Origin of the sequence: Lysinibacillus sp. IITD104, from assembly GCF_036698265.2 — a bacterium.
Classification (GTDB): Bacteria; Bacillota; Bacilli; order Bacillales_A; family Planococcaceae; genus Lysinibacillus; species Lysinibacillus boronitolerans.
On sequence record NZ_JBAHYH020000001.1, the window covers coordinates 4,012,790 to 4,070,460 of the forward strand.

Consider the following 57,671-nt stretch of genomic DNA (forward strand, 5'->3'; position numbering starts at 1 on the left):
TTTTTGGAGAACAGTACTTTTAATTAGGCAGCTCTTACTCTCTTCATCATATGCACAATGATTGTAATGGAAAAAGCAATCACTAAGAAAAGGAAGAATAAATAATGAGGTATATGGACATTGAAGACACTCACTAACATTTTTAAGCCGATGACACCTATAATAATGAAGGCCGTTGCTTCAAGCTCTGGAATTTTTTCGATAATGATTAAAAAAACACCTGCAATGGTCCTCATCATTAATATCCCTAACATCCCTCCTATTAAAAGTACCCAAACTTGATCTGATATCGCAAAGGCAGCGAAAATTGAGTCAATTGAAAAGGCAATATCCATTAGCTCAACCGAAATGACAGTTGCCCAAAACGTGCCAAAAAGACGTACCATCCACCCTGACCTCTTTACCTCTTTCACACTATCCTCATTCCCTATATGAAGGAAATGAGCTATACAAAGCCAGCCTAAATATAAAGCACCTAATACTTTAATAAACCAAAATTCTACGAGATAAACTCCTATACCAATAAATAAAAATCTAAAAAAATAGGCACCTAACATACCATACATTAATGCCCGTTTTCGCTGTTTATCTGGTAAATGTTTCACTAGTACCGCTAATACCAATGCATTATCTGCTGACAGCAAACCTTCTATAATAATTAATGAGGATATTAGTCCCCAGGAGACAGGGTCCATTAATACTTCTTGCCACATCGCAAAATCAAAAAATTTCCAATATGTTGATAAAATTCCTTGAATGATTTCCACTACATACCCTCCTACTTGGCCTAAGCTAATCTAGTATATGCTTGACCATTTTTGTTATGAGAGTTGTATTTTTTAAGATTGATTCAACAGAGTTTGAATGATTTTCCTCACTTAAAATGCACTATTTGGAGGTCTCACACATCGCTTTTTTGACAAAAAAATAGGCTATATAAAGATAAAACGCTTACATCTTCAAATAGACACGGAAAATTTAGAATTTACTAAAAATTAATCACAAAAAGCAAATAAAGTGTGCTATCATAGATAAATGTTTTAAACGTATAACGGAGGATGAATACTATGGAAGTTGCTGATACTAGAACCGTGCAAGTGGAGAATGTCTTGATTGCACATCATTTTTTAAAAGATGTAGTTGTGCATACACCACTACAAAAAAACGACTATTTATCCGAGAAATACGGAGCTAATATTTATATTAAACGCGAAGATCTACAGCATGTACGCTCATTCAAGCTTCGTGGTGCCTATTATAAAATTAAAAAAATCGAGGATGAAGCACGCAATGCTGGAGTTGTCTGTGCAAGTGCAGGCAATCATGCACAAGGAGTAGCTTATGCCTGTGCCCAATTAAAAATTCAAGCAAGCATTTTTATGCCTCAAACAACGCCGAAGCAAAAAATAGACCAAGTGCGTATGTTTGGACGCGAATATGTAGAAATTATTTTGGCGGGAGATACATTCGATGATTCTGCTGAAAGCGCGTTAAGCTATTGTGAAGAGCATAGTAAAATTTTCATTCACCCATTTGATGATTTCGATGTCATTGCTGGTCAAGGGACGGTAGCCGTAGAAATTATGAATGATATGGAGGAGCCTATCGACTACGTATTCGGTAGTATTGGTGGTGGTGGCTTAATGTCAGGCGTGTCTGCCTACATTAAAAATCTCTCTCCTTCTAGCAAAATTATTGGTGTGGAACCAGCTGGTGCTGGTAGTATGAAGGCTGCCTTTGCTGAAGGTGGCGCAGTTGCCCTTGATTGGATTGATAAATTCGTGGATGGTGCTGCTGTAAAATGCGTCGGTCACCACACTTATGATGTTTGTCGTCGCTATTTAGATGATATAGTTCTTGTACCTGAAGGCAAAGTATGTACGACCATTCTAGATCTATATAATAAACACGCGATTATCGCTGAGCCAGCTGGAGCATTATCAGTGGCAGCTCTTGATTTTTATAAAGAAGAAATTAAAGGTAAGTCAGTTGTAGTCATCATCAGTGGTGGTAATAATGACATTGGACGGATGCAGGAGATTAAAGAAAAGTCACTTATTCATGAAGGCTTACTTTACTATTTTATCGTCAGCTTCCCTCAGCGTGCCGGAGCATTACGTCAATTCCTCACTAGCGTACTAGGACCAAACGATGACATTACTACCTTTGAATATACGAAGAAAAACAATAAAGAAAGTGGCCCTGCACTAGTCGGTATTGAGCTAGGTGATCGCGCTGAATATGAAGGACTACTTGCCCGAATGGATGAATTCGGCTTTAAATACAAGGAAGTAAACAACGACATTCAACTATTTGGCTTACTCGTTTAAAATGAAGAGTCTCACTTCACTGCAAGTGAGGCTTTTTTATGTTTATCTTTCATTTTATTACCCTAAAAAACGCCCATACTTTTGTATGAGCGTTTCGTTATTAGCCTAATAGAGCACGGTCTGAATTCATTTTTTCACCACGAATACGTTCAAACTCAGCCATTAAATCAGGGATTGTTAATTCATGTTTGCGATCTTCACCGACTTCTAAAATGATTTGGCCTTTGTCCATCATAATAAGACGATTGCCTAAATCTAATGCTTGCTGCATATTGTGCGTTACCATTAATGTCGTTAAATTATCTTTTTCCACTAAATACTTCGTAATACGAGTAATTAACTCTGCACGTGATGGATCAAGTGCAGCCGTATGCTCATCCAGCAATAAAATAGATGGCTTTGTAAAGGTAGCCATTAAGAGCGACAAAGCTTGACGTTCCCCACCTGAAAGTAAGCCTACCTTAGCAGAAAGGCGATTCTCAAGATTTAAACCAAGCATCTCTAGTGATTCTTTAAAAAATTCCCGACGCTTTTTATCCACACCATTACGTAGCCCTCTATGCTTATTGCGAGAGTATGCTAGTGCTAGATTTTCTTCAATTGTCATCGTAGGCGCGGTTCCCGCCATTGGGTCCTGAAAGACACGACCAATGTATTGAGAGCGTTTATATTCAGGCAAACTTGTCACATTATTACCATCAATTAATACTGTCCCAAAATCGGGTGTTAAGGCACCTGAAATCATGTTCATCATCGTTGATTTACCTGCACCATTACTACCAATGATTGTCACAAAATCACCTGGCTTTAAATGTAGGTTTATCTCTGCAAGTGCAATCTTCTCATCTGGTGTTCCTTCATTAAATACCTTATTAATACCATGTAATTTAAGCAATGCCTTTTCCTCCCTTCTCTACTGTTTTTACTTACGAAAGTTCTGCAGCTCGTTTGGCTTTACGTTTACGTTCTTTATTCTTATTGATAAATTGCGGTAAGATCAGCGCCAAAATAACAATGATCGCCGTAATTAATTTCATGTCTCCTGAATCAAGGAAATCTACACGTAATGCTAATGCTAATATAATACGATAAATGATAGCTCCTGCAATGACTGCAAAAGTTGTACGGATAATAGTTTTTGTCCCAAAAATTGCTTCACCAATAATAACGGATGCGAGACCAATCACAATCATACCAATCCCCATGCTAACATCGGAGAATTTCGAGTATTGTGCGATTAAAGCTCCAGAAAATGCGACAAGTGCATTGGAAAGTCCTAGCCCCAAAATGATAAGTGTATCTGTATTTGCTGAGAAGCTGCGAATCATTCGTTTATTATCACCAGTTGCTCGGATAGCTAGCCCGACCTCTGTCTTTAAGAACCAGTCTGCTATTAACTTAATTAAAATCGTGATGATTAATACAACAATCAGCACACTCCATGTACCTGGTACATGCTGAAAGCCTATGCCTTTTAATAGGTTATTAAGAGCAGCATCGATCCCTAAATTGCTCCAAAAAGCTTGAAACTTCGAAAAGATGGTTTCAGAGTTTAATAGTGGAATATTCGGGCGACCTATCGTATTTTCTGCAGTTAACCCCATGATACGTAGATTAATCGAGTATAAAGCAATCATCATTAAAATCCCTGATAATAACGGATTAATCTTTCCCTTCGTGTGAAGAATTCCTGTTATACATCCAGCAATAAATCCAGCAACAATTGCCACTAAAGTCGCTAAGATTGGGTGGTAGCCAAGCAAAACCATTGTTGCTGCCGTTGCCGCCCCTGTTACAAAGCTTCCATCAACCGTTAAATCCGGAAAATCTAACACCCGAAATGTTAAATATACACCAAGTGCCATAATTGCATAGATGATTCCTTGCTCCACTGCGCCAAATAATGCTAAAAACATCGTTGAATCATCTCCTAAATCTCTTTATTATTTATATCGCTTGTAAAATGAAGATAAAGCGGGGATAGTTCTCCCCCGCTTCGTTTTACTGTTCTAGAATTTCGGCACCCCAAGAATCTTTAATTTCGATTCCTAAATCATCTGCAACTTTTTTATTGATTAATAGTTTCAGATTTTGTGGGTATTGTGCGGGTGTATCGGCAGGTGTAGCTTCACCTTTTAAAATTTTCACAGCCATTTGACCCGCTTCATAGCCGATATCAAAATATTCAAAACCATAAGCGGCTAAACCGCCACGTGCCACAGAATCCAGTTCTCCTACGATTAATGGTAGTTTATTCGTATTGGCAACATCAATTACCGATTCTAATGCAGAAACTACTGTGTTATCAGTAATAATATAGAAAGCATCTACTTTACCAATTAGAGATTCTGTCGCTTGTTTTACATCTGCTGAAGTGGATGCTGATGCTTCTACCACCTTTAAACCTTGTTCATCCATAACCTTTTTCACTTCTGAAACTTGGGCAACTGAGTTTTGCTCACCTGCATTGTAGACCATCCCTACCTTTTTCGCACCAAGTTCTTTTAGGAATGCTACTGTTTTAGAAATCGTTTCAGGATGTAAATCGATTGTGCCTGTAATATTTTTCCCTGGCTTTTCCATTGAGTCAATTAACTGTGCACCAACAGCATCTGTAACCGATGTAAAAATAATTGGAATATCACTTGTTGCTGTTGCAGCGGCTTGTGCAGAAGGTGTAGAGTTTGCAAAAATTAAATCTACGTTTGCACTTACTAGATTGTTAGCAATCGTTGTGTTAAGGCTATTATCCCCCTGTGCAATTTGTGGATCGTAGTCAACTTTTAAGCCTGCATCTTCAATTGCTTTTTTAAAGCCTTCCGTTGCTGCGTTTAACGATGGATGCTCAACAATTTGAGTAATCCCGATTTTATATGTTTTATCATCTGCATTTCCGCTCTCACTTGCATTGTTTGATTCATTTCCTTTTGAATCTGTTGTACCTGAGCCACTGCTACCACAAGCAGCAAGAAGCAACACTAATCCAAAAAGAAGGAATGACAACTTCTTTACATTGCTTTTCACAAATAATCCCCCCGATTATATTCTCGAATATCTATCGCACTTTATCCAAACAAAGTGTGAATGTATCGCTATATTATCGTTATTATCGAGCTCCGTCAACAACATTATGAATGTTCTGACTTTTAAAAGTGACAAAATATTTTAGTTTTTCATTTAATTTGGCGCTTTAAACCGCTAAACTACGCTGTTTTAGTTATTCGATTTCTTTTTTCAACATAGTAAAAAATATTTATGACAATTTTGCGACGATAGGACATTATAGACAAAGTCTGACATTTGACTTCTACTAGATATCTATAATAAAATATTTACTTGTGTGAAAGCACCGTGGTTCGTAACCATCCCACGAAAAAAAACTAAGGAGAAATGAATATGAAGATAAAATTTTTAGCAGCAAGTGGTATCATTGCGGCTCTCTATATAGCTGTAACCATGCTTGTTGCACCATTTGGTTTTACAGAGGTTCAGTTCCGAGTTTCTGAGATGTTTAACCATTTAGTGGCCTTTAATCCACGCTTTGCCGTAGGGATTATTATTGGAGTATTGATCTCTAACCTATTTTCACCACTTGGCATTTACGATTTAGTGTTTGGTGTAGGTCATTCAATGATTACACTCGGACTGTTTATTTTAATCTGCAAATTTGTCAAAAATATTTGGGCACGTTTAATTATTAATACATTGCTCTTTACATGTACTATGTTTATTATTGCCTTTGAGCTGAACTTGGCTTTAGAGCTACCATTCTTTTGGACTTGGCTAACAGTCGCGGCGGGTGAATTTGTTGTATTAGCTGTAGGTGCACCGATTATGTATGTATTAAACAAACGCCTTCACTTTAAAAGTTTGATTTAACTGACGGGTCTTTTTAGATTCGTCTTTTTTCTTGACACTATTCTGAAAATACTCTACAATTCTTTCTAATAAATGCAAGGAAGAAGAGTAGTAGCAAGCATTGTTACTTCAAGAGAGCTGGTGGTTGGTGCAAACCAGTAGTACAAACTTGTGAATGGACTTCAGAGCAGCCTTATCAAATGTAAGGCCGTTTCGCTCCCCGTTACCGGAGCAGGAAAGCGCGCAAAAATTGCGAATGAAGGTGGCACCACGGTTACTCGTCCTTTTTATAAGGGATTGGAGTGGCTTTTTTTTTGGAAAAATTAGCATAGAGGAGTCGAGGAAAGATGAGTACAGTAGTAGAGAAAAAGGGATATTTCGGTGAATTTGGTGGAAGCTTTGTTCCAAAGGAGCTTCAAAATGTTTTAAATATACTAGATGAGAATTTTCAAAAGTATAAAGAAGATGATGACTTTAAACAAGAATTAGATTACTATTTCCGTGAATATGTCGGTCGTAAATCCCCTCTTTATTTTGCAGAAAATTTAACAAAGCAATTAGGTGGCGCAAAAATTTATTTAAAACGGGAAGACCTTAACCACACAGGCTCCCATAAAATCAATAATGTATTAGGACAAATTTTACTAGCCAAACGTATGGGCGCAAACCGTGTAATTGCAGAAACTGGTGCAGGTCAACATGGTGTAGCAACAGCTACAGCGTGTGCCATGTTTGGAATGGATTGCACGATTTATATGGGCTTGGAGGATACAAAACGTCAGGCATTGAACGTATTTCGCATGGAACTTCTCGGCGCAAAAGTCGTAGCGGTTGATAAAGGGCAAGGCCGCTTAAAGGATGCAGTAGATGAAGCATTTGCTGACTTGGTAGAAAACTATGAAACAACCTTCTATTTATTAGGTTCGGCAGTTGGACCACATCCCTTCCCATCAATGGTTAAACATTTTCAATCAGTGATTAGCCGCGAAAGTCGTGAACAGATTTTAGAAAAGGAAGGAAAGCTGCCAACAGCTGTTCTTGCCTGTGTAGGAGGCGGTAGTAATGCAATTGGGGCATTTGCTGACTATATTGCAGACGAAGATGTTCGTCTGATTGGAATAGAACCGGATCAAGCTGCTACCTTAAACGAAGGAACACCAGGAGAGCTACACGGCTTCAAATGTTTAGTTCTTCAGGACGCAGAAGGTAATCCACTTCCTACCTATTCAATAGCAGCTGGTTTAGATTATCCAGGTGCTGGGCCTGAGCATAGCCATTTGAAAACAATTGGCCGTGCTGAGTATGTGACCGTGACAAATGAAGAAGTTTTAGAAGCCTTCCAAGTACTTTCTAAGGTAGAAGGTATTATTCCTGCTCTTGAAAGCTCACATGCAGTTGCCCATGCTCTAAAATTAGCACCAACTTTATCACCTGAGGAAAGCATTATTATTAATATCTCTGGTCGTGGCGATAAAGACGTTGAACAAGTTTTCCACATGTTAGCTAAATAATAAAAAAAGAGCGACTTCCATTTATGGAAATCGCTCTTTCACCTATACCAATGATTTAGGATAAATTTCAGCTACATTATCTCGCAGCTTCGCTTTCAGGAATTTCCCGACAGATGTCTTTGGAATTTCTTCTAGAAATACGACTGCATCTGGTACCCACCACTTGGCAAATTGATTTTCTAAAAAGGTAAGAAGCTCTTGTTCAGTTACTGATTGTCCCTCTTTCAATACAACACAAGCTAAAGGACGCTCCTGCCATTTAGCATGAGGCATGGCAATGACAGCTGCTTCAAAAACTGCATCATGCGTCATTAGTGCATTTTCCAAATCAACAGAGGAAATCCATTCCCCACCTGATTTTATAAGATCCTTTGTACGGTCCGTGATTTTAATAAAGCCATCCTCTGTTCGTACTGCAATATCACCAGTATATAACCAACCATCTCGATAGGCATCTGCTGTTCGTTCATCACGATAGTATTCGTCGGAAATCCATGGGCCTTTTAAACGTAATTCCCCCATCGTTTCGCCATCCCAAGGAACCTCACCCGCCTCATTAATAATACTAGATTCGATACCTGCCATTGTCATCCCTTGCATCGCTCGAGCTTCAATACGTTTTTCAATCGGCCAATCATCCATCCACGACATATAATTGGACAATGCCACGATTGGTGTAGTTTCCGTCATGCCGTAGACAACAATATAAGGTATTCCGTATTTTTCCTCAAATGTCCGAATGAGTCGAGTTGGTGAAGCCGATCCACCACAGCAGATCGCTCTTAAAGAACTAATATCTCGTTCTTTCTTTTCCTGCTCCTGTAAGGCGCCTATCCAAATGGTTGGTACACCAGCAGTTAATGTAACCTTTTCTTGTTCGATTAAATCCATTATTAATTCTGATGTAAATTGTGGACCTGGCAAAACTTGTGTAGCACCAACATTAACACTAGCAAAAGGTAAGCCCCATGCATTTGCATGAAACATTGGTACAATTGGCATCACCACATCTCTTTCCGCCATCCCCATAGAGTCAGACATACTCAGCATGATACTGTGTAATACTAGACCCCGATGGGAATAGACAACTCCCTTTGGATTCCCTGTCGTGGCACTTGTATAGCACATACCGGCAGGTGCTTCTTCGTCAATATCCTCTGGAAATTGAAATTCTTCATCAGCAGTAGCTAACAAGTCCTCATAGGATAAAACATTTTGTAGTGTAGTCTTGGGTAAAGCTGGTTCATCCGTCATAATAATATAGTGTTTCACTGTCTTAAGTTTTGGCGCAATATTTTCAATGATCGGTAATAAATCAACATCGACCATTAAAATCTCATCTTCTGCATGATTAATAATATAGATCAAATGCTCTTCTGATAAACGAATATTTACCATGTGTAAGATTGCCCCTGAGCAAGGTACAGCAAAGTAGGCTTCTAAATGCCGATGCTGGTTCCACGCAAAGGAGCCGACTTTTGTTCCTCTTGTCATCCCAAGCTTCGTAAGGGCATCTGCTAAACAACGCGTTCTTTTCGCCCACTGTCCATATGTTAAACGGTGTATTTTGTGTGGGCTTGTCCGTGAAATAATTGATTTTCTTGCAAAATAGCTCTCTGCTCGTTTGAAAAAACTAGTTAAAACTAATGGTGCTTGCATCATAAAACACATCATCCCTTCATTTGTGAATTTCCCCTTGTGAAATCTTCATAGCATCAATTTAACTGAATACTATTAATATTCCGAATATTATTATATTTTAATTTTATAATTTAATCTATATATTCCAATAATTTTCTTTATAACATATAAAAAACGGATGAAGTCTAGTTCTTCACCCGTTGTCCATCTATTATGAAATTGCTTTTTTATGCAGTTTAATTTTTAATTTCTCTAACATATCTACCGTCATTTTAGCTAAATCATACTCAGCTTTGAAGCCCCACTCTTTTTGAGCCGCTTCAATATTTAAAGAGTTTGGCCAGCTATCTGCAATTGCCTGACGAACTGGATCTACCTGATAGCTCATTGTGAAATTCGGTAAGTGCTTCTTAATTTCTGCCGCAATTTGCGAAGGTTCAAAGCTCATAGCTGTAATATTAAAAGCATTGCGATGAACGAGCTTACTACCGTCTGCCTCCATTAAATCTACGATAGCTTGTAGAGCATCTGGCATGTACATCATATCCATGAACGTACCTTCTTGAATATACGATGTATACTTGCCTTGTTCGATTGCTTCATAGAAAATTTCTACTGCATAATCGGTTGTACCACCACCTGGAGGCGTTACATAAGAAATTAATCCTGGGAAGCGTACTCCACGTGTATCAACACCAAAACGATTGAAATAATAATCGCATAATAACTCACCCGCTACTTTATTTACACCATACATGGTTGTTGGTCTTTGCAAAGTATCCTGTGGTGTATCTTCCTTAGGTGTAGACGGACCAAACGCACCAATTGAGCTTGGCGTGAAAAATTGCATATTTAGCTCACGTGAAACCTCCAACGCATTCATTAACCCGCCCATATTTAAATTCCAAGCTAACAATGGATTTCTTTCTGCTGTAGCTGATAATAGCGCAGCTAAATGCATCATTGTATCTGCACCGAAGTCCTTTGCTAAATCATGCATTCTTTGTCCATCTGTCACGTCCAATATTTCAAATGGGCCCTTAGTATGTTCAAGCTTTCTAATGTCTGTAGCAAGTATATTGTCCTCTCCATAAATACCACGAAGTTTTTCTACAAGCTCAGAACCAATTTGACCAAGTGCTCCAGTAACAATAATCTTTTTCATTTCCCAAAACCTCCACATGTGAACAATTGTACTTCCAGAAAGTACAAAAATGTATTGATAAACATTGATTTAATAACACTTTCAATGAAATTCATTATAATGTGTTCGTTTTGAAAATACAACAATTATATTAATAATATTCCTTACAAAGAACATACAATCCCTTATCCACAGTATATGAGGCCATAAAAAATATTGTGCTACAAAAATATACAAAACACAATTGTACACCTCAAAAATACACAACATTTACGCTCTCATAAGCTAGTTTTGTAGCCATGCAAAAAAGAATCTTCTTTGCTATTTTTTGCAAAGAAGACCCCTTTTCAATATTATTCTTTACTATTAAATTATATCGAAAAACGTTTGACAGCTATTTGCAAAACTTTTGATACTTTGCGCAATTCCTTAATATAATTATGGAACTGTTGTTGAGCTGTTAATTGATCAGCTGTTAATGCAGCAACATGTTTAGTAGACACGGCATTCGTATCGGATAAAGCTGTCAGCATACTTGCATCCTCACTTACCTTCTTCGTGTGATTGGCAATCTCTTGAACTGTAGCAGATACTTCCATAATATAAGGCTTAATCGTATGTACTTTTTCTAAAATTTGATCAAAACTTGACGCAGTTTGTCCTGTGACAGCTACACCTTTTTCAGTCGCTACTAAAACGCCTTCCATCATTTGTACCGCATAACTCGAATCTAAATGGATGTTCTGTACAATGGATGTAATCGTTTGTGTCGATTGAACAGTTTGCTCAGCAAGCTTGCGAACCTCATTAGCCACTACTGCAAAGCCTTTACCATGCTCTCCTGCTCTTGCGGCTTCAATAGATGCGTTTAAAGCCAGTAAGTTAGTTTGTGCTGTTATTCTTTCTATTACCTCAATCATTTGATCAATCGATGCAGCCCGCTCTACTAAATTAAAGATAGCTGTATTAGATTTTTCAACTGCCTGCTTAATAGCTTGCATTTGTGTTAAATTGGCCTGTACAATTTCAGTTCCACTTTCTGCATCTCTGGCCGTTTTTTGTGCAAAACTTTCTACAACCTGAACCTTTTCTAAAATAACCTGTACATCATTTAAAACTTCCTCTAAGGAAGCAGTATTCGAAGCTAATTTATTAGAAGAAGCAGACGTTGATTCTGAAATCGATTGTACATCCTTCGCTATTTTTAATGTCGTTGTTGATGATTGCTCAGAGGATTTCTGCAATTTCCCTGTCATTTCTTCTACTTCATAGGCACTGTCTGTCACAGTATGGAGTAGTCGTTTCACCTCTGTTACCATTTGATTGTAAGACAAAACAACTTCACCAAGCTCATCATGAGCCACATAACTTGCATTGGCAGTGAAATCACCTTGTTCTGCACGTTTTAATAATGATTTTAGCTGACGTGTTGGTACATTAACTGCCTTTGTTGCGATAAAGCCTATAAGGATAACAAGCAAGACAACCGCTAAGCATACACCACCTAATAACCAATAACCGAATTGCACATCTTTTTGATAAGCCTGCTGTTGGTCTTTTGCTCTTTGAACCAAATAATTTTGCGTATCTTCTAATAATGCATGACTCTCCTGACTAATTGGTAAGAATATTTGCAAATAAAATGGATCTAGCTCATCATGTTTCAATTGTTTAAAATCCTCAATGGCTTCTTCCTGCTTCTTAAGCAATGACTTATACTTCTTAATTTGATGACTCATCTTTTTATCAATTTCATGGCTATCTAGTTGCTCTAAAGGCTGTGCCATGTTTTGTAAAATGGCTGTCATTTCTTTATCGTCACCTTTCGAATCTACTATAAAATCTAATCGGCGCTGTGATTCTTCAAGCTCATTTAGCCATCCAATTGGGACAAGTCCCTGTGTGTAACTCTCACTTGCATGCCACGACATTTTCCTTAAATAATCTACACTGAATACACCTAGCAATACATTCGATAATACACAAACAATCATGAGTACAAGTAACTTGTCCTTCACCTTAATGAAACGGAAAAAATGCATGGTCCTTGGCTCCTCCTCCAACTCTTACCAATAATGATAGTATAGAGATATAAAGCCAGTGTTATGTTTTTGTAAATTTTGATCGAAATATTAAGAATTTATACCCATCATTTAGTTCTTTTTAGGTAATTTAACTCGCTAAATTAGCCATACTATAGCTTCTTATTCATACTATTATTTGAAAAAACATCCGCAACCTTCCATACATTGTCAGCGTTGATAATAGAGAATGGAGGTGTTACATTTGACGCAATTGAAGAAGTTAGATTGGAGTTTAGTAATAAGTCTTCTAATACTCGGCGCTATTAGTTGCCTTTTTGTCCATTCTAGTAGTGTAAATTTTGAACAGTATGCAAGCTCCTTTATTATCAAGCAATTCTTATTTTATCTCATCGGATTAACCATCATGTTTGGAATATCCTTACTTGATATTGAACAGCTAAAGAAGATTGGATGGCCCTTTTACTTCCTAATAGTTGCTTTAACGGCTGGGCTTATTGTTGCACCTGAGAGCATTGCTCGGACGATCAATCAGGCAAAATCATGGTATCAAATCCCGTTTTTAGGTTCTCTCCAACCATCAGAGTTTTTAAAATTCGCTTTTTTAATAGTTGTGAGTAAGGTCATTATTGCTCATCAAGAAAAAAATGTCCGCCCCTCTTATCTAGCAGATTTTTGGCTACTTGTAAAAATCGGGCTAATTGTCCTTCCTCCTACACTACTTGTTTATAGGCAACCCGATACAGGTATGGTTATGTTGTATATGGCGATGATTTTACCAATGATTTTCTTTTCAGGTATTCATAGAAAGCTTCTAGTCGTATTTACGGCTGTTCCTCTAGTTATTATCAGTACGCTAGTAGTGCTCTATGTCCGATTTAATGAATTTTTTACAGAGAAGGTTTTAGGTGCCCTATCAGGACATCAGATTTCAAGAATTTATGGATGGCTTCAGCCTTATGAATATACTGATTCTTCTTTTCAAGTACGCCAAGGCTTTATGGCCATCGGATCAGGGGAATTTATGGGCAAGGGCTATCTACATAACAATGTCTATGTACCAGAAAAACATACCGATTTTATATTCTCCGCTATTGCAGAAGAGCTGGGTTTTGTTGGAGGAGCATTTGTAATAGCTCTACTATTTTTTGTTATCTATCGTATTGTTGTTATTACGGTAGTAGCGCGAGACCCCTTCATGACCTTAATGGGTGCAGGTATTTCAAGCTTACTAGCCTTTCAAATTACTCAAAATATCGGCATGACCATTGGGCTTTTACCTGTCACAGGTGTCGCCCTACCTTTTTTAAGCTATGGTGGAAGCTCGTTACTATCCAATTTTATGCTTATTGGAATCGTCATGATTATTCATAATTCATATAAGGGTTATATGTTTAAAGTAGGGGACTAACAAAAGTGCAAGTAGAGAAAAATTCATGCATTCTCTACTTGCTAGATTAAAGGGGGGATTAATTCGTTAAAAACTCCTTCATACTCGCATTATATTGATCGATAAATAGCTGGGCTTCCTTACTTGGTAATTTTAATGCAGCTAAAGCGGCACCACCTACAGGTAAGCTATAAGCACCCACGAAGTCATACTGATTACTATTCTTTTTATCAATAGAGATTAACTTTTTAATAAATAGCTCCAATTCATTAAAAACGCCACCAGCTAAGACTACTTTGACTCGCTTATCTGTGAATGGATTTTTTTTGTAACAAGCATCTATACTTTGATAAAAAACATAGCACACTTGATCAATAATTGTATTGGCTTCTCCATCACCACGTTTAGCACATTCAATTGCTATCTTACTTAAAGGAGATATGGTATCACGCGGATGTGCTTCACCATAGACCACTTCAATTATCTGCGGAACGGATTGTAATTGAAAATATTCTAATACTGCTGCTGTTAGAAGCGTTTCAGGACCTCTTTTATCAAATGCTTTAAATACCGCTTTTAATGTACGAATGCCAATATCATAGCCACTGCCCTCATCATCAAAAATATAACCCCATCCTGCTGTACGCTCAATTCTTCCCGAATAATCAATACTGAGTGTAATCGCACCCGTACCAGAAATCTGCACAATGCCAGGCTGACCCAATGTTCCCGCATACAGCGCGTTCAACCCATCATTCGATAGTGATAGTTGACAGTCTTTCGGTAAAAGCGAGGTTAATAATGCATGGGTAATTTCTTCATTATTATTTTCTGTTACACCAGACAGGCCCGCATGGCACTTTGTAATGTGTTGAAATTCGTGAGGTTGTTGTCTTTTTAAATCATTTATTAATTCTGTTATCGTCTCAGTAAATTGCTCGAAGCTCATGGATGTGGGATTACTTTTTCCTGTTTCTGCTAGCGCCATAATTTGCCCACGACACGTTGAGATTGTCGCAAGTGTTTTTGTTCCACCACCATCAATTGCCAAAACATACAAGTGCCTTCACCTCTATACGATTTTAATTGTAGAAACAATTTCTCCTACCTCAACCCCTGCATCATTACGCACAAATGCAGGAGACAATGCTTTAATACGGTCAATTGTTTCTTGATTTGTATACTGAATTTGTTCCAATACAGAAGCAATTACATTCGGCCATGGACTTTCTGAACCATTCATAATTTTCAAGGCAAAACTTAATCCTTCGTTTCTAAGAGCAAAACAGTATACGCCCTGTGCCCCGCCCTTTGCCACAATATTGGGGTCCTTTAATAATGCCGTACAAATAAAATTTTGTGCTGCAATGATAGGATTCTCTTGATTCATTACTGTCGTAAGCTTTATTACTGCTTCACGAATCAGTCGATCATCAATTAATTCTGGTCTTGCTAACTTTAAATAAGCAATGGCCATGTTTTTTAACGGAATCGCAAAGACGGGCGCACCACAGCCATCAATCCCTGTACGAATTTTCTCTACCTCATATTCACTTAAATAAGCAATATATTTTTTTATCATCTGTTGCAGTGGATGTTCTGGATGACAATATTGCTTGACATCATAGCCATTTGCTAAACATGCAGTTAAAAATCCTAAATGCTTGCCAGCGCAATTATGAAATAGTTTCCTCTTTTCAAACCCCTGTTGAATATACTTTGTTTTAGGTTCCTCATTTAATGGATAGGATGCTGCACAAATTAACTCATTTTCATTAATAGGAAGTTTTTCCAGCAAAGAGACTAATGCCTCTTGATGATATATTTCGCCTCTTTGTGAAGCTAGAAATAATGCACTTTCTTTTGAAGTAATCCCGTACTTTTCTATAAAATCAGTCATAAAAATGGGAATGGCTTGAAATGGTTTTGCTGCAGAACGAAAATACACAGGCTCATAATCTTGACCTACAGAGACGAATTCTTCCTTCGTTAGATTCACAGCACTTATTTGTCCATAATGCACATTTTCCATTAATCCTGAACGATACTCCTTTAAAAATTCTGAGTAAGCCACGAATCAACCAACCTTTCTTTAAACAGACAGCAACTGCTTTTGTGCTTGTAATGCCGCTCCTTTAACAACCCCTTCTTTTAATTGATTGGAAAACTGTAAATCAAAGTAGGGTTGTAATTCCTTCCATATATACTGTTTACACTTATCACTAAGCAGTTTTTGAAATGTCACATTGTGCTCAATAATTTCTCCACTGACGATGACAGCCTCTGGTTCGTATAAACAAACTAGATTATTGATGGCAATAGCTAGAAAAGTAGCTACATCTTGCTGAATATCAACCGCCCATTGCTCGCCTTGATCAACACAATGCAAAATCTCTTCTATTGATTGAATATTAAGATTTTTAGGTGTTCTTTTTAACAGCGTAACTTCAGAAACATACATGGATAAGCACCCTCTTTTACCACAGTGACACATCTCACCAAAGGGATTAATCGTTATATGGCTTATTTCTCCAGCTTTATTTTGAATGCCACGATACACTTCTCCATTTAATAATATAGATGCTCCTATTCCTGTTCCGATTCCGACTAAAATACAATTTGAATACAGTGGTGTATAGATATCACCAATTTCAGCAATGATTTGCATTTTTAATTCATTATCTACGATGACTTCACAACCAAAAACGCCATTTAAATCTTCTCTTATATGGCAGTTTTCCCACTTCAATTGCTCAGAGGAAACGATTATCCCTTCCTCGTTATTGATTACTCCTGGAATTCCTATCCCAATGCCTAGTAATTTATCGTGAGCAATCTGATATTCTGTCATGATATTTTCTATAGATCGTTTTAGTAGATGTATAGCTTCTTCGTATTGATGCTTGATGTTACATTTGATTTCCTGAAAGGCAATAAGCTTCCCTAAGAAATCTAATATACCTATTCGAATAGTAAAACAGTCAATTTCTATACCAATCGTATATAAAGCATCTTCGCGCATATGAATTAACGTAGGACGTCTACCAATGGCTGTTTCTTCCGATACCCCTTCAAGAATAAAGCCTTCAGCTTCTAGTTCTTGCACAATACGCGTAATGGTTGTAGGGCTCATTTTTGTATATTTTGATAATTGAATTCTTGAAATTGGCGCCATCTGCCTTATTGCGTCAAGCACAATATATTTATTTTGTCTTCGCATTTGTACTTGATCTTGCTTTTTCAAATTAGATTCAACCCCTATTTAAACTTTTCTATGAATTGTACAGCTTCTTTGATGTCTTTTTCGGGATTTGATCTCACTTCTCGTTCAATAGTTAAATAGCCATTGTATCCGATTTCTTGTAAAGCTGAAAAATAAAGCTCGAAATTGACATCTCCATGACCTAATGGAAGTTCTCTGAAAAACTCTCCATTTTCCACCATTTCTTCTATTTTATCATGAGATGTTCCAGAATCGTATCCTAAGTACCCGTACACATCTTTAGGATTCGTTGGTTGCAGTTGAATACCATCCTTTACATGTGTATGTACAATATATTTCTTTAATAGTTTGACTCCAGCTACAGGATCATCTTTTGTTACCATCACCATATTGGCAGGATCAAAATTAACCGATACACCATTCGTTGATAGCTTATCTAAAAACCCTTTTAATGTTTTACTCGTTTCTGGCCCTGTTTCAATCGCAAAATAAGCATCTAATGATGTAGCATATTGTCCTAATTCTTCGCAGGCTTCCAGCATTGTTTGATAGATTGGATCATTTTCATCTTCAGGAATAATACCAATATGAGTTGTAACAATGGATGTTCCTAGGTCTTTGGCTAATTGCAGTATTTCTTTTGATTTTTTTATTTTTCTGGCATTTTCTGCTTTGTCTTGGAAGCCATGACCACCTAAATCTCCACATAATGCGGAGATTTCTAGACCTAGCCCTAAGATATACGCCTTCAATTCTGCTCTTTGTTCAGCATTTAGGTTATCGGGGTCCAACTCACCTGAAACGGCATACATTTGTACCCCCTGTGCACCAACTTCTTTCGCCTTTAACAAACCTTCACGAATAGGTAAACGAAAGCTGTCTACTATCACACCGATTTTATTATCCAATTTCACCATTTTAATAAACAACTTCCTTTCCTTCAGTTGCAGAAATATAAATACCTTCTAAGATTTTCATAATTTCTACTCCATCCTCTACAGGTGCAACTGAATCATAATGATGAAGGCAACAATCAACAAATGAATTGATTTCATTTTGAAAGGCTGTCGCAAAATCAAATGTTAAATCGTTAATTTGAGGATGAATATTTAAAATCGTATTATGCTCTTCACTTACAATTTTTAATTCTGGCTCTAGCTCTGCACCACCGTTCGTGCCATATAGCTTAATACTTATTTCATCTTTTAAAGCATGTAGTGTATAGGAAACGTCTACCATTAGTGACGCTCCATTCTCAAATGTAATGAGGGCATTTGCTAAGTCTTCTACTGTGTTTTTAGTTGCATCATAGTCTGCAGCCTTGTAGAAGGATAAATTTTCTATATGATTTCGGTTTCCTAACTGATTGTAAGTATGACCTGTTATACGTTTCACCTTTGGTCTCCCCATTAAGTACCAGCATATATCAATTACATGTACCCCTAGATCAATTAAAGGTCCGCCGCCAGACTTATCAATTTCAGCAAACCAGCCTCCTGGATTACCTAATCTTCTTAGGCAGGAAGCCTTAGCATAATAAATATCGCCCAATTTGTTATCGTCGATGAAGCTTTTCAGTACTTTGGTATTTGTGGCAAACCGTCTTACATAGCCCACTTGAAATACTTTCTGATGCTTTTCTGCAACCTTTTGGATATTTAGAGCCTCTGCATAAGTCATAGATAGCGGCTTTTCTATTAGAACATGTAAGTCATTTTCCAAAGCAAGAATCGCCAATTCGGCATGTGTATTATTCCATGTACAAATACTTACAGCATCCACATTTTTATCTGCGAATAGCTCTTCTTTTGAAGAAAAAACATGTGTTGCTCCAAATTGAACTGCTTTTGCTTTGCCTCTTTCAAGAGAAGCATCATACACGCCATATAACTCAACGAATGGATTATTCGAATAGGAACCTAAGTGAAAATCTGAAATAGAACCTGTGCCAATGACACAAACTTTTAATTTGTCCATGTTCTTTCCTCCTTTAGAGCTTGCATTCGTCCCATAAACGACGTACATTATCCATCCCTATTTTTGAACCAACTTGGCAATCTTCCATCCCTTCAAACTCAATAGTAAGATAGCCATCATATCCACTGCCTTTTACGAGTTTAATAATTTCTCGAATATTTATATCGCCATGTCCCACAATAGCACCTCTGATGTAGTTGTTATGAACTGTACGGAACCATTCGCCCTCACCTGGATTTTCATAATAAGGACGAATATAAAAATCTTTAAAATGCACCGTAGCAGCATAAGGGACGTTTTTCATAACACCAATTAGAGGTTCTTCATCAATACATAAAAAATTACCGATATCTAAAGTTGTTTTAAAGTTGTCTCTGTTTACCGCATGAATTAATTGTTGTACACGATCACTTGTTTGAACATTAAAGCCGTGATTTTCAATCGTTGTCGTAATATTAAATTGTTTCGCGTAATCTGCAATTAACTGACAGCCTCTAACCATCTCTTCGAAGTGCTCGTTGTAATAATGAATGGACGTTTGCTCCTTTGGTAAAGTAAAGAGAGTAACGTCATGGCGCATAATGTGAATGCCCATATGATGTACGACATCAACATGCTTCTTTAAACGTTCAACCTCTTCTAAAAAAGCTTCCTCCGTATCCTGAATAAAGTTAGCTGGTAACGAATAGGCGGATAGCTCTAATCCTAGCTCTGCTGCTTTATCTTTTATTTGAGTTGCAAGTTCATAGTTATCTACAACGGTAAATTCATAGGGTACTAATTCTACATGCTGTCCACCGTTGTCTGCTACCCATTGTAAGACATCCAGTACATTCATTTCCCCCTGTCTCATTTTTTTGACCATACTATATGTGCTTAACCCTATTTTCATTTCTATACACCCTTTCGATTAGTTGACAAAGTGACATGCGACACTTTGCTCTTCGTTAATTTTTTTCATTTCCGGAATAGCTTGCTTACATATATCTGATGCAAAGGGGCACCTTGTGTGGAAGGTACAACCACTTGGCGGATTTTTAGGATTTGGAATATCACCTGTTAAAACGATCTTCTTTTTTCGTAATGTTGGGTCTGCGATCGGTACGGATGCAATGAGCGCTTTTGTATAGGGATGCTTTGGTTCATTAAATATGGTTTCTTTACGCCCGATTTCTACAATAGACCCTAAATACATGACCCCTATATAATGGCTAATATGTTCTACAACACTTAAATCGTGAGAAATAAAGAGATAAGATATTTTATATTCTTGCTGCAATTGCTTTAATAGATTCAATATTTGCGATTGTATAGATACATCCAACGCAGAAACGGGCTCATCAGCAATAATTAATTTTGGCTTTGTTATTAATGCGCGTGCAATACCTAAACGCTGCCTTTGTCCTCCACTGAACTCATGCGCATAGCGATCAGCATGTTCAGCATTTAATCCAACGACTTCCAGCATTTCAAGCACTAGTTTTTCACGCTCTGCTTTTGAAAGTTTTGTATGAATTTCTAAAGGCTCCCCAATAAGCTCCTTGACCTTCATTCTTGGATTCAAAGAGGCATATGGGTCTTGAAAAATCATTTGAACAGTTTGCCTTAAATGCTTTAATTCAGATTGCTTTGCAGTTGCTACTTCTTTCCCGTCCACAATGATACTTCCATTCGTTGGTGCTATTAATCTAGTGATTAATCTACCTGTAGTAGATTTACCACAACCACTTTCCCCAACTAAACTAAACGTCGTACCTTCTTCTATTTCAAAGGAAACATCTATGACCGCGTTAACATATTGCTTTTTTTGAAATAGCCCTCCTGCTATTTGAAAGCTCTTTTTTAAATTCTCCACTTTTAATATACTGTTAGGCATTTACTTCCACATCCTTTTTCACATATAGCCAGCAGCTACATTGGCGAGTAGCTGAAATTTTTACTGTCGGTGGACTCTCCTGATGGCATATAGACATCGCTTGATTACATCGTGGAGCAAATTTACAACCATTCGGCATATTTTGTGGGGATGGTACTTGACCATTAATAGATTCTAATACTTCTTTGTTATCACCAATTTTCGGTACGGATGCAATTAAACCTTTTGTATAGGGATGCTTGGGGCTAGCAAATAACTCAAAGACATCTGCTTCCTCTACAACCTGCCCTGCATACATTACGACTACCCTATCGCACATTTCCGCAACAACACCTAAATCATGTGTGATTAATAAAATAGCTGTTTCATTTTCTTCCTTTAGCTTTTTCATTAGCTCTAAAATTTGAGCTTGTATCGTGACATCAAGCGCAGTGGTTGGTTCGTCAGCAATAAGTAAATTAGGATGGCAGGCCATAGCCATTGCAATCATAACTCGCTGGCGCATTCCTCCTGATAGCTGATGTGGATATTCATAAATGATTTCCTCAGCTCTTCCTATGCCAACGCTTTTTAGCATTTGGATTGCATGATGCTTACTTTCGTTCTTCGGCAGCTTTAAATGCATCTCAATTGCTTCCATTAACTGCTTGCCTATTTTTAAGACAGGATTTAAAGAGGTCATGGGCTCTTGAAAAATCATGGCCATTTGCTTGCCACGAATCTTCCGAATTTCTGATTCGGACATTTTCGTCAAGTCATGTCCATTGAAATGTATAGAGCCATTGACGATTTTGCCTGTAGTACCGTGAAATAATTGCATGATGGATAACGATGTTAAGCTTTTTCCACTACCCGATTCTCCCACTAAGCCTAATATCTCTCCTTTACGGATGGAAAAATTGACACCTCTTAAAATCTTGATTTCCCTTTTATCACGCGTAAAGGACGTTTCTAAGTCACTTACTCGCAATACATGTTCTGGCATAAGCATTCTCCTTAATTATTTTTTATTTTTGGATCTAAGACATCTCGTAATCCATCACCTATTAAGTTAAATGCTAGTACGGTTAAAAATATGGCAATGCCTGGCATGATGACTACGTGCGAAGATGTCCCTAAATAGTCGCGCCCACTACTTAGCATTACTCCCCACTCAGGCATCTCAGGGCTTGCACCTAAGCCTAAAAAACTTAAACCAGAAGCTGCTAAAATGGCTGTTCCTATACGCATTGTGACAAAAATGATTAATTCACTAATGGTTTCAGGGAAAATATGTTTCCACAGCACTCTAACATGTGAAGCTCCCATTGATTGTGCTGCTTCTACGTAAACATTCTCTTTCGCATTCAATGTAGCACCTCTGACTAAACGTGCAAAAGATGGCACACTAAAAATCATCACAGCAATGATGACATTATTAATACCAGGACCCAATAAGGCTACAATGGCAATTGCTAATAATAAATCTGGGAATGAAAACAATACATCACAGCTACGCATGATGATTTTGTCAATCCACCCACCAAAGTAACCGCTAATTAAACCTAAAATAGTTCCTAGTATTAAGCCTAAAAATACGGCACTAAAACTCACCATCAAGGATATTTTTGCACCTACTATCAAACGACTAAAAATATCTCGACCATACTCGTCAGTTCCTGCCAAATGACTTGCACTTGGTCCCTCTAATAAAGCATCATAATTCGGTTCAAAAGGGTCGTACGGTGCGATATAAGGACCAATAAAAGCGACTACAATTAACAACACTATAAAGATACTTGCTACCAAAGCAGCCTTTTGTTTTTTAAAAGACTTCCAAAATTCTTTAAGAGGAGAGTATTTTTTTTGTGTATTTTGCACTTGGCTATTTTGCATAGTAGTTGGTGAAGTCATTTTGTTCCCTCCCTTAAGAATTTAATTGGATTTTTGGATTTAACACGGTATAAAGCACATCAACGATTAAATTGACTAAAATAAATTCAAATGCAAATAACAGCAGTGCAGATTGAATGACGGGATAATCTCGAAAGGCAATCGAATCGATTAGAAGTCGTCCCATCCCTGGAAAACTAAAGACTGTCTCCACTACCACCGATCCTCCTAATAGAAATCCGAATTGTAGGCCGGCTACTGTTACCACAGAAATTAAGGAATTTCTTAAAGCATGGGTCACAATAACAGAGTGTTCTTTCAGTCCTTTTGCTCTCCCTGTTCTTATAAAATCTGCTTGTAACGTTTCCAGCATAGAAGAGCGAGTAAATCGAGCAATCATTGACATAATGCCAGCCCCTAAGGTCAAGGACGGCAAAATATAACTAGAAAAGCCATCTAATCCACCTGTTGGAAATAACCCTAGCTGCACGGAAAATAATTGAATCAATAATAAGCCCAGCCAAAATCCTGGAATTGAAATACCAGAAACAGCCGTTACCATTCCAAAATAATCAGGCCATTTGTTTTTATTGATGGCTGAAACAACACCAATTACCAAACCCATTAATGTAGCCCAAAACATGGAAAGGAAAGTAAGATGAAGAGAAGGCATAAACCTTGTTTTAAACATATCTATGACAGGTAGTCCTGTTGTTAAAGATGTTCCAAGCTCACCCGTCACAAGATTTTTCATATAATCCACGTATTGTTTAAGAATGGGTTTATCTAAACCTAACTCATGGCGTACGTTTTCAACATCTTCTAGCGTGGCATCCTTCCCAGCTACTAACCTTGCAGGGTCACCTGGTATGAAATGAATAAATAAGAATGTTAATATGGAAATGACGATTAATATTGGTATCATTTCAACAGTTCTTCTTGCTATATACTTCCACATGCTACCTTCCTCCTTTCTATTTTTATAGAAAAGGAATTGACGACTATCAATTCCTTTTATTGTTCATTACTCGACTTTGGCATTCTTCACATCAAGTCCACCTGTAGGGTTTACTTGCACACCGCTGACATTTGAACGTACACCATATACAACCTCATCTACCCCTAAGAAAATCCAAGGTGTATCTTGATAAACAATTTCCTGTAACTTTTCATATAATTCAGCTTGGCGATCAACATCTGAAATGGAGTTAGCTTCATCCATTAATTGATCTGCCTCTGTATTATGATAGTAAGCTGTATTTGCACCATTCGGTGGGAATGATACGCTATGGAAAAGAGGCTTTGTCGCATTCGTTATATCCGAAGCATAGGCTGACCAGCTCACATACCACATTTGTAATTTCGCATCCTCTGGTGTTTGTGCACCATAGATTTCGTCTGATAAAGTACCTTCTTCCATTGATTTAATTTCTACTTTTACACCGATTTGACCTAACTGTTGTTGAATAAACTGCATACCCTTCATCGTATCTGAGTTTGTGTTCCCCCAAATTTCAATATCGAAGCCATCAGGATAGCCTGCCTCAGCCAATAATGCTTTTGCCTTTTCAATATTGTGTTCATACATTTTTTGCTGCTTATAATAAACGGTTTTGGAAGAAATAATGGAGTCTAATGGTAAACCTAGCCCAGCATTCACCACTTTTAAATAAGCATCCTTGTCCACCGCATAGTTAAAGGCTTGTCGAACTTTAATATCATCCAAAGGTTTTTTATAGGTATTTAATGAAACGTAGTGTGCAATTGTAGAAGGGACCTTATTTACCTCTACATCTTTACTATTAGAAAGCTCATCAATATTTTGTGCTGGCACTGGATAGATAACCTGTGCATCACCCGCTTTTAGCATCGCTACACGTGAGCCATTTTCTGGCACTGGTTTATAGGTGATTTTAGCAACACGTTCTCCTCCATCCCAGTAGCCGTCAAAGTTCTCAATTGTTAAATGATCTCCTTGTACCCATTCAACAAATTTATATGGTCCTGTACCAACAGGTTTTTTAGGTATATCTGCTGAATTTTCTTTAATCATTTTTGGACTAATCATTTTGGCAACTCCGAATCGAGTAATCATAGGTCCATAAGGTTCTTTTAAAGTAACCTTAATTTCATAGTCGCCTAGAATTTCAACATTGCTGATTAAGCTAAAACCACGAGAATATAAACGTAAGCTTTCATCATTCATGATTCGCTCAATGTTGGCCTTTACAGCCTCAGCATTAAACTGTTCCCCGTCATGGAAAGTAACCCCTTCTTTAAGTTTGAACGTATAGACAAGAGCGTCTTCACTAATTGAATAATCATCTGCTAAAACCTTAATAATTTGACCATCTGCATCGAAGCCTAACAATCCTTCTAGCATTGTCTCCTGTACAGAACTCGAATTTGTATCCCCAGTGTTATGCGGATCCATTGAAATAAAGTTTTCATTTACAGCGATAACAAGTTCATTTTTTGAACTAGCTGTACCTGATTCTGTAGTAGACTTGTCCCCAGTATTTGATGCGTTAGAATTGTCTTTCTCTGAGCATGCCGCTAAAAGCAATGTACATAGAATTACAAAAACCAATTTTTTAACATAATTCATCTCATCTACTCCCTTTGTAAAAATATATAAAAATATTTCTTATAACTTAAATTAAGAAATATAATTACCAAAATGAATTTATTTTCTCCACTGATGAAAATAAATAGGCAAAAAATAAACTATATTTTCTTAAGATTAGACAATTCAATTCAGGAAAGATATTGCTTCCTCAACTATCACAATTGCTTTTAACTCAGAAAGTATAGTTCAAAATACAAGGTATATTTATTCCACTGCTGAAAATAAGTGATTAAAAAAATATTCCCTCTCAGAAAATTGTTTTATTATCAGAAAATTTCATTATTTTTAACAACTATAAACGATGAAATCTAATATTTCCAGTATTTTTTTAATAAATTTCAGAATTTTATATTTATTTTTATTGAGCTATAATAATGCTCCCTACAGCTGATTGTTGCTCCAAAGCCCATTAATAAAAGTTCTAAAAGCCCTTTTGATATGGCTTTTAGAACCTACATGAATAGTTACTATAGCGTATTTATACTATTCACAACCACACTTAGTATGCGGTCAAGATCTTCTTGTGCAATATTAAGTGGTGGCGATAACGTTAAGACGTTATTAAATCCTGCTACAGTAGCTCCATTTTTCCCAATGATGACACCTTGCCCTTTACATGCTGCAATGACTGCATTCACTTTCTCCACAGGTAAAGGTTCTTTCGAGATTTTATCTACAACTAATTCAATCCCAATCAATAAGCCCTTACCTCGTACATCCCCCACATTTGGGTGTTGCTGCAATTCTTGCTGCAATGTTTTTAGTGTTGCTGCACCAACTTCCTTGGAACGGTCAAATAATGCCTCTTGCTCAAGAATCTCAATATTTTTTAATGCGACTGCACATGCCACCGGTGAGCCACCAAATGTATTTACATGGCGGAAATAGCCGTATGCATCTGATCCAGTAAACGCCTCATATATTTCACGCTTTACTGCTGTAGCTGATAATGGTAAATAGGCACTTGTAATTCCTTTAGCCATGGTAATAATATCAGGCTTTACACCATAATTCATAAATCCAAATGGCTTTCCTGTACGACCAAAGCCACAAATAACCTCATCCACAATCATTAAAGCGCCGTGTTTTTTACATACTTCTTCAATACCTTTTAAATAGTTTTCTGGAGGCATAATGACACCACCACCTGTAATAATAGGCTCTAAGATCATCGCTGCAATTGTGTCGCCCAGCTCCCATGTCATCGTTTTGTCTACGGCCTTTACACTCGCTAAATCTAATGGCGCAATAGTATCACTTTCATGCTCACGGTATTGATCAGGTGGTGCAACATGGATAAAGCCAGGTGATAGAGGCTCATATTTATATTTACGCTCCGCCTGCCCTGTTGCCGCTAAAGCCCCAAAGGAGTTCCCATGATAAGCACGGTAGCGAGAGACAATTTTATAGCGCGAGCTTTGTCCTTTTTGCTGGTGGTATTGGCGTGCTATTTTAAAAGCTGTTTCATTCGCCTCTGAACCACTGTTAGAGAAGAAAATAACATAATCTCCACCAAGCATTTCATTAAGTTTTTCGGCTAGTTCGACTGCTGGTAAATGTCCCTGAGATAAAGGTGCATAAGCATTTTTCATCATTTGCTCATGTGCTGCATCCGCTAATTCTTTACGACCATAGCCAACATTGACACACCATAGCCCAGCCATCGCATCAATATATTCCGCACCATCTGTATCTGTGATTTTTGCACCATCAGATTTCTCTACTACATACGTGGCTTGCGGATTATAGGGTTTCATTGAATGCCATACATATTGCTCATCCTTTGCTAATACATCACTTTTAAGATTGATCTGCGTCATCGCCAAACACCCCTCATTATTATTTTCCTTACATTAGTTTTTCACATCGTTATTACTCGGGAACGCAAAGGAGCTTGTTGTATCTTCTGTTTCATCTGGCCAGCGCTCAGAAATCGTTTTTGCCTTTGTAAAGAATCTCGCCTGATCTGGGCCAAACATATGCCCTTCACCGAACTTAGAGCGTTTCCATCCACCAAAGTTGTGATAGCCAACTGGAATTGGTATTGGTACATTTACTCCTACCATGCCCACTTCTATTTCTTCTTGGAATTTACGCGCCGCTGCGCCGCTGCTTGTAAACATTGTGACACCATTGCCAAGCTCATGATCATTTATTAAGTCGATAGCCTCTTGTAGAGAGTCAACCCCCACTACAATACGTGCTGGACCAAAGACCTCCTCTTTGAAGATCGTCATTTCTGGTTTTACATGATTAAGTAGAGTAGGACCAAGATAAAAACCATTTGACGATTCACATACTTTTGGATGTCTTCCATCGATGACAAGATTCGCTCCTTCACTGACCGCCCCATCGATATAACGTATAATCGTTTCCTTTGATTGTTTAGAGATGACAGGACCGAAATCGACGTCTTGCTCTGTATAAGGCCCTACCTTTAGTTGGGATATTTTATTTTTCAATATTTCTGTAAATCGTTGCTCCGTATCCTTCCCTACAACGAGTGCACCAGAAATAGCCATGCAACGCTGAGATGCTGCACCATATGCTGCTCCTAAAAAGGCATTTGCTGTCTGTTCTAAATTGGCATCAGGCATTACAATCATAAAGTTCTTTCCACCACCAAATGCCGCAACACGTTTATTGTGCTTTGTCCCAGTTTGATAGATATATTCAGCAACAGGCGTTGAGCCAACAAATGAAATTGCTTGAATCTCTTTATTTTCTAATAGTTCATCGACTGCCTCTTTATCTCCATTAACCACTGTCCAAATACCGTCTGGTAGACCTGCCTCTTTCCATAATTGGCTCAAATATAATGCTGAAATAGGTACACGTTCAGATGGCTTTAGAATAACTGCATTTCCTACCGCAACAGCCATACTTGTAATAGCCAGTGGTACCATAACAGGGAAATTAAATGGTGCAATGGTTGCTACTACACCAAGAGGCGATTTGGCAGAAAAAGCATTAATATTTCCACCTACATTGACGGAATACTCTCCTTTTAGCATTTGTGGGGCACTGATCGCCATATCCACAGATTCAATACCACGAACAATTTCACCTTTCGCATCTTCCTTAGTTTTTCCACTCTCTTGGCAAATCACATTGATAAGTTCTTCCTGTCTTTCTACTAACAGCTGACGGAAACGATGTAGCACTTCTACCCGCTTCCCAATTGATGTTTTTTTCCATGCTGGAAAGGCTTCCTTAGCTAACTGAATAGCATGCTTTACCTCGGCTCTTGAAGCAAGGGGTACTCTTGCAATAACCTCACCTGTTGACGGATTATATACTTCAGAGAATCTGTTACTTGTACCTGCTACCTCTTCTCCTTTGATAAAATGTGTTAGCGTTTTCATTTCTTGTTGAACTGTCATAATTGACCACTCCTTTTTTCGTCTTATTGTTCAAAATCAAACTTGTCTTTTGTGAAAAGGGAACTTGATTCATCGGCTTGTTTGATCACCTTTTTCTTTTGAGTCAGCATATAGAAAATCATCACAATGGCCACAATAACGCATGTAAATAAAATTTGTGAGCGCATAGACTCTATAAAGAACATCGCAATGAGTAATGCTGTTGTTGCTACTATTGTTAAATATGTTAAATATGGAAATAGCCACATTTTCACCTTTAATAGCTCTGGATTTTCTTGCTCAATCTTCCGTCGCATTCTTAACTGTGAAAAGGCAATGATTAAATAAAGAATCAACGTAATAGCACTACAAGAACTTAATAAAAACATAAATACTTTATCTGGCGACACATAGTTCATAATGACCGCAATATATGAGAAAAATGTTGCGGCAAGTATGGCATTAACAGGTGCACCATTTTTATTTAATTTTAAAAATGCTTTTGGTGCTTCTCCTTTTTCCGCTAAAGAAAATACCATTCTTGATGTAGCATATAGTGCTGAATTTAGGCATGATAATACAGCAGTTAAAACAACAAAATTCATAATTTGTGCGGCTGCAGGAATACCAATATAATCAAGTACCGCTACATAAGGACTTGTTAAAATATCTGAGGAATGCCAAGGCAATAGCGTCACTACAACTGCAATAGAGCCTACATAGAAAATTAAAATACGCCAAGTAATAGAATTGGTAGCTTTTGTGACAGCGGCTAATGGTTCATCCGATTCACCAGCAGCAATCGCAACGATTTCTGTCCCCATAAATGAAAAAATAACGATAACGACACCCATTAGAACAGCGCCAAAACCATTTGGTAAAAAACCACCCTGTTCAACTAAATTGGTCATACCAACAGCATTAAAGTTTGGAGCAATACCAAAGATAATAAAAGCACCAAGACCTAGAAAAACGACTATACTTGCAACCTTAATAAGAGAGAACCAATACTCAAACTCACCAAAAGCTTTGACAGAAAGAACATTTGTTAATGTAAGTGCTACAGTTAATAACAGACTTAAAAGCCATAAAGGAATCCCATCGTACCAATATTGAATAATGGCAGCTGCTGCTGTTGCCTCTAAAGCAATGGCAATCACCCAGAAAAACCAGTACAACCATCCAATCATAAAACCTGCCCACGGACCAATGGCTTCATGTGCATAGTGAGCAAACGATCCACTCGTTGGATTGACTGCCGCCATCTCACCTAGCATACGCATAACTAATACAACGATAATTCCTGCAAATATATACGATAAAATTGCCCCTGGACCAGCTAGGTTAATGACCGAGCCACTCCCCATAAATAGTCCAGCACCGATTACACCGGCAATCGCAATCATCGTCATATGCCGCTTCTTTAATCCTCTTTGTAAATGCGTTTGTTGCCCCATATCTGTCACCTCTTTTAGTAGATTGCTTGATCGCTTACAAAAATCTTACATCTTTCATAACGTTGAAGTAATAGACAAACTGTAAAATTCTATACTTTTGTTTTATACATAATGTAAAATAGACTAAATATTCTTAAAATATTTTTTAAACGATTTTATGAGTAAATTCTCAGCACCAAGCAGAAATTATTGAATTCTAACCACTGACACGCATGTCAAAAGGAGGGGCAAAAATGAGCACATTTCAACTAAAAGTACTAGACGTTTTACAGAATAAATATTTTCAAAATGCAGAGGTAGTTGCAGGTCATGAGGGATTAACAAGGAGCGTTAAATGGGCACATGTACTAGAAATCATACATGTTGATAATTTTTTAGTTGGTGAAGAGTTAGTATTAACTACAGGGCTTAGTCTCCAACATAGTATTGAGGACTTTGTATCCTTTATAGAAGCCATCATTCAAAAAAATTGTGCAGCACTTTGTATTGAATATGGCACCTCTATTCAAGCAGTACCTGAAGCGATTTTAACACTTGCCAACCGCCACCAGTTTCCTATTATTGTTTTTCATGAAGCAGTTCCTTTTGTTCGTATTACACAGGATTTACATAGTCAAATTATCAATCAGCAATATCTATTGATTTCTTCACTAGAAGCTTACTCACAAACATTGAACAAAAATGCAGTATTGGGACAAAACACGGACGATATTTTACAAAATATGTATAATGAATTGAAAATACAAATTATGTTTTCCATTAAGGGAAGAGAACCTGTCTTTTTCCCGAATATGGCTCATAAAAAGCGGCAGCAATTCCTAACATTGAATACATCGTCTCAGCAATTTAAACATGAGCCTATTTTTCTATTTGATCAACATTATGCCGATTTATCAATTTATCGAGAAGATGGGCTTTTCTCCGAATTTGAATTATTAATATTAGATCGCACGGCAACAGCGTTGGCACAGCTTTTTATGCGAGAGTTCTATATTGAGGAAAAAAAGAATATTGAGGATGCTTCGATTTTAGCTGATTGGATTGATCAAAAACTATCTAAGGAGGAAATCTATAAATTTATCGTTACACATTATACTAACTATACACAATCCAGTGGCACTGTCTTTATTTTGGCTTCTCCTAATACCTTGACAAAGGCACAGGAGGATGTAGTCTATAGTAAGCTTTATTATCGTAATCTCTTTGAGCAACATGGCTTTATTCCATTTTTATTTGAAAGAAAAAGCTATGTTATTTTTATTTTACTGCATACAAAAGATAGTAAAGCCATTCGTGATATGTTAAACAACATGTTTTCCTCTTTGGTCAAAACTGAATTTTATAAAAAGCAGCAGGCACAAGGTTATCAGATAGCTATTGGGAAGGTTGTTTGTGATGTGGATGAAATTCCCAAAAGCTATCAAACTGCACTGGAAACCTTATATATTTGTCGAAAAGTACAAACGTCCTCGTTCTTTTATGATGATCTGCATTTATATCATTTAATCTATAAATTACAAATGCAGGTGGATTTACAGGAAGTGATTTACGACTATTTACAGCCCGTTATTGAATACGATGAAAAATATAATAGTAAGCTTCTCGAAACATTGCAAGTGTATTTACAAACAAATGGCTCTAAACAGCAAACAGCGAATCAATTGTTTATTGTTCGTCAAACACTCTATCACCGCTTAAAAAAGCTTGAAAGTTTACTTGGTAAAAATTTTATGAACGGGCATAACCGCATTACACTTGAATTTATGCTACTAGCCAATTCATTAATCGAGGATAAGAGCTAGAAAAAAGTTGGCACGCTTAAAAGGTTAACTCCCCTCCTAAGCGTGCCCTTTATTACCCTTTCACAACTACATCGTGATACAATCCAGGTCTACGATCATCGTAAACAGGAATTCTTCCACGTACTTCATCGACAATAGAAAAGTCTACATCGATCACTGCTACTTCCTCGTCCTCAGCACCTACCCATAATACTTCTCCCCAAGGCTGAATAATCATAGACTGCCCATTAAAATTTTCTACCTTTTTCGAAATACGATTTACTGCAATGACAAAGCATTGATTTTCAATTGCACGAGCCTGTAGCAACGTTTTCCAATGGTCAATCCTTGGAGTTGGCCACTGCGCTGGTACAAATAATACCTTTGCTCCTTGTAATGCATGTGCACGTAACCATTCTGGGAAGCGAATATCATAGCAAATGACACCAGCAGCTTCAATATCATCTAAAGCAAAACGATTCATTTCATCCCCTGCTTCCAAGTAAAGATGCTCGTCCATTAAACGGAAAAGATGTGCCTTGCTATATTCCCCAACAAGTTCTCCATTACGATCAAAGGTATACATCGTATTATAAAATTTATCGCCTTTCTTTGTTGAAACAGAGCCCCCTACAATATGTACATCAAGTTCCTTAGCAAGTTTAGCCAAAAAGGTCTTTGTCCGCTCACCATTGATATCTGCTAGCTCAGGCAGTTTCTCTAAAGCATAGCCTGTATTCCACATTTCAGGTAACACTATGATTTCTGCCCCATTTTTTGCAGCTTCACGAATCTTATCCTCGGCACGTTCAAAATTTTCTTCAACTTTGCCAAAGCCAACATTTAATTGAATACAACCGATTTTCATCTCTATTCCTCCTCTAGACAATTAACAGAAAAAGTAATACTATTTGCTTCATATTCTTCAATAATAATTATTATATTCTGAAAAAGGTGATCATGCATGGAATTCTCTAAAAAACTACAGCAACTACCCACTCAATTTTTTGCAGCACTCGTTCAAAAAGTAAACTCGGCTCTAGAAGAAGGGCGTGATGTCATTAACCTTGGGCAAGGAAATCCCGATCAGCCAACGCCTATTCACATCATTCAAGCATTACAGGAAGCAGCTGAAAATCCTCAAAACCACAAATATTCACCTTTTAGAGGTCTCGCTGAATTACGCCAAGCTGCTGCGGACTTTTATCTACGTGAATATCAGGTAGAACTAAATCCAGATACAGAGGTAGCGATTCTTGGTGGAACAAAAATTGGTCTAGTTGAGCTACCTTTAGCTGTGTTAAACCCTGGTGACACGATGCTCTTACCAGATCCTGGCTATCCAGATTACCTATCAGGTGTTGTACTAGGAGACGTCAATTTTGAAGTAATGCCCCTTTTTGCTGAAAATGATTTCTTACCTGATTATCATGCATTACCTGATGAAGTGAAAGAAAAAGCAAAGCTTCTTTACTTAAATTACCCGAACAACCCTACAGGTGGTACAGCATCACTTGCGTTTTTTGAAGAGACCGTTCGCTTTGCGAAGGAGCACAATATTATCGTATCACATGATTTTGCTTATGGGGCAATAGGATTTGACGGTAATAAACCAGTTAGCTTCCTTCAAGCAAAGGGTGCAAAAGAAGTAGGAGTTGAAATGTATACATTATCGAAAACCTATAATATGGCTGGCTGGCGTATAGGCTTCGCTGTAGGGAATGCCGAGATTATTGCTGCTATTAATCTAATTCAGGATCATCTGTTTTGTAGTCAATTCCCTGCCATTCAACAAGCCGCAGCAGTAGCACTGACGGCTTCCCAACAATGTGCGGATGAACTACGAGCTACTTATGAGCGTCGCCGCAATGTACTCATTGAAGAAGCTCGAAGAATTGGCTGGCATGTTACGGCTCCAAAAGGCTCCTTCTTCGCATGGCTCCCTGTACCACTAGGCTATACAAGTGAACAGTTTGCTGATCTTTTGCTCGAAAAAGCTGATATCGCTGTAGCAGCAGGTAATGGCTTCGGTCAATATGGTGAAGGCTATGTACGCGTAGGATTGCTGGTTAGTGAGGAGCGCTTACGTGAAGCAATCCATAGAATCGAGCAATTACAATTGTTTAAAAGATAATGACGCCATATCCTGTAGCTATCCCTAGCTACAGGATTATTACTATTTTTCAATTTTCCTTGGTTGCCCTAAACCATTTTCTAATGGATAAAATTGAACATGACCTGTTTCATCATCCCATTTTCGAATATGTTGAATCCCTTGTACCTCTGCCAACACGATGTCAGCAGTAATAACAGGGTTGCCCCCTTTTATTAAATGCCCACCTGATACAACACCCCATTGATCGCTCATAGAACCATGGAAATGTGTCTCATATCCACCATCTCGCTTACACACCACACCTGAACCTTGAATAAATTCTAATGGTCCCTCTTTTTCAATCACATCACTAAAACGAACTTGAATTTGAGCTGTTGCATCTGGCACTAAATAAACAAAGCTGCTTTTTTGAAAGCTGCCAATACAGCTTACAATTGTTGCTGACTCTATGCTATTCTCTTCGCAAAGCGCTTCAATCCCTTCAATGATATCTGTTCCCGTTAGAAAACGAGCACTAATAACCTTACCAAATGAACCTATACCATAATTAACTCTTACAGACATTGTTATCCCTCTTTTGCGTCGAAATATTATAATTATATAAAAAATTTAAAAATTATTTATTGACTTACTATACCCTATAAATTATATTAGTTCTATCGGAATTACAAAAAAATATTATAAATCTCTTATCAAGAGTAGCTGAGGGACTGGCCCTATGAAGCTCGGCAACCTCCTTTTTATAGGAAGGTGCTAAATCCTGCAAACGATCTTCGTTTGATAGATAAGAGAGGACATCTTTTCATGAGCCTCTCTTAATTTGTAAGAGAGTTTTTTTATTTTCAAAAAACCGATAAAAACAATCTTGGAGGTATTTTCATGAAAAAGAAAAATAAATTTTTAGTAGGTTTAGCAAGTTTAACATTAGTAGCAGCTTTAGCAGGCTGTGGCTCTAAAGAAGATAGTAAAAGCCAAACTGAAGGAATTGATGAAAAGAAAATCGTTGTAGGCGTCACTTCTGGTCCACACGAACAAATTGCAGAAGTAGCCGCTAAAGTAGCAAAAGAAAATGGGCTAGAAGTAGAACTAAAATCATTTTCTGACTATGTTTTACCTAATACATCCTTAGCTGAAGGTGATCTTGATGCTAACAGCTATCAACACGAGCCTTTCCTAGATACATTTAATAAAGACCATGATACAGATTTAGTACCAGTGGGCAAGACGATTTTAAATCCAATGGGTATCTACTCAGAAAAATATAAATCCTTTGATGACATTCCTGACGGTGCAACGTTTGGCTTACCAAATGACCCAACGAATGGAGCACGTGCCCTCTTTGTTTTACAGGAAGCTGGCTATATTAAGTTAAAAGATGGCGCAGACTTAACAGCCTCGATCCGTGATGTAGAAGAAAACAAAAAGAATTTAAAATTCATTGAATTAGAGGCAGCTCAAATTCCTAAACAACTTAGTGAAGTAGATGTAGCAGCTATTAATACAAACTTTGCATTAGAAGCTGGCATTAATCCTAAAGATGACTCTATTTTATTGGAATCTACTGATTCTCCATACGTGAACTATATTGTTGTGCGTGCTGAAAATGAAAATGATCCAACAATTAAAAAGTTCGTTGAGGCTTATCAATCTGATGAGGTACGTCAATTCATCGAAGAAGAGTTTAAAGGTTCTGTAATCCCTAGCTGGTAAAACATTCAGAAAGCTTCTAAAGCCGAAGAATCTGCCGAAATTCCTCTATAGGAAAACGAGCAGATTCTTGCTTTTTAGAAGGTTGAGAAAGGAGCAAATAATCGCATGATTCAATTACAAAATATCTCAAAAGAATTTAAATCGAAAAAAGGCATCATAAAAGCTGTGGATGGCATCAATCTTCATGTAAAAAAGGGACAAATTCATGGAGTAATCGGCTATAGTGGTGCTGGGAAAAGTACACTCATTCGTTGCGTTAATCTACTAGAACGTCCTACAGCGGGAAAAGTAGTGATAGACAATGTAGACATTACGACCCTTTCTCTTCATGAATTACGTCAAACACGCCAAAAAATCGGGATGATCTTTCAGCACTTCAATCTACTAAAAACAGCAACGGTTTACAATAATATTGCTGTTCCCTTAAAGCTGCTAGGCTATAAAGAGGCGGAAGTAAAAAACCGAGTAGCTAAGTATGCCGAAATTGTCGGCTTAACAGATAAACTAGATAGTTACCCAAATCAACTTTCAGGTGGTCAAAAACAGCGTGTGGCTATTGCACGTGCCTTAGCACAGGAACCAGAGATTTTACTTAGTGACGAAGCAACAAGTGCACTTGATCCTGAAACAACGGAAGCCATTCTTGAATTGTTGTTAAAAATTAATCGGGAATTAGGCATTACGATTCTGCTCATCACCCATGAAATGAATGTAATTCAAAAAATTTGCGATGAGGTTTCTGTTCTAGAGTCAGGGAAAGTTGTGGAATTTGGCACAGCGATTGAACTTTTTGCAAAACCGAAGCACCCTACAACGCGAAAGTTTTTGAATACAATTTCACAACGTAATTTATCCCCTTCTCTTATTGAGCAATTAAATGTTTCAGGAAGTGTAATCCGTTTAACATTTCTTGGTGAAAGTACTGGTAAGCCATTATTAGCAGAAGTCACTAAGATATACGATGTGCAACCAAATATTTTAACAGCTAATATTATTGAATTAAAAAACGGTATTGTCGGCAATATTGTGGTGCATCTACATGGCGAGACGCATATTGTCCAAAAGGCGCTAACGTATTTTTCAGAAAATGGCGTAGCAGTGGAAGAATTAGGAGGTGCGTTCAATGAGTAGTATCCAAAGCTTCTTTACAGATTGGTCAGATGTTATTGGCAAAGCAATTATGGAAACATTTCAAATGGTCGGAATTTCATTGTTGTTCTCCATTCTAATTGGTATTCCATTAGGGCTATTAATCGTTTTAACTCGACCAGGACAATCCTTTGAAAATAAATTTTTCTATCAGTTTTTTAATCTATTCATCAATATTGTTCGCTCTGTTCCATTTATCATTTTATTATTCTTCATCTTACCTTTTACCAAGCTAATTGTTGGTACAACAATTGGTGTTAAAGGTGTAATCGTTCCGTTAGTTGTTTACACGGCTCCTTATATTGCACGACTGATGGAATCTGCCCTTTTAGAAGTGGATTCAGGAGTTGTAGAAGCCTACACAGCCATGGGTATTAAACGTCGCCATATAATTTGGCATGTCCTATTACGTGAAGCTCGACCATCTATTATTTTAGGCTTAACGATTGCCACAATAGGATTAATTGGTGCAACAGCAATGGCAGGAATGGTTGGTGCTGGCGGTTTAGGTGACCTTGCCTATCGCTATGGTCATTTACGTTATGAGGTTGATGTGATGTATGCAACTGTCTTTATCTTAATCATCCTTGTGCAGAGCATTCAATCCATCGGAAACCGCTTCGCTGCGAAGTTGAAAAAAGATTAAGAGGAGAATGAAGATGACAAAGGAAATTTATGTAGAGAAAAATGGCTATATTGCAACGTTAGTATTAAACCGCCCAGAAAAACGAAATTCTTTATCAAGGGCAATGTTTCAAGCTATAGCAGACCACCTTGAGCAACTACGTGTAGATTCTACTATCAAGCTCTTAATTGTTCGCGGTGTCAATGAAGTAGCCTTTTCATCTGGTGCAGATATTAGCGAGTTTTTAGATGTTCGTTATGCTACAGACAATGCCAAAGCCTATAATGAATTGGCTCTAAAGGCGATCGATGCTCTTTATAAATTTCCGCACCCGACAATTGCTATGATTCAGGGCTTAGCAATTGGTGGAGGCTTAGAGTTAGCAAACGCTTGTGATTTTAGAATAGCAACACCTAAGAGTAAGCTAGGTATCACCGCTGCAAACATAGGTATTGTCTATAATTTAGAAAGCACGAAACGTCTCATCAATATTGTTGGTGTCGCTAAGGCAAAGGAAATTTTGTACACAGCTACTATTTTTACAGCTGAAGAAGGAAAAAATATTGGTTTAATCACGGCCCTACACGAACCAGAGGATATTGAAAAGGCCACAGTGCAATTCGCTGAACATTTATTAAGTAAATCATCCATTGCAAACGCAGGCATCAAAAAAATTATCCAAGCAATTGTAGATGGTGAAAATGAAGAAAACGATGAGCTGGCACAGTTAGTTTTGGATTCATTTAGTTCAGACGATTATAACGAAGGTATTCAAGCCTTTTTAAATAAAAGAAAGCCTATTTTCAATCAATAAGTGAGGTAGTAACGATGACAAACATAACTGATGGCGATCTACTCTTAAAAAATATAACTGCACAAGCCCCCTTCCCCATTTGCTTTGCAGATTTAGAAAAGGCCGTAGCGGAAAAAATCGAAGCTGGACCTTTTGGCTACATCCGTTCAGGTGCTGGCGGTGAACAAACACGGCGCAATAATCGTGCAGCTTTTGAGAAGTATTCCATTGTTCCCCGATTTTTAAATGATGTGTCAAAAGTTGATACATCGGTTCATTTGTTTGGTAAAACATATCCAACTCCTTTGCTTTTTGCTCCTGTAGGCATGAACGGAATGGTTCACGATGAAGGTGAGCTTGCCGTTGCACGTGCCGCCCAGTTTTTAAATATTCCTTATATACAAAGCACCGTTTCTACTTTTGCTCTTGAAGAAGTTGCTCAAGCTGCGCCTTCTGCAACAAAATGGTTTCAATTATATTGGTCTACTAATGAAGAAATTGCTTTTAGTATGGCTACACGTGCAGAGGAAGCTGGATTTGAAGCGATCGTTTTAACTGTCGATACCGTAATGCTTGGCTGGCGTGAAGAAGATGTACGCAATCAATTTTCACCATTGAAGCTAGGCTATGCAAGAGGAAATTATATGAATGACCCCGTTTTTACAGCCACTTTACCTGATGATTCATTCGAGTCCTATGTACAAGGTGTCTTGCAAAATGTCTTCCACCCAACACTTAATTGGGCGCATGTTCGAGAGTTAAAAAAACGTACAAATCTTCCTATATTATTGAAGGGAATTTTACATCCTGAAGATGCAAAGCTAGCTATCGACAATGGTATTGATGGCATTATTGTATCAAACCATGGCGGCCGTCAATTAGATGGCGTGATTGGTTCACTTGATGCCCTTCCTGCTATTGCGAAAGTTGTGCATGGACAAATTCCTATTATATTAGATAGTGGTGTATATCGTGGCATGGATGCCTTAAAAGCACTTGCTTTAGGAGCGGATGCCGTTGCAATTGGGCGTCCTTTCGTCTATGGGCTAGCCCTTGAAGGACAACAAGGCGTCGAAAAGGTGATGACCAATCTTTATGATGAATTAAAGGTTTCCATCGCATTAGCAGGCGCCACCTCTGTCAAGGGATTACGTAACATCACATTAGTCAAACAGGATGGGACTGAGGTTAAATGAAACAAGCATTACAAGGATTAAAGGTTGTCGATTTATCACAAGTCTTAGCGGGTCCTTATTGCACGATGGTGTTAGCAGATATGGGTGCAGAAGTTATCAAAATTGAAAAATATCCAAATGGAGACGATACCCGTACAATGGGTCCATTCGTTAATGAAGAAAGTCATATGTATATGATGGTTAATCGTAATAAAAAAGGTGTCTGCATCAATTTAAAAACTACTGAGGGACTGGCTTTATTTAAAGAATTGATTCAATCTGTTGATGTACTTGTGGAAAATTATCGACCAGGTGTCACGAAAAAGCTTGGGATTGATTATGACACATTAAAAGCCATCAATCCGGGCCTAATTTACTGCTCTATTTCCGGTTATGGTCAAACAGGTCCTTATAGTCAAAAGGGTGGCTATGACATTATGGCTCAGGGTCTGAGTGGCTTAATGCATATGACAGGTGAAGCAGATGGCCGACCTGTAAAAGTTGGCTTTGCGGTGAATGATATTGCCGCTGCACAAACAGCCTTACAATCCATTTTAATGGCCTATATCTATAAGCTTCGTAGTGGTGAAGGTCAATATATTGATGTGTCCTTAGTGGAGTCAGGTCTTGCGTGGACTGTTTGGGAAGCCGCTGCTTACTTCGGACAAGGTGAGTTACCTGAGCGAACAGGAACCGCCCATCGTGTGTCAGCGCCCTATCAAGGTTTCAAAACACAGGATGACTATATTCTAGTAGGTGCTGGCAATCAAAAGCTATGGGAGATTTTTGCTGTAAAGGTTGTCAATCGACCTGATTGGTTAGACAATCCTCTCTTTGCTACCAACTATTCACGTGCCCAACATGTGAAGGAGCTGGAAGCAGAAATTGAAAGCGAGCTAATCAAGCATAAGGCTATCTACTGGCTCGAACTATTGGATAAGCACGGTGTACCATCTAGTCCAATCTATTCTTATGATCAAACATTAAATGACCCTCATATACTAGAGCGTGGCATGGTACTGTCCTATGAGCACCCTACTGCTGGACCAATGAGAACATTGGGCTTCCCAGCTAAGTTTTCACAAACACCTGGACAGCTAACAAATGCAGCCCCTACTTTAGGGCAACATAATGAAGAAATTTTACAGGCATTAAATATTTCTGATCAAGCTATTCAACAGCTCAAGGCAGCCAAAATAATTGGGTCAAAATAAAGTGATTGTCTATTTTTAGATCGCTACCAATTAGATTTAAGCTTCTATCGGTCACTTTTTTGATTCTATCCTACACTTTTTCATTTCTATCATGCAAAAAGGCTTCCCCATTAATGAGGAAGCCTTTTTCTTATTGAATAACGCCTAATTCACGACCAACCTTCTCGTAAATCGCAATTGCATCATCAAGCATTTCTTTTGTATGTGCCGCTGTTGGCATATTCCGAACGCGTCCTGTACCTTTTGGAACTGTTGGGAAGACAATCGATTTTGCATAAACGCCTTCTTCAAATAAACGTTTTGAAAATTCCTGTGTCAACTTTTCATCCCCAATGATACATGGTGTAATTGGTGTCTCAGACGCGCCAATATTAAAGCCAAGCTTCTCAAGCCCCGCTTTTAAATAGTTGCCATTATCCCACAGCTTATCGTGTAGCTCTGTTGAATCAATCAGCATTTGCACGGCTGCTGTAATAGCGGCTACATCACCTGGTGGTAATGCTGTTGAGAATAGGAATGGGCGTGAGCGAACTTTTAGCCAATCAATTAAATTTTTCTTACCTGCTACATAGCCACCTACTACACCAATGGCTTTTGATAATGTACCAATTTGGAAATCAATTTCTTTTTCTAATCCAAAATGCTTCACAGTTCCTTTTCCTTTACCTGTTACACCTGAACCATGTGCATCATCCACATACGTAATCAAATCAAACTCTTTCGCAATTTCCACAATTTCAGGTAATTTAGCAATATCACCATCCATTGAGAAGACACCATCTGTGATAACCATGATTTTATTGTATAAACCTGATTCCTTTGCTGCCTTTGCCTTTGCACGTAAATCCTCCATATCAGAGTGATTAAACGCGATGATTTTTGCCTTTGATAAGCGACATCCATCAATAATAGAGGCATGGTTTAATTGATCAGATAGAATGGCATCATTTTTATCCATTACAGCCGAAATAGCTGCCATATTACAATTAAATCCAGATTGATAAGAAATAGCCGCTTCTGTTCCTTTAAATTCAGCAAGCTTTTCTTCTAATTTTACGTGCAAGTCAAGTGTCCCGTTGATTGTACGAACAGCACCTGCTCCAACACCGTATTTATCAATTGTCTCTTTGGCAATACGCTTTAATTCTTCATTTGTTGCTAAACCAAGATAGTTGTTAGAGGATAAGTTAACAAGATTTTTTCCACGGACCTGAATAATCGGGCCATTTGCTCCCTCTACTGGATCGATTTCATTGTATAAGCCTTGTTCATGTAGGGCTTGTAGGTTTTCATCTAAAAATGCATTCAATACTTTTGACAAGCGTATCATCCTTTCCTAGGAAAACTGTTCTCGCTCCTAGTTTAGCACATGCAAGCCATTAGCTACATTACTTTGTTAATCTTTCGAATAGTGGCGCTGTTTTTTCACGCCATAAAGAAGCGGATAGACAATTATCTAATAGGCGACGGACGGTATATTCTGCTTCTGCATATCGTTTGGAATGGCCCATCGCATCCTGTATAGCTTCTTTGTATTGCGCTCGCACTGCTTCAATCGCAGTTTCTGCTTCCTCTGAAAGCGCACAATGTTGCCCAATATCAAATATCTTATCCCCTAATCTACCATCCTCTGGATAAAAGATATGTGGCTCTGTACTATCAAAGATACAGAAATTTAGCTCTGGGATAATGACCATATCCACAGATCCCGCATCTAAGCCACACCAAACAATTTGTGCATCAAGCCCTCTTGCATTTGCCTCATCCGCTAAACTTTTCATTAATGAAGATTTACCTGTACCTGGCTTGCCTTTAATCATGAAGCGAGTCGTGATACTCTTGGTGATACTTTCCACTGTATTTTCCGCACCTCTAGGAGTTAACGTTCCAAGTAAACGATGTGTTCGGTTACCTGATTTATTCAAAACAATGGATTGAAACACTTCATTCTTTAAATTTTCTACCTGTTCATTTAATGCCTGCCAGTTCATACAACTTTGTGTGACAACCTCCCAGTCATCATGTAGCTTGATTGCTTGATCCAGTTTTGCTATGCATTTTTCACGCCAAGTTGCACGCTCCTGCATCGCCTCAGCAAGTTGTTCTCCAACCTTTTTAAGCTGTATATCCTCTAAGCAGTCATAGAAAGACATGACACGATGCTTTGTACCGAGTAAAGTTGGCTCGATATTCCACTCAGATGCCCATACAAAAAGTCTGTTACAGCCTTTTACATAAACGGCCTCAACAACTTCCTCTAATAAAGCATGCTTAAACCACTCGACGGCAAAGCCCTGTTTCACATAGAAGTATCCTAGTTCTTTTAACAGTTCTGAACCTTTAAATGTGGCAGGCCCTTGCAAAAAATAAACAAGCGCCGCTTCTTCCATCATTTCTTTATATAAATGCTTCACACCTTGACCAGTCAATGCGTGTCCAAAATAATACGTTACATTTCCGTTCAAATGTCGTTCCTCCTTTAGCTTCCGCCCTGCATTATATGAAGGAACACCAAAAAAGATGAAAAGCCACTTCTATCTATGACAGATAAAAGTAGCTTCATGAATTAATAGAAAGGCTTCATGCCCTCCATATTTCCAATACATTTCATTAATATTTTACGACAATACGGTAATGAATATTGCACAATATAGCCTGAGGTTAAGGCGATCAATACCGTCCCCACTCCAACTGGCCCTCCTAGAAGCCAGCCAACAATTGTTACAAGTACTTCAATTCCCATTCTTGCTGTCTTAATAGATCCACCAAATTTTTCAACAAGTATCATCATTAAGGTATCCCTTGGTCCTGCGCCCATATTCGGTGCAATATACATCCCACAGCCAAAGCTCAAAACAAATAAACCAATAATAAAATATGTAATTTGTAAGCCATATACATCCGTTGAGGGCAACAGCCAGTTAAATACATCAATGAACGAGCCGATTAGCAGCATATTGAGCCAAGTACCTATCTTTGGCCATTGACGTAATACAATGGATGTTGAAGCAACTATAAAGAGTCCTGTTACAATAGACCATGTGCCGATACTTAACCCAAAATTTTGAAAGAGACCTACATGTAAAACATCCCATGGGCTTGTGCCAACGATTTTCCCCTTTATCGACATCGTGATTCCAAGTGACATCACAATTAAGCCACCAATAAAAAAGGTCCAACGCCACCCCATTATTCTACGCATTCCTTATCCTTCTCTCTATGAATAATATTGCTATTGCTATTACTTTATCATACTTTCAACCAAAATTAAGCTATTGTGCTTGATCTAAACCTTTCATCTTAACACATAAAAAAACTACCCATTCTCTCACTCATGGGTAGCTGTAATTGAGGCAAGTTGTGCCTTTGTTATAGTTTTCAGATCATCTACTTGAACATGAATTTGCATACCAATTTTCCCAGCGCTAACAATTATACTACCTTGTTCTTGAGCAGATGCATCAATGACCGTTGGATATAACTTCTTCATTCCTACTGGTGAACATCCACCACGAACATAACCAGTATGGCTAAGTAGATCTTTTACCGCTAACATTTCGATTTTCTTTTCCCCAACCACCTTTGCCGCTGCTTTTAAGTCCAGCTCCTCAGCTACTGGAATAACAAATACAAATAGCTTTTGTGCACTTGCTTTTGCTACTAATGTTTTAAATACCCGAGCAACAGGCTGTCCTATTTTCTCAGCTACAGAAACACCATCAACTTGACCGTCCCCTGTTTCATATTCCATCACATCAAAATGCATTTTTTGTTGTTCTAATAAACGAATCGCATTCGTTTTCGCATGCTTTGCCTTTGCCATGTCAACAATCTCCTATCTACAGCATCAGGCTATCAAAGAGAACATAGAATCCTTGTCTGGACGATAGCCATTTTTCGTCATTTGAACGTGAGCCGCATATCTTTCCGATGCCTGTTTGAATGCTCTTAACTTGAATGCAGTCTCATAATTCTTACCGAAAATTGTATCTGCAAATGGGTCCAATTTCAATTCCTTCGCGTAACGTTCAGGAACCTTCACTTCGATGATGTCACGTACAAAAGATGGTTCGCTTTCATTTGTGGAAACCTCGTCACCATTTGAATTATTTAACATATGCTGTATGTGAGCATCAACGCTTTGCGCCACACGTAAATCTTGAGGAGAAGGCTCTGCTGATGACAATGCTGCATTACGTACCTGCTCTAAAATGGGCAGTAGTGTGTCACCTAGTTCTGAATCGGATATATGCGAGGAATCAGCGTTATCATTCATTCCTACCTTATAGGTTTGCTCATGGGCCCGTACATTCTTTTCTGTTTGCTGTAAATCCTCCATAATGGCTTGCTGCCGAGGAGTTACTTCTTTTGACTCTTCTTGCTGTTGCTCATATAAATCTTGGTCAGTACGCCCTAACAGTAAATTTTCAAGTTCAATCAATAATGGGTTTTTCTTTGGCTGAAAATACATCGCATTTTTTCTATAGGCATCTCCTGCCTCTTTACGCTGCAGTATTTTTTTACGATTATGCTGGGATGAAATTCTTTCTTGTTCCATTAAATTTGTTATTTTCATAGTTTTCACCTCGCCCTTTTATCTTCATATGCTAATAAGTTAACAGATATGAACTTTCTTTCTCACACTCTATCTATACCATTTGAATAGTTTCTGTACACTCATTATCGGAATTTTCACTATTAAATTCAAGCACTAATTACTACTAACCTCCTAAAGAGATACTAATCATTTTCAAAAATAGGTATAAAGAACCTCATCCGACTAATACTTTTCATATTCATTTATTAGCTCTCTACTATTTTCAATAAAATTTATTACATATACACTAAACAAATAGTGTTAATCAACATAAAAAAAACAGTCCTCACATTCTGGACTGCTTTTCTCATTTTTTGGGTTTAATCAATATACCTTTATAAGCTAAGTAACCAAGCCATGCCCCCATTGTATTTAAAATTAAATCATCAATATCCGCAGAGCCAACGGTAAAAATAAATTGAACGGTTTCGACAGCAAGACTAGCAAAAAAGCCCAAACAAATAATAATCCATGCTTTTCGGAATTTCTTCGATAGTAATGGCAGTAAAAAGCCCATTGGAGTAAAAATTAACAAGTTGCCAAGTAAGTTAACGATTATAATTTCCCAATTAAAATATTGAGAGTAGTTTATATAACGGAGAATCGTTTCGAAGGGAATAAAATTTGTAGTTAAACGCCAACTACTATAATCAAACAATCCTAAGTCACCTATAGAGTAATCTCCTTTAAATAAAATGACGACTACATCTACTAGGCGATCAATAACCAATTTATAAAAAGCCATAAATGAATAGATACTAAATAAAATCCAACCTGCTACCTTTAGCGGCAAATAATATGTATCAATGACATCCCGATATGGTAATGGGAGCTTGGCATTATTCTGAACATCCGCTATGTTGTTTTTAGACAAGCTTAACACCCACTTCCCTTTATTCCTTCCCATATTTTAATATGCTCAACTATTGCTTGCAAGTAGCTGAAAAAAATTATCATCCAAAAAGGCTGTCTCTTATCAGCAGAGACAGCCTTGCAATAAGTATGTTTAAACCGGGTTTACCCCATGCTTACGTTGTGAGAATAATAAGTATTTTGACATATAAAGTTCTAAGCGATTTTCTAGTACCTGGCGTAGCTCATTAGGCTCAATCACATCATCAATGATAAGCTCTGAAGCTAAGCGATACACATCAATTTCCTCTTGATATTCTTTACGTTTCTCGGCAATGAAGCTTGCTTGCTCTTCTTTTGGAAGTTCTGCAATTTTATTGGCATAGACGGCGTTGACAGCAGCTTCTGGTCCCATTACGGCAATTTGTGCATTTGATAAGGCAATACAGCAGTCTGGTTCAAACGCAGGACCAGCCATTGCATATAATCCTGCACCATACGCTTTACGCACAATGACCGTTAGCTTAGGAACAGTTGCCTCACTCATGGCAAAAATCATTTTAGCACCATGACGGATAATTCCTGCTTTTTCAACCTGAGTACCAATCATAAATCCTGGAACGTCTGCTAGGAATAACAGCGGGATATTGAAAGCATCACAAAGTGAAATAAACTTCGCCGCTTTATCAGCAGAATCATGGAATAGCACGCCTCCCTTGACGCGAGGTTGGTTAGCGATGATCCCAACTGATTGTCCATTAATTCGCGCAAGCCCTGTAATTAATTCTGGTGCAAATAATTTCTTAACCTCACAAAACGAATCTTCATCGATAATACGATCAATTAGCTTATACATATCAAATGGAACATTTTGGTTTTGAGGTATTAATTCTTCAATAGATTTATCAAATGAAGCCGGCGGTTTGGGTGTCTCTACCTTGCTACGCTCTGCATAGTTATTAGGGAAGTATCCTAAATATTTGCGCGCATAAGTAATAGCCTCTTGTTCGGATTTAACAAGCACATCTCCACAACCTGAAACAGAACAGTGCATTTTTGCGCCACCCATTGTTTCTAAATCTACTTTCTCACCGATAACCATTTCGGCCATACGAGGAGAACCTAAATACATAGAAGCATTCCCTTCTACCATTACCACGATATCGCAAAATGCAGGAATATAGGCACCACCTGCAGCCGAAGGACCAAATAATAAGCAAATTTGCGGAACTTTTCCTGACAGTTTGACTTGATTGTAGAAAATGCGTCCTGCACCTCGGCGTCCCGGGAACATTTCAAGCTGATCTGTAATACGCGCACCCGCAGAATCCACTAAATAGAGTAATGGACAATTCAACTTTTCAGCGGTTTCTTGAATGCGAATCATTTTTTCAACCGTGCGTTTTCCCCAAGAACCTGCTTTAATCGTTGAATCGTTCGCTAGCACACAAACTGTACGACCATGGATTTTACCAATACCAGTGACAACACCATCTGCTGGTAAATCTCCTGCTAAACAGTTCGCATAGAGCCCATCCTCTGATTGAAGACCATCATCAAGTAACAGTTCAAGACGCTCACGTACAAATAGCTTGCCTTGTTGTGCATTTTTGTCATGATATTTTGGTAATCCACCTGCTAAAATTTTATCTTTCATTGTAGGTGGTGTATTTTCTGTCGAGATATTGCTCATGTTAATTTCCTCCCTTTGCCCAATCGATTACACCAAAATGATTTCTTGGCGTTTTATTTCCCTGAATATTGTGGCGCTCGCTTCTCTTGGAAGGCAAGTAAGCCCTCTAATCGGTCTTCTGTTGGGATCAGTGCACTATATGCAAGTGATTCAATTTTTAATCCGGTAGCTAAATCTACCTCAACACCTTGATTGATCGCAACTTTGGCTTGCACTAAAGAGAGTGGTGCATTTTTTGCCATTTCCAGTGCAAGCTGTTGTGCTTTATTTAATACCTCATGTCCTTCATAAACATACTCGATAATGCCATAATTTTTAGCTTCTTCGGCATTCAGCCTACGCGCTGTATAAATTAATTCCTTTGCTTTACCAAGACCAATTAGACGTGGAAGTCGTTGTGTTCCCCCAGCTCCTGGAATAATACCGAGCGATGTTTCGGTTAAGCCCAGCTTTACATGTGTAGCCGCAATTCGTAAATCACAAGCTAGTGCCAACTCCAAGCCTCCGCCAAAGGCTACGCCATTTAGGACAGCAATGACAGGCTGTGCAAGCGTTTCAACTTTTGCCACAGTGGCACCAATCAGCTGCACAATCTGCTTCACTTGTCGATCAGACATGCCTTTACGTTCCTTTAAATCAGCACCTGCACAAAATGCCTTTTCGCCTGCACCTGTTAGAAGGACTACGCGCACTGCTGGATCTCCATTGATTTGATCAAGCGTGTCAGATAGCTCATGAAGTAATTGAACCGACATAGCGTTAGCAGCTTCTGGTCTTGAAAGAGTAATAAGTCCAATACTACCTTCTAGTAATTCAAAACGAACGAGTTGTGTCATAGTTGATTTGCACTCCTTTCATTGCGGACAATAGCCATTTGCTTTGATGCAACAGCTTTGCCTAACTTCTCTTCAATAAAGAGTGCTGCCTCTAGCACCTTTTGTCGATCTACCCCTGTTTCAATGCCCATCTCATCGAATAAATACAATAAATCTTCTGTGGCTACATTGCCTGAGGCACCTTTTGCATATGGGCAGCCCCCTAGCCCACCAAGCGCGCTATCAAACTTGGTAATACCCATTTCTATGGATTTCATAATATTGGCTAGTGCTGTACCACGTGTATCATGAAAGTGCATGGCAAATTTCTCAGCAGGATACCTTTTTAGTACTTCTTCTAAAAGAAACTCAACCTGTGTCGGTACACCCACACCAATTGTGTCGCCAAGCGATATTTCAGTCACACCCATCTCCAATAACTTTTCCGTTACTCGTAATACCTTGTCAGGGTGTATATACCCCTCATAGGGACAACCAATAACCGTTGAGATATAGCCTCGAACATGTTTCTTTGCAGCCTTAGCTCCTACTACAACTTCTTCTAATATGGGAAATGTATCTGCTATGGTTTTATTAATATTACTTTGGTTATGACTTTCACTAGCAGACATAAAAATACTTACTTCATCTACTTCAGCCTGCAATGCACGTTCTAAGCCACGCATATTGGGTACAAGTGCCGCATAGGTAATATCCTTATGTCTTTTAATGGCTTGCAGAACCTCGACTGCATCTGCTAATTGAGGAATCCATTTAGGATGCACAAACGATGTCACTTCAATATAATTTAATCCTGTTTGACTTAATAAATTAACTAATTGCACTTTATCAGCTGTTGTAATATGCGTTTTTTCATTTTGTAAGCCATCACGTGGACCAACTTCTTTGATTATGACTTGCTTAGGTAGCTGCATAAACAAGCCTCCTCTTACTCAATTTCTAAAATATCATCATCAACGTTAATGAAGTCGCCCTCATTGGCAATGATTTTTGTCACTACGCCATCCTCTTCTGCTGCAATTGGAATTTCCATTTTCATCGATTCTAAAATGGCTACATCTTGACCTGCTGCCACTTTCTCCCCCTCTGTTACGACGATTTTCCATACTGTTCCTGCCATGCTTGCTTTTACTGTTGCCATATTCATTCACTCCTAATTTTTTAATCATGTATTCGTCCCTCTATGGAAGCACGAATACATGAAAATTGTTATTTTGTTTCTGCTAATTGCGGTAAATAATATTGCTCAACAAATTTTGTCGTCGTATAGCCTTTTAAAAATTGCTCATGTGTGACGGTTTTTAACAGCATTGGGATATTCGTTTGAATCCCCTCCACTTTGTACGCCTTTAGCGCTTGTGCTAATCTTTCACAGGCAATTTCTCTTGTTTCCCCCCACACCACCAATTTACTAATCATTGGATCATAGAATGGTGTTACCACTGAACCTGATTCAACACCACATTCATGTCGAACGCCTTCACCTGTCGGTAATTCAAGGGTCGTAATGGTACCTGGAGACGGGAAAAATGTCGAAGGATTTTCAGCATATATGCGCACTTCAATCGCATGCCCTTCTTTAGTAAGACTTTCTCTTGTAAATGCAAGAGGTTGTTTTGCCGCAATTTTCAATTGCTCTTCAACCAAATCAAGCTTCGTAATTTCCTCTGTTACGGGATGCTCTACCTGTAGTCTTGTATTCATTTCTAAGAAATAAAAGTTTTGATTTTCATCAACCAAGTATTCGATTGTTCCAGCATTGACATAACCAATATGCTTCGCCGCCTTAACTGACGCTTCTAGCATTTTTTCTCTTGTCTCTTGTGAGATAAACGGTGATGGTGCTTCTTCTACTACTTTTTGATTTCTTCGTTGAATAGAGCATTCTCGTTCAAATAATGGAACGACATTGCCTTGATGATCAGCAATAATTTGCACTTCAACATGGTGAGGGTTAGCAATGAAGCGCTCCATATACATCGTGCCATCACCAAAGAATGATTGTGCACGCTTTTGATTGCCCTCAAAAGCTTTGGCTAGTTCCTCAGCATTTTCAACTAGCTGCATACCGATACCGCCACCGCCTGCCGATGCCTTTAACATAATCGGATAGCCTAAACGCTCCGCTATGTCAGTGGCTTCTTCTACATCCTTCACAGGCGCTTCTACACCCTCTACAATCGGTACACCAGCAGCTTTCATTGTCTTACGAGCCTCTAATTTACTGCCCATTGAAGCGATCACATCAGCACTTGGACCGATAAACACTAAACCTGCCTCTGTACACCGTTTTGCAAAATTTGCATTCTCTGATAGTAAACCATAGCCAGGATGAACAGCCTCTGCGCCACTTTCTAGTGCAATTTCTAGAATGCGGTCGATGTTTAAATAGCTTTGTGCAACAGGTGGCTTCCCTACACAGAAAGCCTCATCTGCATCTTTCACATGTAAGCTTTCAGCATCTGCCTCTGAATAGATAGCAACCGTATGAATATTTAGGCGCTTGCATGTTCTGATCACACGTCTAGCAATTTCCCCACGATTTGCAATTAATACCTTGTTGAACATATCCACTGCCCCTCCTTACTTTACGGTCATAACGAAATCTTCTCGTAATTTATATTTTTGAACTTTTCCAGATGCAGTCATTGGATAGTTATCAATAAAGAAAATATGTCGTGGAATTTTATGTCTTGAAATTTTATCCCGACAATAATCTCGGATTTCTTCCGCTGTTGCCTGCTCTCCTTCTTTTAAAACAATCCAAGCCGCCGCTTCCTCCCCATAAACAGGGTCAGGAACACCTGCAACCTGAACATCTGAAATTTTCGGATGTGTATAAAGGAACTCCTCAATTTCACGAGGGTATAGGTTTTCACCCCCACGGATAATCATATCCTTCAAGCGACCTGTTACACGGACATAACCGGCTTCATCCATTGTTGCTAAATCACCTGTATGCAACCAACCATCCTCGTCAATCGCCAGATCTGTTTCCTCTTGGTTTTTATAGTAGCCCTTCATCACATGATAGCCCCTTGTACACAGCTCTCCCTGTTCATTCGTCGGAGCTTCTTCGGTAGTTCCAGGAACAACAATCTTTACTTCTAGGTTAGGTAATGCGCGGCCAACCGTCTCCACCTTTAACACTAACGGGTCATCCGTTCTTGTCTGCGTAATAACAGGTGATGATTCTGTTTGACCGTAGCATATTGTTATATCTTTCATGCCCATCTTCTCAATGACCGCTTTCATAACTTCAATTGGACAGTTTGATCCTGCCATGACTCCTGTACGTAAAGTTGAAAGATCGAAAGATGCAAAATTCGATAAATTCAGTTCACTAATGAACATTGTTGGCACGCCATGTAATGCAGTACATTTCTCTTGTTGAACGGTTTTTAGTACCTCTTCAGGTGAGAATTCCTGCACAGGTACCATCGTTCCACCACTCGTTGTAATAGCTAATGTTCCTATGACACAACCAAAGCAATGGAAGAATGGAACTGGGATACATAGACGATCCTCTGCCGTTAAACGCATACATTCTGCTATGTTAACAGCATTGTTGACTAAGTTAAAATGCGTTAGCATTACTCCCTTAGGAAAGCCTGTCGTACCAGATGTATATTGAATATTAATGACATCATCATAATGGAGAGATTGCTCTCTCTGATCTAACTGTTCCTCGGTTACTTGCTCGGCAGCAGTTAAAACGTCTGACCAATTAAGTACACCAGGGTATTTATTTTCACCGATTAAAATAACATTTTTTAATAAAGGTAGTCGCTTTGATTGCAAATTACCTGGTTCACAATGTTCAAGCTCTGGACATAACTCTTGCAGTGTATTGATAAAAGAATGGTCTCGATAATTTTCAATTAGAAAAATCGTTTTAGCATCAGATTGCTTCAATAAATACTCCAACTCACTCGCACGGTAATTCGTATTTACCGTTACAATTGGAGCACCCATCTTCCCTGTACCAAATTGAAGCTGTACCCACTCAGGAACATTCGTCGTCCATACTGCGATATGGTCTCCCTTTTCAATTCCAAGAGCCATTAAACCTCTCGCTACGTAACGTGCTTGACGGTTTAGCTGCTCATAAGTCATGCGTAAATTTCTGTCAGCATAGACCAATGCTTCATTCTGCGGGTACTTTTTTGATTGTTCATCTAGCAATTGACCAATTGTTTGATACACAAGTTCTGCCATGAAGATCCCCCTTATTTATGCTATTTAACTTAACTGATGATGATTAACAGCCAATTAGACGAGAAATAACGAGACGTTGAATTTCAGATGTTCCTTCACCGATTTCCATTAATTTAATGTCACGTAAATGACGCTCTACATCGTATTCTTTCATATATCCAGAACCACCATGAATTTGGATTGCCTGATTACATGTACGGAAGCCCATTTCAGAAGCAAATAGTTTAGCCATTGCAGCTTCTTTGCCAAATGGCTTCTTTTGATCTTTTAACCATGCTGCTTTATGTACTAGCGTACGAGCAAGCTCTATTTCCATCGCCATATCAGCTAATTTAAATTGGATCGCCTGTAGCTTCGAAATAGGTGCACCAAATTGCTCACGTTCCTTCGCGAATTTTAGTGCCTTTTCATAAGCAGCCTGGGCAATTCCAACAGAAAGAGCAGCGATGGAAATTCGACCACCATCAAGTGTATTTAAAAACTGGCTAAAGCCACGTTTTTCATCCCCTAATAGATTTGTTCTTGGGACACGAACATTTTCTAACACAATCTCACATGTATTGGAGCCACGTACACCCATTTTGTCATAGTTACAGTTGATTGTTACACCTGGTGTGTTTGTTGGCACAATAATAGAAGAAATAATTTTTTTACCATCTTCACGTTTACCCGTTACCGCAGTTACAATAATTTGTCGAGCATATCCTGCATTGGTAATCCAGCATTTCTCTCCGTTAATGATGTAGTCATCACCATCAATAACAGCTGTAGTACGTGTGCCACCAGCATCTGAACCTGCATTTGGCTCTGTTAAACCGAATGATCCTAATGTCTCACCCTTAGCTAATGGAACTAGCCACTCTTGCTTTTGTTCTTCTGTACCGAAGTTGTAAATTGGTGAGGCTCCTAAGCTAACAGCAGCTGCATAGCTTAACCCTGTGCCCCCACATGCTCGACCAATTTCCTCTACAGCTAAAGCGTAGGACACTGTATCCCCACCTGATCCACCATATTCTTCAGGAAACGGGATACCCAATAAGCCTAGTTCTGCCATCTTCTTAAAGCTCTCTATTCTCATTGTTGATGTCTCATCAACCTCACGAGCATACGGTTTAATCTCCTTCTCAGCAAAATCACGCACCATGTCTCGAATCATTTCTTGCTCTTTTGTTAATTCAAAATTCATCCCTAATCCCCCTATTGTTGAATTTGCCATAGTAGATGTAGCTCAAGAACAATTGCTTACAGTGAAATACCGACTAGTCGGTTTGTAAAAACAAATAATAAAACCAGTGTTTCCTACTGGCTACCCCTTTATTATAAATTGCTTCGCTTCTCCCATGGCTTGTTCTGTCACAATTGCCCGTAATACCATATCGGTAAAAACATCTGTGATTTGCTCCATCGTTAATGGTCCTGATTGCTTAAACCATTTGTACGTCCAGTTAATCATCCCGACAATTGCCATTGTTACAATTGTACAAGGTAATTCGGTACGAAAAACCTTTGCTTCCTGACCCTCTGCTATCACTCTTTGTAAAATATCACGATAGTGATCTCGCTTTTTATGGATGATGTCACTATATTCATCTGAGAGTGAACGACTTTCTTCATAAAAAATCGTAATATGTGCTTGATACATATCAAATACTTGTGTCAGTGTTTGCAGCATGGCACACAAACGTGTGATGGGTGTATCGAATTTGTCATATGCAGCTTGCGATTGTTGAATGACATATGAAATAAAGACATCATGAATTTCATACAACAGTTCATCTTTTGATTTAAAATTATGATAAAATCCACCCTTTGATGCCCCAATATATTCCACAATACGATCCACGGTTACATTGTGATAACCATCTTGTTGAAACAATTCAACTGAAGCGTCTACAATTCTTTGTTTTAACGTTTTCTTTACCATAGGCCCTATCATCCTTCATCTAGCTCTATACTTCATCACTCCTTATAATCAGGAAAAACCATTAAACCCTTAGAGTATTCTATTTTTTCCTAATTATAAAAATACTATGACAACATAAATATAGCATTCTCAAAATTTGGTGTCTAGCAACAAAATAGATTTTTCGCAAAATTACGAGCAAAAATTTTACATAGAACAGAAATTAAAAAGCTAAAATCACATATACACCATATGAAGTTTCTTTGCTCTTCATGACAAATTTTCTTCCCTTTCTTTTCTTTGCCTATTAAATGCATTTTACATTGCAGTTAAACTGCGAACCCACTCAACCTATGCTATATTTAAAACCATGGAACTATGAAAGGGTGTTAACAATGGCAAAGAGCGTAGTAATCGCTGAAAAACCTTCTGTAGCACGTGATATCGCACGTGTACTGAAGTGTAATAAAAAGGGAAATGGTTTCCTTGAGGGAGACAAATACATTGTTACTTGGGCGCTTGGACATCTTGTAACACTGGCAGACCCTGAAAGCTATGATGTGAAATATAAAACATGGAATCTAGAAGATCTACCTATGTTACCTGATCGGTTAAAATTAACTGTTATAAAGCAAACTGGAAAGCAATTTAATGCGGTCAAAAGTCAGCTTACACGTAATGATGTCAGTGAAGTCATTATTGCCACAGATGCTGGGCGTGAAGGTGAATTAGTGGCACGCTGGATACTCGATAAAGTAAAGATTAAAAAGCCGCTTAAGCGCTTATGGATTTCATCTGTAACAGATAAGGCAATTAAAGATGGCTTTGCCAATTTAAAGCCAGGCAAAGCATATGATAATTTATATGCCTCTGCTGTAGCTCGCTCAGAGGCTGATTGGTATATCGGGCTTAATGCTACTCGTGCTTTGACTACCCGCTTTAACGCACAGTTGAATTGTGGACGTGTACAAACGCCAACGGTAGCGATAATTGCTACACGTGAAGATGAAATTAAAAACTTTAAGGCACAAACTTATTATGGTATTGAAGCGCAAACAACTGACAACTTGAAGCTCACATGGCAAGACCAAAATGGAAATAGTCGTAGCTTCGATAAAGATAAAATCGATACGCTGGTCAAAAAAATTGGAAATAGCAATGCCATCGTTGTGGACATTGAAAAGAAACCAAAAAAATCATTTGCACCTGGACTTTATGATTTAACAGAGTTGCAGCGTGATGCCAATAAAATCTTCGGCTATTCAGCGAAAGAAACTTTAAATATCATGCAAAAACTCTATGAACAACATAAAGTGTTAACTTATCCACGTACGGATTCTCGCTTTATTTCACAGGATATTGTTGCCACATTACCTGAACGCTTAAAGGCCTGTGGTATTGGTGAATATCGCTCCATCGCCAATAAATTACTTACAAAACCTATCAAGCCAACAAAGGCATTTGTCGACGATAGTAAAGTATCAGATCATCATGCGATTATTCCAACAGAGGGCTATGTAAATTATTCAGCTTTCACAGATAAGGAACGTAAAATTTATGATCTTGTTGTAAGGCGTTTCCTAGCTGTTCTACTGCCTGCTTTTGAATATGAACAACTAACACTGCGTGCAAAAATTGGCGATGAAAGCTTTATTGCTCGTGGAAAAACGATTTTATCATCTGGCTGGAAGGAAGTTTATGAGCATCGCTTTGATGATGAGGACACAACAGATGACGTAAAGGAACAAATACTACCACGCATTGATAAGGGCGATATATTAAAAGTAAAGCTTATTGCCCAAACTTCTGGTCAAACAAAGCCACCTGCTCGATTTAATGAAGCTACTCTTTTATCAGCCATGGAAAACCCAACAAAATATATGGCAACGAATGATAAAAAATTAGCCGATACATTAAAATCTACAGGCGGTCTTGGCACAGTCGCTACACGTGCAGATATTATTGAAAAGCTTTTCAATTCCTTCTTAATAGAAAAGCGTGGTGGCAAAGATATTTATATTACCTCTAAAGGTCGTCAACTACTCGACCTAGTGCCAGAGGAATTAAAATCCCCTGCCCTGACAGCAGATTGGGAGCAAAAGCTTGAACTTATTGCAAAGGGCAAGCTAAAAAAAGATGTATTTATTAGCGAGATGAAAAATTACACAAAGGAAATTGTTACAGAGATTAAGGGTAGTGACAAAAAGTATAAGCATGATAATATCTCTACCAAATCATGTCCTGATTGCGGTAAACCAATGCTTGAAGTGAATGGCAAGAAAGGAAAAATGCTTGTCTGCCAAGATCGCGAATGTGGTCATCGGAAAAATGTCTCACGTACCACAAATGCACGTTGTCCACAATGTCATAAAAAATTAGAGCTTCGCGGAGAAGGTGATGGTCAAATTTTCGTTTGTAAATGTGGCTATCGTGAAAAATTATCCGCCTTTGAAGCAAGACGTAAAAAAGAAGGCGGAGGCAAGGTCGACAAGCGCTCCGTACAAAAGTACTTAAAGCAGCAAAACAACGAGGAGCCTGTGAACAATGCACTTGCTGAAGCATTGAAGGGATTAAAGTTCGATTAATTAAAAGGGCAAATTCACTCTATATGTGAATTTGCTCTTTTATTATGCATACTCACCCCATCTAAACATATCTTGAATTGACTGAATATTCTATATCGAGGGAGGTTTTTAA

The 57,671-nt window shown here is 38.2% G+C and carries 50 protein-coding genes, 2 riboswitches and 1 other annotated feature; of the genes, 13 read left to right on the forward strand and 37 right to left on the reverse strand.

Annotation, left to right across the window (positions count from 1 at the left end; genetic code table 11):
• Positions 1-23 precede the first annotated feature (23 nt).
• Entirely contained in the window at positions 24-767 is a 744-nt protein-coding gene (locus V1L66_RS20265; protein ID WP_016993388.1) for a TerC family protein, read from the reverse strand.
• 300 nt (positions 768-1,067) lie between these two features.
• Between V1L66_RS20265 and ilvA the strand changes: the two genes are divergently transcribed.
• The gene (ilvA, locus tag V1L66_RS20270; protein WP_258859124.1) at positions 1,068-2,330 is read left to right on the forward strand and encodes a threonine ammonia-lyase IlvA; all 1,263 of its coding nucleotides are present in this window, start codon (positions 1,068-1,070) and stop codon (positions 2,328-2,330) included.
• Between the two features lie 100 nt (positions 2,331-2,430).
• On the opposite strand, the gene V1L66_RS20275 is transcribed toward ilvA, so the two are convergent.
• The 3 genes from V1L66_RS20275 to V1L66_RS20285 all read right to left on the reverse strand — a co-directional run bounded on the left by V1L66_RS20275 (position 2,431) and on the right by V1L66_RS20285 (position 5,354).
• The gene (locus V1L66_RS20275; protein ID WP_036078189.1) at positions 2,431-3,225 is read right to left on the reverse strand and encodes an ABC transporter ATP-binding protein; all 795 of its coding nucleotides are present in this window, start codon (positions 3,223-3,225) and stop codon (positions 2,431-2,433) included.
• Positions 3,226-3,256: 31 nt separating this feature from the next.
• Positions 3,257-4,246: an ABC transporter permease gene (locus tag V1L66_RS20280; protein WP_333006189.1), complete on the reverse strand. Its 990-nt coding sequence runs from the start codon at positions 4,244-4,246 to the stop codon at positions 3,257-3,259.
• 85 nt (positions 4,247-4,331) lie between these two features.
• Entirely contained in the window at positions 4,332-5,354 is a 1,023-nt protein-coding gene (locus tag V1L66_RS20285; protein WP_333006190.1) for an ABC transporter substrate-binding protein, read from the reverse strand.
• A gap of 321 nt (positions 5,355-5,675) precedes the next feature.
• Positions 5,676-5,720: riboswitch (PreQ1 riboswitch) on the forward strand.
• Between the two features lie 6 nt (positions 5,721-5,726).
• On the opposite strand from V1L66_RS20285, the gene V1L66_RS20290 reads away from it, so the two are divergent.
• Together V1L66_RS20290 and trpB are read left to right on the forward strand one after the other, a co-directional pair.
• The gene (locus V1L66_RS20290) at positions 5,727-6,209 is read left to right on the forward strand and encodes a QueT transporter family protein (RefSeq protein WP_016993393.1); all 483 of its coding nucleotides are present in this window, start codon (positions 5,727-5,729) and stop codon (positions 6,207-6,209) included.
• A 68-nt stretch (positions 6,210-6,277) separates the two neighbouring features.
• Positions 6,278-6,477: a binding site (T-box leader), on the forward strand.
• A gap of 58 nt (positions 6,478-6,535) precedes the next feature.
• Positions 6,536-7,699 (forward strand): tryptophan synthase subunit beta, encoded by a 1,164-nt coding sequence (trpB, locus tag V1L66_RS20295; protein WP_016993395.1) that lies wholly within the window; start codon positions 6,536-6,538, stop codon positions 7,697-7,699.
• A 42-nt stretch (positions 7,700-7,741) separates the two neighbouring features.
• Here trpB and V1L66_RS20300 read toward each other — a convergent pair whose 3' ends face one another.
• The 3 genes from V1L66_RS20300 to V1L66_RS20310 all read right to left on the reverse strand — a co-directional run bounded on the left by V1L66_RS20300 (position 7,742) and on the right by V1L66_RS20310 (position 12,526).
• Entirely contained in the window at positions 7,742-9,361 is a 1,620-nt protein-coding gene (locus V1L66_RS20300; RefSeq protein ID WP_333006191.1) for a long-chain fatty acid--CoA ligase, read from the reverse strand.
• Between the two features lie 190 nt (positions 9,362-9,551).
• Positions 9,552-10,505 carry an L-threonine 3-dehydrogenase gene (locus tag V1L66_RS20305; RefSeq protein ID WP_004225462.1) on the reverse strand — a complete coding sequence of 318 codons (954 nt, stop codon included), beginning with the start codon at positions 10,503-10,505 and terminating at the stop codon, positions 9,552-9,554.
• Positions 10,506-10,855: 350 nt separating this feature from the next.
• Positions 10,856-12,526 (reverse strand): methyl-accepting chemotaxis protein, encoded by a 1,671-nt coding sequence (locus V1L66_RS20310; RefSeq protein WP_016993396.1) that lies wholly within the window; start codon positions 12,524-12,526, stop codon positions 10,856-10,858.
• Positions 12,527-12,761: 235 nt separating this feature from the next.
• On the opposite strand from V1L66_RS20310, the gene V1L66_RS20315 reads away from it, so the two are divergent.
• Complete coding sequence (locus V1L66_RS20315; protein WP_333006192.1) at positions 12,762-13,937, forward strand: FtsW/RodA/SpoVE family cell cycle protein; 1,176 nt, start codon at positions 12,762-12,764, stop codon at positions 13,935-13,937.
• Between the two features lie 58 nt (positions 13,938-13,995).
• On the opposite strand, the gene V1L66_RS20320 is transcribed toward V1L66_RS20315, so the two are convergent.
• The 14 genes from V1L66_RS20320 to V1L66_RS20385 form a co-directional block, all read right to left on the reverse strand.
• A complete protein-coding gene (locus V1L66_RS20320) occupies positions 13,996-14,976 on the reverse strand; it encodes a BadF/BadG/BcrA/BcrD ATPase family protein (protein ID WP_333006193.1) in 981 nt (326 codons plus the stop codon).
• A 12-nt stretch (positions 14,977-14,988) separates the two neighbouring features.
• On the reverse strand, positions 14,989-15,990 hold the full coding sequence (locus V1L66_RS20325; protein WP_016993399.1) for an asparaginase: 1,002 nt from the start codon (positions 15,988-15,990) through the stop codon (positions 14,989-14,991).
• 18 nt (positions 15,991-16,008) lie between these two features.
• Complete coding sequence (locus tag V1L66_RS20330) at positions 16,009-17,160, reverse strand: ROK family transcriptional regulator (protein WP_016993400.1); 1,152 nt, start codon at positions 17,158-17,160, stop codon at positions 16,009-16,011.
• A gap of 14 nt (positions 17,161-17,174) precedes the next feature.
• Positions 17,175-18,056 (reverse strand): sugar phosphate isomerase/epimerase, encoded by an 882-nt coding sequence (locus tag V1L66_RS20335; protein ID WP_026023428.1) that lies wholly within the window; start codon positions 18,054-18,056, stop codon positions 17,175-17,177.
• Between the two features lies 1 nt (position 18,057).
• Positions 18,058-19,116, reverse strand: a complete 1,059-nt coding sequence (locus tag V1L66_RS20340) for a Gfo/Idh/MocA family protein (protein ID WP_016993402.1) — start codon at positions 19,114-19,116, stop codon at positions 18,058-18,060.
• A gap of 13 nt (positions 19,117-19,129) precedes the next feature.
• On the reverse strand, positions 19,130-20,008 hold the full coding sequence (locus V1L66_RS20345) for a sugar phosphate isomerase/epimerase (protein WP_036078176.1): 879 nt from the start codon (positions 20,006-20,008) through the stop codon (positions 19,130-19,132).
• A gap of 18 nt (positions 20,009-20,026) precedes the next feature.
• The gene (locus V1L66_RS20350; protein WP_036078174.1) at positions 20,027-20,992 is read right to left on the reverse strand and encodes an ABC transporter ATP-binding protein; all 966 of its coding nucleotides are present in this window, start codon (positions 20,990-20,992) and stop codon (positions 20,027-20,029) included.
• On the reverse strand, positions 20,985-21,977 hold the full coding sequence (locus tag V1L66_RS20355; RefSeq protein WP_036078171.1) for an ABC transporter ATP-binding protein: 993 nt from the start codon (positions 21,975-21,977) through the stop codon (positions 20,985-20,987). Before V1L66_RS20355 ends, V1L66_RS20350 begins: the two co-directional genes overlap by 8 nt.
• A gap of 11 nt (positions 21,978-21,988) precedes the next feature.
• Positions 21,989-22,885 carry an ABC transporter permease gene (locus V1L66_RS20360; RefSeq protein ID WP_052125378.1) on the reverse strand — a complete coding sequence of 299 codons (897 nt, stop codon included), beginning with the start codon at positions 22,883-22,885 and terminating at the stop codon, positions 21,989-21,991.
• Between the two features lie 13 nt (positions 22,886-22,898).
• Positions 22,899-23,822: an ABC transporter permease gene (locus V1L66_RS20365; protein WP_016993406.1), complete on the reverse strand. Its 924-nt coding sequence runs from the start codon at positions 23,820-23,822 to the stop codon at positions 22,899-22,901.
• A gap of 66 nt (positions 23,823-23,888) precedes the next feature.
• Complete coding sequence (locus V1L66_RS20370) at positions 23,889-25,472, reverse strand: glutathione ABC transporter substrate-binding protein (RefSeq protein WP_333006194.1); 1,584 nt, start codon at positions 25,470-25,472, stop codon at positions 23,889-23,891.
• A gap of 488 nt (positions 25,473-25,960) precedes the next feature.
• The gene (locus V1L66_RS20375) at positions 25,961-27,313 is read right to left on the reverse strand and encodes an aspartate aminotransferase family protein (protein ID WP_016993407.1); all 1,353 of its coding nucleotides are present in this window, start codon (positions 27,311-27,313) and stop codon (positions 25,961-25,963) included.
• A 33-nt stretch (positions 27,314-27,346) separates the two neighbouring features.
• Positions 27,347-28,876 (reverse strand): CoA-acylating methylmalonate-semialdehyde dehydrogenase, encoded by a 1,530-nt coding sequence (locus V1L66_RS20380; protein ID WP_333006195.1) that lies wholly within the window; start codon positions 28,874-28,876, stop codon positions 27,347-27,349.
• Between the two features lie 23 nt (positions 28,877-28,899).
• Positions 28,900-30,312 (reverse strand): amino acid permease, encoded by a 1,413-nt coding sequence (locus tag V1L66_RS20385; RefSeq protein ID WP_048393384.1) that lies wholly within the window; start codon positions 30,310-30,312, stop codon positions 28,900-28,902.
• Between the two features lie 233 nt (positions 30,313-30,545).
• Here V1L66_RS20385 and V1L66_RS20390 point away from each other — a divergent pair, with 233 nt between their 5' ends.
• Positions 30,546-32,114 (forward strand): PucR family transcriptional regulator ligand-binding domain-containing protein, encoded by a 1,569-nt coding sequence (locus V1L66_RS20390; protein WP_333006196.1) that lies wholly within the window; start codon positions 30,546-30,548, stop codon positions 32,112-32,114.
• Positions 32,115-32,166: 52 nt separating this feature from the next.
• Here V1L66_RS20390 and V1L66_RS20395 read toward each other — a convergent pair whose 3' ends face one another.
• A complete protein-coding gene (locus V1L66_RS20395) occupies positions 32,167-32,961 on the reverse strand; it encodes a carbon-nitrogen family hydrolase (protein WP_103117388.1) in 795 nt (264 codons plus the stop codon).
• Between the two features lie 96 nt (positions 32,962-33,057).
• On the opposite strand from V1L66_RS20395, the gene V1L66_RS20400 reads away from it, so the two are divergent.
• A complete protein-coding gene (locus V1L66_RS20400; RefSeq protein ID WP_333006197.1) occupies positions 33,058-34,227 on the forward strand; it encodes a pyridoxal phosphate-dependent aminotransferase in 1,170 nt (389 codons plus the stop codon).
• 42 nt (positions 34,228-34,269) lie between these two features.
• On the opposite strand, the gene V1L66_RS20405 is transcribed toward V1L66_RS20400, so the two are convergent.
• Complete coding sequence (locus V1L66_RS20405; protein WP_112117230.1) at positions 34,270-34,773, reverse strand: PPC domain-containing DNA-binding protein; 504 nt, start codon at positions 34,771-34,773, stop codon at positions 34,270-34,272.
• 122 nt (positions 34,774-34,895) lie between these two features.
• A riboswitch (SAM riboswitch) is annotated at positions 34,896-35,000 on the forward strand.
• An 88-nt stretch (positions 35,001-35,088) separates the two neighbouring features.
• Between V1L66_RS20405 and V1L66_RS20410 the strand changes: the two genes are divergently transcribed.
• The 6 genes from V1L66_RS20410 (at position 35,089) to V1L66_RS20435 (ending at position 40,875) form a co-directional block, all read left to right on the forward strand.
• On the forward strand, positions 35,089-35,919 hold the full coding sequence (locus tag V1L66_RS20410) for a MetQ/NlpA family ABC transporter substrate-binding protein (protein ID WP_333006198.1): 831 nt from the start codon (positions 35,089-35,091) through the stop codon (positions 35,917-35,919).
• A 105-nt stretch (positions 35,920-36,024) separates the two neighbouring features.
• Positions 36,025-37,050: a methionine ABC transporter ATP-binding protein gene (locus tag V1L66_RS20415; protein WP_036078150.1), complete on the forward strand. Its 1,026-nt coding sequence runs from the start codon at positions 36,025-36,027 to the stop codon at positions 37,048-37,050.
• Positions 37,043-37,714, forward strand: a complete 672-nt coding sequence (locus tag V1L66_RS20420) for a methionine ABC transporter permease (RefSeq protein ID WP_016992227.1) — start codon at positions 37,043-37,045, stop codon at positions 37,712-37,714. Before V1L66_RS20415 ends, V1L66_RS20420 begins: the two co-directional genes overlap by 8 nt.
• 13 nt (positions 37,715-37,727) lie before the next feature.
• Positions 37,728-38,507, forward strand: coding sequence for an enoyl-CoA hydratase/isomerase family protein (locus V1L66_RS20425; RefSeq protein WP_016992226.1), 780 nt, complete (start codon positions 37,728-37,730; stop codon positions 38,505-38,507).
• 14 nt (positions 38,508-38,521) lie between these two features.
• Positions 38,522-39,682: an alpha-hydroxy acid oxidase gene (locus tag V1L66_RS20430; RefSeq protein ID WP_333006199.1), complete on the forward strand. Its 1,161-nt coding sequence runs from the start codon at positions 38,522-38,524 to the stop codon at positions 39,680-39,682.
• Positions 39,679-40,875: a CoA transferase gene (locus V1L66_RS20435; RefSeq protein ID WP_312124018.1), complete on the forward strand. Its 1,197-nt coding sequence runs from the start codon at positions 39,679-39,681 to the stop codon at positions 40,873-40,875. The genes V1L66_RS20430 and V1L66_RS20435 overlap by 4 nt, the downstream gene beginning before the upstream one ends.
• A gap of 130 nt (positions 40,876-41,005) precedes the next feature.
• Here the strand turns inward: V1L66_RS20435 and V1L66_RS20440 are convergent, their stop codons facing one another.
• The 14 genes from V1L66_RS20440 to V1L66_RS20505 form a co-directional block, all read right to left on the reverse strand.
• On the reverse strand, positions 41,006-42,205 hold the full coding sequence (locus V1L66_RS20440; RefSeq protein WP_016992223.1) for a glycine C-acetyltransferase: 1,200 nt from the start codon (positions 42,203-42,205) through the stop codon (positions 41,006-41,008).
• 58 nt (positions 42,206-42,263) lie between these two features.
• Positions 42,264-43,340, reverse strand: coding sequence for a hypothetical protein (locus tag V1L66_RS20445; protein WP_016992222.1), 1,077 nt, complete (start codon positions 43,338-43,340; stop codon positions 42,264-42,266).
• 101 nt (positions 43,341-43,441) lie between these two features.
• Positions 43,442-44,077, reverse strand: a complete 636-nt coding sequence (locus V1L66_RS20450; RefSeq protein WP_016992221.1) for a YitT family protein — start codon at positions 44,075-44,077, stop codon at positions 43,442-43,444.
• Between the two features lie 126 nt (positions 44,078-44,203).
• The gene (ybaK, locus tag V1L66_RS20455) at positions 44,204-44,698 is read right to left on the reverse strand and encodes a Cys-tRNA(Pro) deacylase (RefSeq protein ID WP_036078139.1); all 495 of its coding nucleotides are present in this window, start codon (positions 44,696-44,698) and stop codon (positions 44,204-44,206) included.
• A 24-nt stretch (positions 44,699-44,722) separates the two neighbouring features.
• The gene (locus tag V1L66_RS20460) at positions 44,723-45,451 is read right to left on the reverse strand and encodes a hypothetical protein (RefSeq protein ID WP_333006200.1); all 729 of its coding nucleotides are present in this window, start codon (positions 45,449-45,451) and stop codon (positions 44,723-44,725) included.
• Positions 45,452-45,779: 328 nt separating this feature from the next.
• Positions 45,780-46,346, reverse strand: coding sequence for a VanZ family protein (locus V1L66_RS20465; protein WP_016992218.1), 567 nt, complete (start codon positions 46,344-46,346; stop codon positions 45,780-45,782).
• Positions 46,347-46,478: 132 nt separating this feature from the next.
• A complete protein-coding gene (locus V1L66_RS20470; RefSeq protein WP_016992217.1) occupies positions 46,479-48,017 on the reverse strand; it encodes an acyl-CoA carboxylase subunit beta in 1,539 nt (512 codons plus the stop codon).
• Between the two features lie 53 nt (positions 48,018-48,070).
• A complete protein-coding gene (locus tag V1L66_RS20475) occupies positions 48,071-48,853 on the reverse strand; it encodes an enoyl-CoA hydratase (RefSeq protein WP_016992216.1) in 783 nt (260 codons plus the stop codon).
• Positions 48,850-49,767: a hydroxymethylglutaryl-CoA lyase gene (locus V1L66_RS20480; protein WP_312124015.1), complete on the reverse strand. Its 918-nt coding sequence runs from the start codon at positions 49,765-49,767 to the stop codon at positions 48,850-48,852. Before V1L66_RS20480 ends, V1L66_RS20475 begins: the two co-directional genes overlap by 4 nt.
• Before the next feature lie 14 nt (positions 49,768-49,781).
• Positions 49,782-49,994: an acetyl-CoA carboxylase biotin carboxyl carrier protein subunit gene (locus V1L66_RS20485; RefSeq protein WP_016992214.1), complete on the reverse strand. Its 213-nt coding sequence runs from the start codon at positions 49,992-49,994 to the stop codon at positions 49,782-49,784.
• 68 nt (positions 49,995-50,062) lie between these two features.
• Positions 50,063-51,421: an acetyl/propionyl/methylcrotonyl-CoA carboxylase subunit alpha gene (locus tag V1L66_RS20490; protein WP_016992213.1), complete on the reverse strand. Its 1,359-nt coding sequence runs from the start codon at positions 51,419-51,421 to the stop codon at positions 50,063-50,065.
• A 15-nt stretch (positions 51,422-51,436) separates the two neighbouring features.
• Complete coding sequence (locus V1L66_RS20495) at positions 51,437-53,071, reverse strand: AMP-binding protein (RefSeq protein ID WP_312124013.1); 1,635 nt, start codon at positions 53,069-53,071, stop codon at positions 51,437-51,439.
• Positions 53,072-53,114: 43 nt separating this feature from the next.
• Positions 53,115-54,257 (reverse strand): acyl-CoA dehydrogenase, encoded by a 1,143-nt coding sequence (locus V1L66_RS20500; protein ID WP_036078132.1) that lies wholly within the window; start codon positions 54,255-54,257, stop codon positions 53,115-53,117.
• A gap of 120 nt (positions 54,258-54,377) precedes the next feature.
• Positions 54,378-54,995: a TetR/AcrR family transcriptional regulator gene (locus tag V1L66_RS20505; protein ID WP_036078131.1), complete on the reverse strand. Its 618-nt coding sequence runs from the start codon at positions 54,993-54,995 to the stop codon at positions 54,378-54,380.
• Between the two features lie 374 nt (positions 54,996-55,369).
• Here V1L66_RS20505 and V1L66_RS20510 point away from each other — a divergent pair, with 374 nt between their 5' ends.
• Positions 55,370-57,559, forward strand: a complete 2,190-nt coding sequence (locus V1L66_RS20510) for a DNA topoisomerase III (protein WP_333006201.1) — start codon at positions 55,370-55,372, stop codon at positions 57,557-57,559.
• Positions 57,560-57,671: the final 112 nt, after the last annotated feature.

Bases quoted from the DNA above. Each gene is read 5' to 3' on its own strand.
- ybaK (WP_036078139.1), bottom strand. From the start codon at position 44,698: ATGGCAAAGGCAAAGCATGCGAAAACGAATGCGATTCGTTTATTAGAA.
- V1L66_RS20355 (WP_036078171.1), bottom strand. From the start codon at position 21,977: ATGCCAGAACATGTATTGCGAGTAAGTGACTTAGAAACGTCCTTTACG.
- V1L66_RS20405 (WP_112117230.1), bottom strand. From the start codon at position 34,773: ATGTCTGTAAGAGTTAATTATGGTATAGGTTCATTTGGTAAGGTTATT.
- V1L66_RS20390 (WP_333006196.1), top strand. From the start codon at position 30,546: ATGAGCACATTTCAACTAAAAGTACTAGACGTTTTACAGAATAAATAT.
- V1L66_RS20510 (WP_333006201.1), top strand. From the start codon at position 55,370: ATGGCAAAGAGCGTAGTAATCGCTGAAAAACCTTCTGTAGCACGTGAT.
- V1L66_RS20400 (WP_333006197.1), top strand. From the start codon at position 33,058: ATGGAATTCTCTAAAAAACTACAGCAACTACCCACTCAATTTTTTGCA.
- V1L66_RS20500 (WP_036078132.1), bottom strand. From the start codon at position 54,257: ATGAATTTTGAATTAACAAAAGAGCAAGAAATGATTCGAGACATGGTG.
- V1L66_RS20305 (WP_004225462.1), bottom strand. From the start codon at position 10,505: ATGAAAAAGATTATTGTTACTGGAGCACTTGGTCAAATTGGTTCTGAG.
- V1L66_RS20290 (WP_016993393.1), top strand. From the start codon at position 5,727: ATGAAGATAAAATTTTTAGCAGCAAGTGGTATCATTGCGGCTCTCTAT.
- V1L66_RS20485 (WP_016992214.1), bottom strand. From the start codon at position 49,994: ATGGCAACAGTAAAAGCAAGCATGGCAGGAACAGTATGGAAAATCGTC.
- V1L66_RS20440 (WP_016992223.1), bottom strand. From the start codon at position 42,205: ATGATACGCTTGTCAAAAGTATTGAATGCATTTTTAGATGAAAACCTA.
- V1L66_RS20300 (WP_333006191.1), bottom strand. From the start codon at position 9,361: ATGATGCAAGCACCATTAGTTTTAACTAGTTTTTTCAAACGAGCAGAG.
- V1L66_RS20415 (WP_036078150.1), top strand. From the start codon at position 36,025: ATGATTCAATTACAAAATATCTCAAAAGAATTTAAATCGAAAAAAGGC.
- V1L66_RS20345 (WP_036078176.1), bottom strand. From the start codon at position 20,008: ATGAAAATAGGGTTAAGCACATATAGTATGGTCAAAAAAATGAGACAG.
- ilvA (WP_258859124.1), top strand. From the start codon at position 1,068: ATGGAAGTTGCTGATACTAGAACCGTGCAAGTGGAGAATGTCTTGATT.
- V1L66_RS20335 (WP_026023428.1), bottom strand. From the start codon at position 18,056: ATGGTGAAATTGGATAATAAAATCGGTGTGATAGTAGACAGCTTTCGT.
- V1L66_RS20370 (WP_333006194.1), bottom strand. From the start codon at position 25,472: ATGAATTATGTTAAAAAATTGGTTTTTGTAATTCTATGTACATTGCTT.
- V1L66_RS20435 (WP_312124018.1), top strand. From the start codon at position 39,679: ATGAAACAAGCATTACAAGGATTAAAGGTTGTCGATTTATCACAAGTC.
- V1L66_RS20360 (WP_052125378.1), bottom strand. From the start codon at position 22,885: ATGACTTCACCAACTACTATGCAAAATAGCCAAGTGCAAAATACACAA.
- V1L66_RS20310 (WP_016993396.1), bottom strand. From the start codon at position 12,526: ATGCATTTTTTCCGTTTCATTAAGGTGAAGGACAAGTTACTTGTACTC.
- V1L66_RS20490 (WP_016992213.1), bottom strand. From the start codon at position 51,421: ATGTTCAACAAGGTATTAATTGCAAATCGTGGGGAAATTGCTAGACGT.
- V1L66_RS20450 (WP_016992221.1), bottom strand. From the start codon at position 44,077: ATGCGTAGAATAATGGGGTGGCGTTGGACCTTTTTTATTGGTGGCTTA.
- V1L66_RS20340 (WP_016993402.1), bottom strand. From the start codon at position 19,116: ATGGACAAATTAAAAGTTTGTGTCATTGGCACAGGTTCTATTTCAGAT.
- V1L66_RS20505 (WP_036078131.1), bottom strand. From the start codon at position 54,995: ATGGTAAAGAAAACGTTAAAACAAAGAATTGTAGACGCTTCAGTTGAA.
- V1L66_RS20460 (WP_333006200.1), bottom strand. From the start codon at position 45,451: ATGAAAATAACAAATTTAATGGAACAAGAAAGAATTTCATCCCAGCAT.
- V1L66_RS20365 (WP_016993406.1), bottom strand. From the start codon at position 23,822: ATGTGGAAGTATATAGCAAGAAGAACTGTTGAAATGATACCAATATTA.
- V1L66_RS20375 (WP_016993407.1), bottom strand. From the start codon at position 27,313: ATGACGCAGATCAATCTTAAAAGTGATGTATTAGCAAAGGATGAGCAA.
- V1L66_RS20495 (WP_312124013.1), bottom strand. From the start codon at position 53,071: ATGGCAGAACTTGTGTATCAAACAATTGGTCAATTGCTAGATGAACAA.
- V1L66_RS20470 (WP_016992217.1), bottom strand. From the start codon at position 48,017: ATGAGCAATATCTCGACAGAAAATACACCACCTACAATGAAAGATAAA.
- V1L66_RS20425 (WP_016992226.1), top strand. From the start codon at position 37,728: ATGACAAAGGAAATTTATGTAGAGAAAAATGGCTATATTGCAACGTTA.
- V1L66_RS20385 (WP_048393384.1), bottom strand. From the start codon at position 30,312: ATGGGGCAACAAACGCATTTACAAAGAGGATTAAAGAAGCGGCATATG.
- V1L66_RS20430 (WP_333006199.1), top strand. From the start codon at position 38,522: ATGACAAACATAACTGATGGCGATCTACTCTTAAAAAATATAACTGCA.
- V1L66_RS20480 (WP_312124015.1), bottom strand. From the start codon at position 49,767: ATGCAGCTACCTAAGCAAGTCATAATCAAAGAAGTTGGTCCACGTGAT.
- V1L66_RS20420 (WP_016992227.1), top strand. From the start codon at position 37,043: ATGAGTAGTATCCAAAGCTTCTTTACAGATTGGTCAGATGTTATTGGC.
- V1L66_RS20475 (WP_016992216.1), bottom strand. From the start codon at position 48,853: ATGACACAACTCGTTCGTTTTGAATTACTAGAAGGTAGTATTGGACTT.
- V1L66_RS20410 (WP_333006198.1), top strand. From the start codon at position 35,089: ATGAAAAAGAAAAATAAATTTTTAGTAGGTTTAGCAAGTTTAACATTA.
- V1L66_RS20395 (WP_103117388.1), bottom strand. From the start codon at position 32,961: ATGAAAATCGGTTGTATTCAATTAAATGTTGGCTTTGGCAAAGTTGAA.
- trpB (WP_016993395.1), top strand. From the start codon at position 6,536: ATGAGTACAGTAGTAGAGAAAAAGGGATATTTCGGTGAATTTGGTGGA.
- V1L66_RS20380 (WP_333006195.1), bottom strand. From the start codon at position 28,876: ATGACAGTTCAACAAGAAATGAAAACGCTAACACATTTTATCAAAGGA.
- V1L66_RS20350 (WP_036078174.1), bottom strand. From the start codon at position 20,992: ATGCCTAACAGTATATTAAAAGTGGAGAATTTAAAAAAGAGCTTTCAA.
- V1L66_RS20280 (WP_333006189.1), bottom strand. From the start codon at position 4,246: ATGTTTTTAGCATTATTTGGCGCAGTGGAGCAAGGAATCATCTATGCA.